Origin of the sequence: Stenotrophomonas beteli (genome assembly GCF_001431665.1) — a bacterium.
GTDB lineage: Bacteria > Pseudomonadota > Gammaproteobacteria > Xanthomonadales > Xanthomonadaceae > Stenotrophomonas > Stenotrophomonas beteli.
Window position 1 is genome coordinate 1 of record NZ_LLXV01000058.1, and the last position, 57084, is coordinate 57084.

Annotated in this window: 48 protein-coding genes (1 of these 48 only partly in view); 26 read left to right on the forward strand and 22 right to left on the reverse strand. The window is 67.2% G+C overall.

Going from position 1 to position 57084, the window contains the following annotated elements; all coding sequences use genetic code 11:
• Positions 1 to 497: 497 nt before the first annotated feature.
• Positions 498 to 1406, forward strand: a complete 909-nt coding sequence (gene pdxY / locus ARC23_RS15765) for a pyridoxal kinase (RefSeq protein ID WP_057498078.1) — start codon at positions 498 to 500, stop codon at positions 1404 to 1406.
• Positions 1403 to 2527 (forward strand): prephenate dehydrogenase, encoded by a 1125-nt coding sequence (locus ARC23_RS15770; protein WP_057498079.1) that lies wholly within the window; start codon positions 1403 to 1405, stop codon positions 2525 to 2527. The genes pdxY and ARC23_RS15770 overlap by 4 nt, the downstream gene beginning before the upstream one ends.
• A 259-nt stretch (positions 2528 to 2786) precedes the next feature.
• Here ARC23_RS15770 and ARC23_RS15775 read toward each other — a convergent pair whose 3' ends face one another.
• The 5 genes from ARC23_RS15775 to ARC23_RS15795 all read right to left on the reverse strand — a co-directional run bounded on the left by ARC23_RS15775 (position 2787) and on the right by ARC23_RS15795 (position 6940).
• Positions 2787 to 2981: a hypothetical protein gene (locus ARC23_RS15775; RefSeq protein WP_057498080.1), complete on the reverse strand. Its 195-nt coding sequence runs from the start codon at positions 2979 to 2981 to the stop codon at positions 2787 to 2789.
• A gap of 70 nt (positions 2982 to 3051) precedes the next feature.
• The gene (locus tag ARC23_RS15780; protein ID WP_057498081.1) at positions 3052 to 4824 is read right to left on the reverse strand and encodes an ABC transporter transmembrane domain-containing protein; all 1773 of its coding nucleotides are present in this window, start codon (positions 4822 to 4824) and stop codon (positions 3052 to 3054) included.
• Positions 4817 to 5413 carry an IMPACT family protein gene (locus ARC23_RS15785; RefSeq protein ID WP_057498082.1) on the reverse strand — a complete coding sequence of 199 codons (597 nt, stop codon included), beginning with the start codon at positions 5411 to 5413 and terminating at the stop codon, positions 4817 to 4819. The genes ARC23_RS15780 and ARC23_RS15785 overlap by 8 nt, the downstream gene beginning before the upstream one ends.
• 40 nt (positions 5414 to 5453) lie before the next feature.
• A complete protein-coding gene (locus ARC23_RS15790) occupies positions 5454 to 6425 on the reverse strand; it encodes a hypothetical protein (protein ID WP_057498083.1) in 972 nt (323 codons plus the stop codon).
• Positions 6422 to 6940, reverse strand: coding sequence for an RNA polymerase sigma factor (locus tag ARC23_RS15795; protein WP_238985259.1), 519 nt, complete (start codon positions 6938 to 6940; stop codon positions 6422 to 6424). Before ARC23_RS15795 ends, ARC23_RS15790 begins: the two co-directional genes overlap by 4 nt.
• A gap of 247 nt (positions 6941 to 7187) precedes the next feature.
• On the opposite strand from ARC23_RS15795, the gene ARC23_RS15800 reads away from it, so the two are divergent.
• Positions 7188 to 10028: a bifunctional diguanylate cyclase/phosphodiesterase gene (locus ARC23_RS15800; protein ID WP_057498085.1), complete on the forward strand. Its 2841-nt coding sequence runs from the start codon at positions 7188 to 7190 to the stop codon at positions 10026 to 10028.
• Positions 10029 to 10047: 19 nt separating this feature from the next.
• Here ARC23_RS15800 and ARC23_RS15805 read toward each other — a convergent pair whose 3' ends face one another.
• Entirely contained in the window at positions 10048 to 10641 is a 594-nt protein-coding gene (locus tag ARC23_RS15805) for an LOG family protein (RefSeq protein ID WP_057498086.1), read from the reverse strand.
• Positions 10642 to 10802: 161 nt separating this feature from the next.
• Entirely contained in the window at positions 10803 to 12299 is a 1497-nt protein-coding gene (locus tag ARC23_RS15810) for an aminotransferase class III-fold pyridoxal phosphate-dependent enzyme (RefSeq protein ID WP_057498087.1), read from the reverse strand.
• A gap of 210 nt (positions 12300 to 12509) precedes the next feature.
• On the opposite strand from ARC23_RS15810, the gene queA reads away from it, so the two are divergent.
• The 6 genes from queA (at position 12510) to fabV (ending at position 20314) form a co-directional block, all read left to right on the forward strand.
• Positions 12510 to 13577 carry a tRNA preQ1(34) S-adenosylmethionine ribosyltransferase-isomerase QueA gene (gene queA, locus ARC23_RS15815; protein WP_012479927.1) on the forward strand — a complete coding sequence of 356 codons (1068 nt, stop codon included), beginning with the start codon at positions 12510 to 12512 and terminating at the stop codon, positions 13575 to 13577.
• A 97-nt stretch (positions 13578 to 13674) separates the two neighbouring features.
• Complete coding sequence (gene tgt / locus ARC23_RS15820) at positions 13675 to 14805, forward strand: tRNA guanosine(34) transglycosylase Tgt (protein ID WP_057498088.1); 1131 nt, start codon at positions 13675 to 13677, stop codon at positions 14803 to 14805.
• Positions 14806 to 14938: 133 nt separating this feature from the next.
• Complete coding sequence (gene yajC, locus ARC23_RS15825) at positions 14939 to 15283, forward strand: preprotein translocase subunit YajC (RefSeq protein WP_057498089.1); 345 nt, start codon at positions 14939 to 14941, stop codon at positions 15281 to 15283.
• A 61-nt stretch (positions 15284 to 15344) separates the two neighbouring features.
• Positions 15345 to 17201, forward strand: a complete 1857-nt coding sequence (gene secD / locus ARC23_RS15830) for a protein translocase subunit SecD (RefSeq protein WP_057498090.1) — start codon at positions 15345 to 15347, stop codon at positions 17199 to 17201.
• 16 nt (positions 17202 to 17217) lie between these two features.
• A complete protein-coding gene (gene secF / locus ARC23_RS15835; protein ID WP_057498091.1) occupies positions 17218 to 18198 on the forward strand; it encodes a protein translocase subunit SecF in 981 nt (326 codons plus the stop codon).
• An 856-nt stretch (positions 18199 to 19054) separates the two neighbouring features.
• On the forward strand, positions 19055 to 20314 hold the full coding sequence (gene fabV / locus ARC23_RS15840; protein WP_057498092.1) for an enoyl-ACP reductase FabV: 1260 nt from the start codon (positions 19055 to 19057) through the stop codon (positions 20312 to 20314).
• Positions 20315 to 20427: 113 nt separating this feature from the next.
• Here fabV and ARC23_RS15845 read toward each other — a convergent pair whose 3' ends face one another.
• From ARC23_RS15845 to ARC23_RS15855, 3 genes are all read right to left on the reverse strand, one after another.
• Entirely contained in the window at positions 20428 to 22497 is a 2070-nt protein-coding gene (locus tag ARC23_RS15845; RefSeq protein ID WP_057498119.1) for an EAL domain-containing response regulator, read from the reverse strand.
• A 91-nt stretch (positions 22498 to 22588) separates the two neighbouring features.
• Positions 22589 to 23773 (reverse strand): BaiN/RdsA family NAD(P)/FAD-dependent oxidoreductase, encoded by a 1185-nt coding sequence (locus ARC23_RS15850; RefSeq protein ID WP_057498093.1) that lies wholly within the window; start codon positions 23771 to 23773, stop codon positions 22589 to 22591.
• Positions 23770 to 24318, reverse strand: coding sequence for a YaeQ family protein (locus tag ARC23_RS15855; protein WP_057498094.1), 549 nt, complete (start codon positions 24316 to 24318; stop codon positions 23770 to 23772). Before ARC23_RS15855 ends, ARC23_RS15850 begins: the two co-directional genes overlap by 4 nt.
• A 124-nt stretch (positions 24319 to 24442) precedes the next feature.
• On the opposite strand from ARC23_RS15855, the gene ARC23_RS15860 reads away from it, so the two are divergent.
• Positions 24443 to 25321 (forward strand): pseudouridine synthase, encoded by an 879-nt coding sequence (locus ARC23_RS15860; RefSeq protein ID WP_057498095.1) that lies wholly within the window; start codon positions 24443 to 24445, stop codon positions 25319 to 25321.
• A gap of 15 nt (positions 25322 to 25336) precedes the next feature.
• Here ARC23_RS15860 and ARC23_RS15865 read toward each other — a convergent pair whose 3' ends face one another.
• Entirely contained in the window at positions 25337 to 25825 is a 489-nt protein-coding gene (locus tag ARC23_RS15865; protein WP_010484520.1) for a YaiI/YqxD family protein, read from the reverse strand.
• A 301-nt stretch (positions 25826 to 26126) separates the two neighbouring features.
• Between ARC23_RS15865 and ARC23_RS15870 the strand changes: the two genes are divergently transcribed.
• The 4 genes from ARC23_RS15870 (at position 26127) to ARC23_RS15885 (ending at position 29720) form a co-directional block, all read left to right on the forward strand.
• On the forward strand, positions 26127 to 26336 hold the full coding sequence (locus tag ARC23_RS15870) for a cold-shock protein (RefSeq protein ID WP_004153307.1): 210 nt from the start codon (positions 26127 to 26129) through the stop codon (positions 26334 to 26336).
• 185 nt (positions 26337 to 26521) lie between these two features.
• Positions 26522 to 27211 carry a glutathione S-transferase family protein gene (locus tag ARC23_RS15875; RefSeq protein WP_057498096.1) on the forward strand — a complete coding sequence of 230 codons (690 nt, stop codon included), beginning with the start codon at positions 26522 to 26524 and terminating at the stop codon, positions 27209 to 27211.
• Positions 27212 to 27243: 32 nt separating this feature from the next.
• On the forward strand, positions 27244 to 28809 hold the full coding sequence (locus ARC23_RS15880) for a protein adenylyltransferase SelO (RefSeq protein WP_057498097.1): 1566 nt from the start codon (positions 27244 to 27246) through the stop codon (positions 28807 to 28809).
• 374 nt (positions 28810 to 29183) lie between these two features.
• Complete coding sequence (locus ARC23_RS15885) at positions 29184 to 29720, forward strand: adenine phosphoribosyltransferase (protein ID WP_057498098.1); 537 nt, start codon at positions 29184 to 29186, stop codon at positions 29718 to 29720.
• A gap of 97 nt (positions 29721 to 29817) precedes the next feature.
• On the opposite strand, the gene dbpA is transcribed toward ARC23_RS15885, so the two are convergent.
• Positions 29818 to 31194 (reverse strand): ATP-dependent RNA helicase DbpA, encoded by a 1377-nt coding sequence (gene dbpA / locus ARC23_RS15890; protein WP_057498099.1) that lies wholly within the window; start codon positions 31192 to 31194, stop codon positions 29818 to 29820.
• Between the two features lie 110 nt (positions 31195 to 31304).
• Positions 31305 to 32384 (reverse strand): YeiH family protein, encoded by a 1080-nt coding sequence (locus tag ARC23_RS15895; protein WP_057498100.1) that lies wholly within the window; start codon positions 32382 to 32384, stop codon positions 31305 to 31307.
• 102 nt (positions 32385 to 32486) lie between these two features.
• Between ARC23_RS15895 and ARC23_RS15900 the strand changes: the two genes are divergently transcribed.
• Both ARC23_RS15900 and ARC23_RS15905 read left to right on the forward strand, forming a co-directional pair.
• A complete protein-coding gene (locus ARC23_RS15900; RefSeq protein ID WP_057498120.1) occupies positions 32487 to 33365 on the forward strand; it encodes a LysR family transcriptional regulator in 879 nt (292 codons plus the stop codon).
• A 204-nt stretch (positions 33366 to 33569) separates the two neighbouring features.
• Entirely contained in the window at positions 33570 to 35453 is a 1884-nt protein-coding gene (locus tag ARC23_RS15905) for an ATP-binding cassette domain-containing protein (protein ID WP_057498101.1), read from the forward strand.
• A 168-nt stretch (positions 35454 to 35621) separates the two neighbouring features.
• Here the strand turns inward: ARC23_RS15905 and ARC23_RS15910 are convergent, their stop codons facing one another.
• Positions 35622 to 36083 carry a c-type cytochrome gene (locus tag ARC23_RS15910; protein ID WP_057498102.1) on the reverse strand — a complete coding sequence of 154 codons (462 nt, stop codon included), beginning with the start codon at positions 36081 to 36083 and terminating at the stop codon, positions 35622 to 35624.
• Positions 36084 to 36092: 9 nt separating this feature from the next.
• Positions 36093 to 36482 (reverse strand): c-type cytochrome, encoded by a 390-nt coding sequence (locus ARC23_RS15915; protein ID WP_057498103.1) that lies wholly within the window; start codon positions 36480 to 36482, stop codon positions 36093 to 36095.
• 205 nt (positions 36483 to 36687) lie between these two features.
• Between ARC23_RS15915 and ARC23_RS15920 the strand changes: the two genes are divergently transcribed.
• Genes ARC23_RS15920 through ARC23_RS15930 form a run of 3 tightly spaced genes read left to right on the forward strand, consistent with a single transcriptional unit; the run spans position 36688 to position 44446 of the window.
• Entirely contained in the window at positions 36688 to 37845 is a 1158-nt protein-coding gene (locus ARC23_RS15920; RefSeq protein WP_057498104.1) for an efflux RND transporter periplasmic adaptor subunit, read from the forward strand.
• 56 nt (positions 37846 to 37901) lie between these two features.
• Complete coding sequence (locus ARC23_RS15925; RefSeq protein ID WP_238985260.1) at positions 37902 to 41363, forward strand: efflux RND transporter permease subunit; 3462 nt, start codon at positions 37902 to 37904, stop codon at positions 41361 to 41363.
• Entirely contained in the window at positions 41360 to 44446 is a 3087-nt protein-coding gene (locus tag ARC23_RS15930) for an efflux RND transporter permease subunit (RefSeq protein WP_057498106.1), read from the forward strand. Before ARC23_RS15925 ends, ARC23_RS15930 begins: the two co-directional genes overlap by 4 nt.
• Positions 44447 to 44508: 62 nt before the next feature.
• Here the strand turns inward: ARC23_RS15930 and ARC23_RS15935 are convergent, their stop codons facing one another.
• The 7 genes from ARC23_RS15935 to ykgO form a co-directional block, all read right to left on the reverse strand.
• Positions 44509 to 45354 (reverse strand): phytanoyl-CoA dioxygenase family protein, encoded by an 846-nt coding sequence (locus ARC23_RS15935; RefSeq protein ID WP_057498107.1) that lies wholly within the window; start codon positions 45352 to 45354, stop codon positions 44509 to 44511.
• Positions 45355 to 45442: 88 nt separating this feature from the next.
• Positions 45443 to 46663 (reverse strand): TraB/GumN family protein, encoded by a 1221-nt coding sequence (locus ARC23_RS15940; RefSeq protein ID WP_152985288.1) that lies wholly within the window; start codon positions 46661 to 46663, stop codon positions 45443 to 45445.
• Positions 46664 to 46667: 4 nt separating this feature from the next.
• On the reverse strand, positions 46668 to 47198 hold the full coding sequence (locus tag ARC23_RS15945) for a GNAT family N-acetyltransferase (protein ID WP_057498109.1): 531 nt from the start codon (positions 47196 to 47198) through the stop codon (positions 46668 to 46670).
• A gap of 14 nt (positions 47199 to 47212) precedes the next feature.
• Positions 47213 to 48100, reverse strand: coding sequence for a carbon-nitrogen hydrolase (locus ARC23_RS15950; RefSeq protein WP_049442792.1), 888 nt, complete (start codon positions 48098 to 48100; stop codon positions 47213 to 47215).
• Between the two features lie 225 nt (positions 48101 to 48325).
• Positions 48326 to 49363 (reverse strand): agmatine deiminase family protein, encoded by a 1038-nt coding sequence (locus tag ARC23_RS15955; protein WP_057498110.1) that lies wholly within the window; start codon positions 49361 to 49363, stop codon positions 48326 to 48328.
• Between the two features lie 39 nt (positions 49364 to 49402).
• Positions 49403 to 49732, reverse strand: coding sequence for a hypothetical protein (locus ARC23_RS15960; RefSeq protein WP_057498111.1), 330 nt, complete (start codon positions 49730 to 49732; stop codon positions 49403 to 49405).
• Between the two features lie 145 nt (positions 49733 to 49877).
• Positions 49878 to 50003 (reverse strand): type B 50S ribosomal protein L36, encoded by a 126-nt coding sequence (gene ykgO, locus ARC23_RS15965; RefSeq protein ID WP_005409283.1) that lies wholly within the window; start codon positions 50001 to 50003, stop codon positions 49878 to 49880.
• A 197-nt stretch (positions 50004 to 50200) separates the two neighbouring features.
• On the opposite strand from ykgO, the gene cmk reads away from it, so the two are divergent.
• The 7 genes from cmk to ARC23_RS16000 all read left to right on the forward strand — a co-directional run.
• Positions 50201 to 50878 (forward strand): (d)CMP kinase, encoded by a 678-nt coding sequence (gene cmk, locus ARC23_RS15970; protein WP_057498112.1) that lies wholly within the window; start codon positions 50201 to 50203, stop codon positions 50876 to 50878.
• A gap of 197 nt (positions 50879 to 51075) precedes the next feature.
• Positions 51076 to 52761 carry a 30S ribosomal protein S1 gene (rpsA, locus tag ARC23_RS15975; protein WP_057498113.1) on the forward strand — a complete coding sequence of 562 codons (1686 nt, stop codon included), beginning with the start codon at positions 51076 to 51078 and terminating at the stop codon, positions 52759 to 52761.
• A gap of 88 nt (positions 52762 to 52849) precedes the next feature.
• Positions 52850 to 53155: an integration host factor subunit beta gene (locus tag ARC23_RS15980; protein ID WP_057498114.1), complete on the forward strand. Its 306-nt coding sequence runs from the start codon at positions 52850 to 52852 to the stop codon at positions 53153 to 53155.
• Between the two features lie 75 nt (positions 53156 to 53230).
• Positions 53231 to 53515, forward strand: a complete 285-nt coding sequence (locus ARC23_RS15985; protein WP_014646849.1) for a LapA family protein — start codon at positions 53231 to 53233, stop codon at positions 53513 to 53515.
• Positions 53516 to 53521: 6 nt separating this feature from the next.
• Entirely contained in the window at positions 53522 to 54700 is a 1179-nt protein-coding gene (lapB, locus tag ARC23_RS15990) for a lipopolysaccharide assembly protein LapB (protein WP_057498115.1), read from the forward strand.
• Between the two features lie 3 nt (positions 54701 to 54703).
• Positions 54704 to 55693, forward strand: coding sequence for an MraY family glycosyltransferase (locus tag ARC23_RS15995; protein WP_057498116.1), 990 nt, complete (start codon positions 54704 to 54706; stop codon positions 55691 to 55693).
• Positions 55694 to 55696: 3 nt separating this feature from the next.
• Positions 55697 to 57084: the 5' portion of a polysaccharide biosynthesis protein gene (locus ARC23_RS16000; RefSeq protein WP_057498117.1), read on the forward strand. Its footprint extends 526 nt past the window's final position; the window shows 1388 of its 1914 coding nt (coding positions 1-1388); it begins with the start codon at positions 55697 to 55699; the stop codon falls past the right edge of the window.

A 57084-nucleotide genomic window follows, 5' to 3' on the forward strand; every position in this document is an offset into this window, starting at 1 on the left:
GCAACACCAACAGAAGAAGCTGGTTATCCGTGGATTGGCGGGGTGGGTCCGGTTGCGGGGGACGCCGTGAATACGTCCCTGTAGGCTCGGTCGCGCCATCCATGGCGCTCACGCCCCCGCAACCGGACCCATCCCGCCTTCGACAGTTTTCCGCGTTCTGTCAGGACAGCTCGTGGGGTCAGATCCGTTTTCCGAAGGAAAACGGATCTGACCCCGATTTATTTCGGTATCCCACAGATGTGCCGACCAACGGTCGGCACCCACCAACAGTCGCGGGAATCTGTCAGAGGCGGGGCGGTGTGGGTGGGCAGGACCGTTGGCGCCATGGATGGCGCCATCGAGCCCCCATGATGGGTTTACGGCGTGTCCTGACCACCCACACCGCCCCGCCATCCCACGGAATGCGGCTCTTGATCTTGCTTCGGCTTCGGCTTCGGCTTCGGCAGGTGCAGGGCTGCAAGCCCTGCCGAAAACCCCCTTGGGCGTAGAATGCGGCCATGAGCGAATCCCTTGATAACCACCTGGTCCACGGCCGCCGCCAGCGCCCCGATGGCCCGTCGCCGATCGATGTCATCTCGGTCCAGTCGCAGCTTGTCTACGGCCACGCCGGCAACAGTGCCGCCATACCGCCAATGCGTGCGCTCGGCGTGCGCGTGGCGGAAATTCCGACCGTCCTGCTCAGCAACGCGCCGTTCTATGAAACCACCCGTGGCCGCGTGCTGCCCGCCGACTGGTTCGCCGACCTGCTGCTCGGCACCGGCGAGCGCGGCCTGCCGCAGCGGGCGAAGATGCTGGTGTCCGGCTACTTCGGCAGCACCGCCAATGGTGCCGCCTTCGCCGACTGGCTGGACGAGATCCTGCCCGGCTGCCCGCAGCTGCGCTACTGCCTGGACCCGGTGATCGGCGATACCCATACCGGTCCCTACGTGGAGCCCGGCCTGGAAGCGATCTTCGCGCAGCGCCTGTTGCCGCATGCCTGGCTGGTGACGCCGAATGCATTTGAACTCAATCGCCTCACCGGCATGCCGGCGTTGGCCGAAGGCGATGCCATTGCCGCCGCACGCACGCTGCTGGATCGTGGCCCGCACTGGGTGATCGCGCACAGCGTCGGCGGCAATCCGGGCGAACTGGTGACGCTGGCGGTCGGTCGCGAGGAAACCTGGCGCTGGACCTCGCCGCTGCTGCCGGTGGATGTGGCCGGCACCGGTGATGTGCTGATGTCGCTGGTGGTGTCGTTCCTGCTGCGCGGCGAATCGATGCAGCAGGCGATCTCGCGTGCGATTGCCGGCACCCATGCGGCGCTGGAGGCGACGCTGGAAAGCGGCTTCGAGGAATTCGACGTGATCGCCGCAGCGCCTGCCGCGCTGGCCGAGGGTACGCGCTTCCGCGCCGAACGCGTGGCATGAGCGGCCTGCTCGAACGCACGCCGCGCACGGTCGGCATCATCGGCAGTGCCGGCGCCTACGGGCGCTGGCTGAGCCGCTTCTTCCAGCAGCACATGCAGCTGCAGGTGATCGGCCACGATCCGGCCGATCCGGACTCGCATACGCCGGAACAGCTGCTGGCGCAGGCCGACGTACTGGTGTTCTCGGCACCGATCCGGTACACGCCGGGGTTGATTGCCGAGTACGTGCGGCAGTCGGCCGGCCGCGAGCAGGACCGGCTGTGGCTGGACGTGACCTCGGTGAAGGAAGCGCCGGTCCAGGCGATGTTGGCCTCTCAAGCCGAAGTGGTCGGCCTGCACCCGATGACCGCACCGCCCAAGGCGCCGACCCTGAAGGGCCGGGTGATGGTGGTCTGCGAAGCGCGGCTGCGGCACTGGCAGCCATGGGTCGATTCGCTGTGCACTGCGCTGCAGGCTGAATGCGTGCGGGCCACGCCGCAGCATCATGACCAGATGATGGCGCTGGTGCAGGCGATGGTGCACGCCACTCATCTGGCCCAGGCCGGGGTGCTTCGCCAGTACCAACCACACCTGGGTGATCTGGCCGCAATGATGCCGTATCGCTCTGCGTCGTTCGAGCTGGATACGGCGATCATCTCGCGCATCCTGTCGCTGAACCCGGCGATCTACGAAGACATCCAGTTCGGCAACCCGTACGTGGCGCCGATGTTGGAGCGGCTGGTCGGCCAGCTGCAGTCCCTGCAGGCGCAGGTCGGGCAGGGCGACGACGGTGCACGTGGCGCATTCCGGGAGCAGCTGCTGTCGGCCAACCGCCGTGCCTTCGGTGAGCAGGCGCTGGCCGAGGGCAACTACACCTTCGAACGCGTGGGCTATCTGCTGGCGGACCTGACCGAGCGCAACGCGCTGTCGGTGCATCTGCCCGAAGACCGCCCGGGTTCGCTGCGTGAACTGCTGAATGTGTTCGAGCAGCACCGCATCAGCCTGGCCTCGATCCATTCCTCGCGCACGCCAGGCGGTGAAGTGCATTTCCGCATCGGGTTCGTGGCCGGCAGCGATCCGGCGGCGATCACCCGGGCGGCGGCCGAGGTGGACGCCAGCGGTATCGGACGGGTGCTGGGTTGAGCACATTCATCCACAGGCGGTGTGGATGGTTTCTGAGCAAAGGTGTGGATAACCGCGCGCAGGCCTTGGCAGGCAACGCTGTCAAGATGGTTGGTGAAAAATTGATCACGCTTTTTGTGGAGTCGAGCCATGCTCGACTGCCGTTGGCAAAAAGCGTGTCGACCAAGGTCGACAGCTACCAGAGCGGGGGATGGAAATCCGGTATTGCGAGAGCGGGGCGGCACGAAATGCGGTAGCGCCGGGCCATGCCCGGCGAACCTCAGATCGTCAGCCTGAGCTCACCACCGCTGGTGGTGAACTCACGGCCATTGCGCACCAGCGGGCGCCCATCATCCAGCTCGTAGCGCGGCGTGGCTTCGGAATGATGCCCGCTGCCATTCGCCTCGGGCTTGAACTCGATGATGACGTGGCTTTCGCCGTGGCTGTCGACGGCGGGGAACTGACGGAACGACATCGCGCACCTCCTCCAGTGGATGCTGTTGATGCGCTGCCAGCTTCGCCCCGCCGTTGTTAGGCGGCCGTCATCAATCGATGAACTGCAGTCGTGCCAGTTCAGCGTACAGGCCGCCTTCGGCCAGCAGCTGTGCATGTGTACCTTCGGCCACGATGCGCCCCTGATCCATCACCACGATGCGGTCGGCCTTGAGCACGGTGGCCAGGCGATGTGCGATGACCAGCGTGGTGCGACCGGCCATCAACCGCTCCAGCGCCTGCTGCACGCCGTACTCGCTCTGTGCATCCAGGGCGCTGGTGGCTTCGTCCAGCAGCAGGATCGGTGCGTCCTTCAACAGTGCACGGGCAATCGCCACGCGCTGCTGCTGGCCGCCGGACAGGCGCGCGCCGCGCTCGCCCAGCTCGCTGTCGTAGCCATGCGGCAATGCGCGCAGGAAGCCATCGGCCTCGGCCGCGCGCGCGGCCTCCTCGACTTCGGTGTCGCTGGCCTGCAGGCGGCCATAGCGGATGTTGTCGCGTGCACTGGCCGCGAACAGCGTGGGCTGCTGCGGCACCAGCGCCAGCTGCGCGCGCAGTTCGGCCGGATCGACCTGGCGCACGTCGATGCCATCCACGCAGATGCGGCCGGCGGCCGGGTCATGGAAGCGCAGCAACATCGACAGTACCGTGCTCTTGCCAGCGCCGGAGGGGCCGACCAGGGCCACGGTCTCGCCGGGGCGCACGTGCAGGTTGAAGTGGTCCAGCGCGGCCTGGTCCGGCCGCTGCGGGTAATGGAACACCACGTCATCGAACTGGATCTCGCCGCGCAGCGGTTGCGGCAGCACGTGTGGCTGCGCCGGTGCACGGATCTCGATGTCTTCCTGCAGCAGCTCGCCGATGCGGCCCATGCCGCCGGCCGCGCGCTGCAGCTCGTTCCAGACTTCGGCCAGCGCACCCACCGAGCCACCGCCAATGAGCGCGTACAGCACGAACTGGCCCAGGGTACCAGCGCTGAGGCGACCGTCGATGACATCGTGCGCGCCCAGCCACAGCACGCCGACGATGGCGCCGAACACCAGCAGGATGGCGCTGGCGGTGACCAGCGATTGCGCGCCGATGCGGCGCCGTGCGGCCTTGATGGCATCGCCCAGCGCATGGTCGAAGCGGCCACGCTCGTACGGCTCGCGTGCGTGCGCCTGGACCGTGCGCACCGCCCCCAGCGTCTCGCTGGCCAGGCTGTTGGCATCGGCGATGCGATCCTGGCTGCTGCGCGCAACGGTGCGCAGCTTGCGTGCACCGATGATGATCGGCAGCACTGCCAGCGGAATGCCCAGCAGCGACCATGCCGCCAGGCGCGGGCTGGTCACGAACAGCATCGCCAGGCTGCCGACCACGGTGACGCTGCTGCGCAGGGCCACCGACATGGTGGAGCCGACCACGCTGCGCAGCAGCTCGCTGTCGGCGGTCAGGCGCGAGACCAGCTCGCCGCTGCGGCTGCGGTCATGGAAGCCGGCACCGAGCTGGATCAGGTGCGCGTACAGGCGGCTGCGCAGGTCGGCCACGACCTTTTCGCCCAGCAGCGAGACGAAATAGAAGCGCGCGGCGGTGGCCAGTGCCAGCACCACGGCGACCAGCATCAACAGGGCAAAGGCGCGATTGATCTGGCCGCCGCTGCTGAAGCCATGGTCGATCATCTGCTTCACCGCCGGCGGCAGGCTCAGCGTGGCCGCCGAAGACACCGCCAGGGCCAGCAGCCATGCACTGAACAGGCCGCTGTGGCGGCGCACGAAAGGCCACAACGTGCGCAGGCTGCCGAGGCGGCGCAACGGCGGGGTCGAGGCGGGGGCGCCGTCCTTGTCAGTCATCCTGGTCGTCGTCTTGTATGCGGATACGGTCACGGGTGGCGTCGCGCAGGCGGATTTTCAATGCGTTGGCCTGATCGGCGGGCAATTCGACCCGCAGGCACACGCCGTTGGCATCGAACTGTTCATCACGCTTTTCGGCGCCGAAGGCGGGCAGGGCGGCATGCAGGGTACCCAGGTCCTCGAAGCCGGCCAGCAGCTGCAACCGGGCCATGGCCACCAGCGGCAGCCGCGGCGCGGTACGCAGGCACTCGGCGGCGGCGCCACCATAGGCGCGCACCAGGCCACCGGCACCGAGCTTGATGCCGCCGTACCAGCGCGTCACCACCACCATCACCCGGTCGAAGCCCTGGCCGTCGATCGCGGCCAGGATCGGCCGCCCGGCGGTGCCCGCAGGCTCGCCGTCGTCGCTGGAGCGATAGTCCTGGCCGTGCCGGTAGGCCCAGCAGTTGTGCGTGGCATCGGCCACCGCCACCTGCTGCAGGAACGCCAATGCCGCAGCGGCACCGTCGATCGCCGTGGCGTGGGCGATGAAGCGGCTGTGCTTGACGTCCAGTGTGTGGCTGACCGGCTGGGCGAGGGTATCGGGCATCCCGCTCATTCTACGGGGTTGCGCGCCGTGACCGCCGCTTTCACTCGTCCAGCAGCGGGCGCAGGTCGCGCGGCAGGCGTGCTTCCGGATACTGCTGCACGTAGCGCTCCAGGCTGGCGCGGGCAAGATCACGTTGGCCCTGGTCGCGGCGTTCGCGGATTTTCTGCAGCCATTGCCGGCGCGGCAGGCGGGCGTCGGCGTCCACTTCAGCCTGTGCGGCGTCCGCGCTCAGGCCCGCATTGCCGCTGCGGCGCATGACGCCGGGCGCCGACCGGCTGGTGGCGACGCGCTTGCTCGCGGTGACCTCGACGCGATCCAGTGCCGGCGCCTGTTCGGCGCCTGCCGCGCTGGCCATCGGTACCGCATCGCTGTCTGCCTTCATGGCCGCGGCCGCAGCCGGTGCGGAGGCTGGTGCCGGTGCCGAGTACGCAACGGGTGCAGCAGGCGCGGGCGGGGCGGGTGGCGGCAGCGCTGCAAAAGACGTATCGGCGGCCGGTTCCGCACTACGTGCGCGGGCGGCCTGCGCCTTCGCCGGTGCCACGGGTGGCGCTGGCGTGGCTTCTGCGGGCACGGGCCTGGCTGCACGGGCGATGGCCGGCGCAGGAGCAGCAACGGGCGCCGCCTGCGGGGCTGCCGGTGCTGCAACGGCCGGTTCGGGGAGTGCCATCGCTGCATCCGCTGCACGGCTTTCAGCGGCCTGATCGGCGGCAGCCGGTGCCGCAGCAACCACCGCTTCGCTGGCCGGGATCGGCGGTGGCTCGGGGCGCAGCTGCCAGGCGATGCCGATGGCGAAGACCATCGACGCGGCGATGCCGAACACTGCCGGCCAGCGTGGCCGCCTGCGTGGCGTGCGCGGCGCCGCAGCGGTATCGACGGCGGGCGCGTCCACCGCTGCGCGTGCGTCGGCCAGGATGACGGCATCCAGCGCGGCCGGCGGTGCCTGTTCAGCGCGGCGGCCGAGCAGGCGTGCCAGTTCGCGTTCTTCCGGCGTCAGCGGTTCGTCTCGGTTCATGCGTTCAATCCCGCACGCAGCTTGTCCATCGCATAGCGCAGCCGCGATTTCACGGTTTCCCGGCCTACGCCGGTGATCTGGCCGATCTCCTCCAGGCTCAGTTCCTGATCCAGCCGCAGCTGCAGCACTTCGCGCTGCTCGGGCGGCAGTTCTTCCATCGCCCGTTGGATGCGGCGACGCTGTTCGAATTCGGACAGTTCAGCTTCCGGGGTCTGCCCATCCTCAAGCGCGGCCAGGCGCAGGTCGGCGTCGGCCGGTGCCGCCGGGCGATGGCGGGCGGCGCGCCAGTGATCGTTCAGGCGGTTGTGTGCGATACGGAACAGCCAGGTGCTGAACGCGGCTTCAGGTTGCCAGCCGGCGCGGGCACTGATGACCCGTTGCCACACATCCTGGAAGATCTCCTCGGCCAGCGCGTTGTCGCGCAGCTGCCGCAGCAGGAAGCCGAACAGGCGCTTGCGGTGGCGCGCATACAGGCTCTCGAACGCATGCAGATCGCCACCGGCCCAGGCCAGCATCAAGGCTTCATCGGTTGGCAGTGCGCTGGCTTCCACGGCATACAGGGTAAGGCCTGGAGGCGGTGGCGCATAGCCGGTGGGGAGGGCGGCAAGGGCGAGGGTCATGGCAGGGAAGGGGAGGCGGGCAACAGGAAAAACGCACGGGCGCACGATTCGGGGTTCGCGGGCTTCCATTGCCCCCCGGGTGGCGCGCTATGCTCGTCGGCTCAGGGGAGGTGCCGCTCAGACGGTGCCAAGAGATTGTCATTTGTCCACGCATGTTGAACCGGCGGAAGAGGCACCACACGAGGCCGTGCTGAGCACGGCGCTGGTGCGCGCATTGCATGGGCTGTTGCCCGATCCGGCCGTGGTCCGGGTCGGCTGGGACGATCCGCAGCTGGGCAGCGGCGAAGCCGGCTGGCCGCCCATTGCCGCGGCCGCAGGCGCCGCGATCCGGGCAGGCGACGACGGCAGCCACGGCTGGGTGCACGATGGCGCGCGCCTACGCTTGTCGGTGGAGGGCGCGGCACCTTCCGCAGCATGGTGGGGGCTGGCCCGGCAGGCCATGGAGCTGGCCCTGCAGCGGGGCCGCCAGGCCGGCCAGATCAAGGCGCTGGAAGAGGCCGAGCGCCTGCAGCAGGCGCTGTTCCAGATCGCCGACCTGGCCGGTGCCGACCTGGAAATGGCCGAGATGCTGCGCCATGTGCACGGCGTGCTGGGCACGCTGATGTACGCGGAGAACTGCTACATCGTCGAGTACGACGACGCACGCGACCAGATCCGCTTCCTGTATTTCGCAGACCAGGTGGATGACTTCGTGGCTGATCCCTCGCAGAGCCACGACGCCAGCGAGATGCCGCGCAGCCTGACAGTGGCGCTGTTGCGCCATGGCAAGCCGCTCAGTGGCCCTTCGCGTGAGCTGCTGGCCCGCGTGGTCGAGCAGGAGCACGATCCGCAGCGGGGGCCGGAGAGCCTGGACTGGCTGGGCGTACCGATGCTGCGCGACGGCCGGGTGTGCGGCGCCATCGTGGTGCAGAGCTATGAACGGGGGGCCCGCTATGGTGAAGCCGAGCGTGCCCTGCTGGGCTTCGTTGCCCAGCACGTGCAGACCGCAATGGACCGGCGCCAGGCCCAGGTGCGCCTGGAGCAGCAGGTGGAGCGGCGCACGCAGGAACTGCAGCGCGCCAACCGCAGCCTGCAGGACGAAGTGGCCGAGCGCCGCCGCGCCGAGCAGTTGCAGACCGCGCTGTACAACATCGCCGAAATGGCGATGTCGGCCGACAGCCTGGCCCAGTTCTACGGCCAGGTGCATGGCGTGGTCGGGCGCCTGCTCGACGCCCGCAACTTCTACATCGCGCTGGTCAATGCCGCCGGCAATGGGCTGGACTTCGTCTACTCGGTGGATGAACACAACGCCAGCCGGGCACCGCGCCCGTTCAGCCGCGGGCTGACCGAATACGTGGTGCGCAACCGGCGGCCGTTGCTGGCCTCGCGCGCGCAGATCGATGCACTGCTGGCCGCTGGCGAGGTGCGGGAACACGGCGCGCGCTCGCACTGCTGGCTGGGCGTGCCGCTGCTGCGCGACGACGAGGTGGTCGGTGCGATCGTGGTGCAGAGCTACAGCAGGAACAGCACCTTCAGCGTGCACGACCAGCGCCTGTTGACGTTCGTGGCGCACAACATCGGTACCGGGCTGGCCCGCCAGCGCGACCAGCAGCGGCTGCGTTCGGCGCATGCCGAGCTTGAGAAGCGCGTGGAAGAGCGCACCCGCGAGCTGGCCGAGGTCAACGAGAAGCTGCTCGGCCAGATTGGCGAGCGCCTGCGCGCGGAACAGCGGCTGACCCACCAGGCGATGCACGACGCGTTGACCGGGCTGCCCAACCGACTGCATCTGCTGGATCGGCTGCAGGACGCACTGGCGCTGGCCCGGCGCGAGGGTGGGCCGGTGTTCGCCGTGCTGTTCCTCGATCTGGACCGCTTCAAGCTGGTCAACGACAGCATCGGCCATGCCGCGGGCGACCGCATGCTGGTGGAAGTGGCCAAGCGCATCGTATCGATGGCGGGTACCGGCGACGTGGTGGCGCGGCTGGGCGGCGACGAGTTCGCGGTGCTGCTGCAATGCCCGCAGGGCCTGGCACAGGCGTTGGACTTCGGCCAGCGGTTGCTGCTGGCCCTGCAGGAATCGATGTGGATCGCCGGGCGCGAACTGTTCCCGTCCGGAAGCCTTGGCATTGCCTTGTGGAACCCGCGCTACCGCACCGGCGAGGAGCTGCTGCGCGATGCCGATGCGGCGATGTACCGGGCCAAGGCGCAGGGCCATGATCGCTGCGCGATCTTCGATGAGGACATCCGCGAGCAGGCCATGCGCAGCCTCGACCTGGAGGCGGATCTGCGCCGAGCCATCAACAACCGCGACTTCGTGCCGTTCTACCAGCCGATCGTGCGCCTGAGCGACGGCGAGGTGGTCGGCCACGAAGCGCTGCTGCGCTGGCAGCATGAGCGGCGCGGCCTGCTGCTGCCCGGCGCGTTCCTTGAACTGGGCGAGGAGAGTGGCCTGATCGAGCAGGTTGACTGGCTGATCTACGAGCAGGTCATCGCCGGCCTGGCTGAAGGCGGGCAGGGCTACGTCTCGGTGAACGTATCGCCGCGCCATTTCCGTTCGGCCGGTTTCAGCACCCGCCTGTTCGGCCTGCTTGATGCCTGCGGCGCCGACCCGCGCCGGCTGCGGCTGGAGATCACCGAGGTGGCGCTGCTGGACGATGGCCCGCACACGCTACGCATCCTGCAGGGCCTGCGCGAGCGTGGCATCCAGGTGCAGCTGGACGATTTCGGTACCGGCTTCTCGGCGCTGTCCTACCTGCACCGTTTCCCTATCAGCACGTTGAAGATCGACCAGAGCTTCATTGCCGGGCTGCACGGCAATGAAGTGCACAGCACGCGCGCGCTGGTTGAAGGTGTACTGTCGCTGGCGCGCACGCTGGGCATTGAAACCATCGGCGAAGGCATCGAAACCGAAGCGCAGCGGCAGGCCCTGCGCGAACTCGGCTGCGACTACGGGCAGGGCTACCTGCTGGGCCGGCCCGCGCCGTGGGCGCACGCGGCCGCCTGAGCGAACGCGTGCTACGGCCTCAACGCAGGGCGGCGCGGCGCTTCTCGTCGATCCACTTGGACGCCTGGGCCGGCTGGTAATTGCGCATCCAGGCCAGCATCGCGTCGATGTCCGAGCCGTACCACAGGTCCTGGCGCTGGTCCGGGTGCAGGAAGCGCTCTTCCACCATGCGATCGATCATGCCGATCAGCGGCGCGTAGAAGCCGTCCACATCGAGGAAGGCGCACGGCTTGTTGCCGATGCCCAGCTGGCGCCAGGTCAGCATCTCGAAGATCTCTTCCAGGGTGCCGAAGCCGCCGGGCAGGGCGACGAAGCCATCGGCCAGGTCGAACATGCGCGACTTGCGCTCATGCATCGAGCCGACGATCTCCAGCTCGGTCAGGCCGCGATGGGCCACTTCCCAGTCGGCCAGCTGGCGCGGAATCACGCCGGTCACTTCGCCGCCAGCAGCGAGTACGGCATTGGCCACGGTACCCATCAGGCCGACGTTGCCGCCGCCGTACACCAGGCGCAGGCCGTCGCGGGCGATACGGTCGCCCAGCGCAATGGCGCGTTCGGTGTAGGCCGGCTTGCTGCCAGCGTTGGAGCCGCAGTACACACAGATCGATTTCATGGATATTCCTGTTTCTTGCCGGAAACGAAAACGCCCCGCCGGCAACCGGGTCAGCGGTTGCGGGCGGGGTGTGTCGGGATTATGGGGCCTTGGGCGGGGTTGTGCCCAACTGCGCGCTGTCCGTCGGGCCCGGTAGCGTCGAGCGTGCTCGACGCTACAGGTTACGCGGCTGCGGCCTGCTCGCGGCGCGGGCCTTCACGCAGGGCGCGGCCGACCATGCCCACCAGCAGGTCCAGCTCCTCGCTGTCCATGCCGAAATGCGGGGTGAAGCGCAGCGAGTTCTCGCCACCGTGGATCACGTTGATGCCGTGCTGGCGCAGCCATTCCTCGGTGGAATGGGCGCCGTAACACTTGAACTGCGGGGCCAGCTCGCAGGAGAACAGCAGGCCGGTGCCCTGCACCTTGGTGATCAGGCCGCCCAGTTCGCTCTTGAGCTGTTCCAGCTTGCGCACCGCTTCGGCACCGCGTTCGGCGATGTTGGCACGCACCTGCGGCGTCAGCTGCGCCAGAGTGGCACAGGCCACGTCCAGCGCGCGTGGGTTGCTGGTCATGGTGTTGCCGTAGATGCCCTTGCGGTACAGCTGCGCGGCGTGCTCGGTCACCGCCAGCACCGACAACGGGTACTGCGCGGCGTTGAGCGCCTTGGAGTAGGTCTCCATGTCCGGCGGATCCAGGCCTTCGAAGCCCGGGTAATCGACCACCGACAGCACGCCATGCGCGCGCAGGCCAGCCTGGATCGAGTCCAGCAGCAGCAGGCTGCCGTGCGCACGGGTCAGCTCACGGGCCACGGCATAGAAGGACGGCGGCACCGAACGGCCTGGGTCGCCTTCGCCCATCACTGGCTCCAGGAACACCGCTTCGATGAACCACTGGTTGCGCGCGGCGTCCTCGAACACCTTGCGCAGGCCGGCCTCGTCGTACGGCGCCACGGTGATCACCGAGTCCTCGCCACGGTAGCTGGCCAGGTGCTGCAGGTAGCTCTTGCGGCTGGAATCGGAGTAGAGGGCAGGGCGGTCGGTGCGGCCATGGAAGCTGCCCTTGACCACCACGCGCTTGATCGCGGCGCCGGCGTGGCGTGCGCCCGGGTCGGTCTGCAGCTTGGCATTGACGTCGGCGATGCGCGCGGCCAGGCCGACCGCCTCGGAGCCGGAATTGAGGCACATGAAACGGGCGAACGGGCAGCCGCCACGGCGGTGGCCGATCTCGGCGCGCAGGGCGGTGATGAAGCGCTGCTGCGACAGGCTGGGGGTCATGATGTTGGCCATCACCTGCGGGCGCGACATCGCCTCCAGTACGGCATCCGGGGTATGCCCGAAGCCGAGCATGCCGTAGCCGCCAGCGTCGTACAGCACGGCACCCTTCAGGGTGACCACCCACGGGCCGCGCGCAGCGAGCGCCACGTACGGGGTCACTGCATCATCGGCGTAGAAATTGACGAAACCGTCCTGCATCGCATCGATCTGCGCCTGTTCGTCCTGCGCCAGCAGCGGCCCCAGGTCGGCCTGCACGCGCGCGAATTCCTCGGCGGCGGCGTCCACGGCGGCAACAAGCTGCGGGTGGTTGGCGGACAGGGCGGTCAGCGTGGCATCGTCCAGGCCGGTGGTGAGACGGGTGCCGGGCTGGCTGCGCAGGGGGGCGAGGCGTTCGATGAAGCTCATTGCAGATCTCCTGAAACAATGGGTCGCACGGGTCTTCAAAAGCAAAACGCGCGTCATCACGCGCGCTTGGGGCAGGCTCGTGCAGCGGACTTCCAACTCGATGCTAGCACTTGTTTTTTTGCGCGATAACCCCGCAGAAACCTGCTGCATAGCAGCATTTTGCGCGACGTTCGCCGCGAAGCGCGCTGGCTCGCAGACGCTGGACGTACAATGCGCGCCATTGTCGACCTGTTGCCGCCCACTGCCTTGAAGAAGTCCGATTTCCACTACGACCTGCCGGCTGAACTGATCGCGCAGGCACCCCTGGCCGAACGTTCCGCCAGCCGCCTGCTGCTGGTGCCGCCGGCGCCCGATGCCTTCACCGATCTGCAGGTGCGCGACCTGCCGTCGCTGCTGCAGCCGGGCGACCTGCTGGTGTTCAACGATACCCGGGTGATCCCGGCGCGCCTGTTCGGGCAGAAGGCCAGCGGCGGCCGCGTCGAGATCCTGATCGAGCGCCTGCTCGGCGGCCAGCAGGCACGTGCCCAGGTGGGCGCCAGCAAGTCGCCGAAGGCCGGCAGCCGCATCGCGCTCGATGCCGGTGGTGAAGCCGAGGTGCTGGGCCGCGATGGCGAGTTCTACGTGCTGCAGTTCCATGTGCCGGAATCGCTGGAACAGTGGCTGCTGCACGCCGGTCGCCTGCCGCTGCCGCCCTACATCCAGCGCGAGCCGGGCGTGGACGACCGCGAGCGCTACCAGACCGTGTTCGCGCGCGAAGTGGGCGCGGTGGCGGCGCCGACCGCCGGCCTGCATTTCGACGAACCGCTGCTGGCCGCGCTGAAGGACAAGGGCGTGGAGTTCGGCCACGTCACCCTGCACGTGGGTGCCGGTACCTTCCAGCCGGTGCGTGCCGATGATCTGAAGGACCACGTGATGCACCGCGAGTGGCTGAACGTCGGCGCTGAACTGGTGCAGCAGGTACGCCGCACGCGCGCCGCCGGTGGCCGCGTGATTGGCGTCGGCACCACCGTGGTGCGCGCGCTGGAAAGCGCGATGCGCGATGGCGAGCTGCTGCCGTTCGCGGGGGAAACGCAGATCTTCATCACCCCTGGCTACCGCATCCGCAGCGTCGACGCCATGGTGACCAACTTCCATCTGCCGGAAAGCACCCTGCTGATGATGATCTCGGCCTTTGCCGGCAAGGAACGGGTGTTCGAGGCCTACCGGCACGCGATCGAGCAGCGCTACCGCTTCTTCAGCTACGGCGATGCGATGCTGCTGTTCCCGCAGGCGGGGTAGGGAAGCCTGGGCGGGCAGGGCCCCCTGTGGGTGCGCACCTTGGTGCGCACGCCTTCTTGGGGGACAATAGGCAACTATTTGCCCCAATGACCGCTCCATGTCCCGATTGCAGTTCCAGCTCCAGACCCGCGACGGCCGTGCCCGCCGTGGCCGCCTGACCTTCCCGCGCGGCACGGTGGAAACGCCGGCCTTCATGCCGGTGGGGACCTATGGCTCGGTCAAGGGCATCCTGCCGGACCAGGTGCGCGCGCTGGGCGCCGAGATCATTCTCGGCAACACCTTCCACCTGTACCTGCGCCCGGGCCTGGACATCATCGCCGACCACGGCGGCCTGCACGGCTTCTGCCGCTGGGACGGCCCGATCCTGACCGACTCCGGCGGCTTCCAGGTGTTCTCGCTGGCCCACCGCCGCAAGATCACCGAGCAGGGCGTGACCTTCGCCTCGCCGACCGACGGCGCCCGCGTGTTCCTGGGCCCGGAGGAGAGCATGAAGATCCAGAAGGTGCTCGATTCGGACGTGGTGATGATCTTCGACGAGTGCACCCCGTACCCGGCCACCGAGGATGTCGCCCGCCGTTCGATGGAGCTGAGCCTGCGCTGGGCCCAGCGCAGCCGCAACGCGCATGACGAGCTGAGCAACGACGCGGCCCTGTTCGGCATCGTCCAGGGCGGCGTGCATACCGACCTGCGCAGCCGCTCGGCCGAGGCCCTGCAGGCGATCGGCTTCGACGGCTATGCCATCGGCGGCCTGGCCGTGGGCGAGCCGGAACACGAGCGCAACGCCATGCTCGACCACCTGGACCCGGAGCTGCCGGGCGACCGCCCGCGCTACCTGATGGGCGTGGGCCGGCCGGAGGACCTGGTGGAAGGCGTGGCCCGCGGCGTGGACATGTTCGACTGCGTGATGCCGACCCGTAATGCGCGCAACGGCCACTATTTCACCTCGTTCGGCACCGTTCGCATCCGCAACTCCCAGTACGCGCGCGACATGGACCCGATCGAGCCGGGTTGCGGCTGCGTGGCCTGCACCGGCGGCTACACCCGCTCCTACCTGCGCCACCTGGACCGCTGCAACGAGATGCTGGCGCCGATGCTGGGCACCCTGCACAACCTGTTCTATTACGAAAAGCTCATGGCCGACATCCGGGCCGCGATCGAGGCGGGAACCTTCCTGGCCTTCCGCGAGTCCTTCTACGCGGCACGTGGGGCGGTGGCCCCGCCCCTGTAACCCGGACGCCCCCTGCCGAACGGCCCAAGGACGAACGCCTGGGGCCGTGGCATACTTCAAGGCTGACCCAGATCCGCGGTCGACACCCCCGCCCCTGAAGGGACGGGAGCGCCGCCCAACCAAAGGACCAACGATGAACCTGCTTGCCTTCCTGATTCCCGCCGCCCACGCCCAGGCCGCCGGCGGCCAACCGCAGGGCATGGGCCTGACCACGCTGCTGTTCCCGATCATCCTGATCGCCATCATGTACTTCCTGATGATCCGCCCGCAGATGAAGCGGCAGAAGGAGCACAAGGCCATGCTGGAGAAGATCAAGCGTGGCGACGAAGTGCTGACCAACGGCGGCATCGCCGGCGTCGTCACCGACATCGGCGACAACTTCATCACCATCGAAGTGGCCGACAACGTGCGCATCCGCGTGCAGAAGGGCGCTGTCGGCAACGTGCTGCCGGCCGGCACCCTGAAGTCGGCCCAGTAAGCCACTCCCTTTCCGATGCACAACCGCGGCGCCGGGGATGGCGCCGCGCGGGACCCAAGCAATGCTCGAATTTCCACGCTGGAAGTACGTCGTCATCCTGATCGTACTGGCGCTCAGCGCGCTGTACGCGCTGCCCAACATCTACCAGAAGGACCCGGCCATCCAGATCACCGCCAACCGTGGCGGCCAGATCGACGATGCGCTGCGGGACCGTGTGCTGGCCGACCTGAAAAAGGCCGGCATCGCCACCATCGGTGCCGAAAAGGAAGGGGAAAGCCTGATCGTCCGCCTGCCGGACCTCAAGGCGCAGTCCGCAGCCAGCGATGCGCTGCGTGACACCGTCGGTGAAAAGTACACCGTGGCCCTGAACCTGGCCTCGACCGTGCCGGACTGGCTGGCCAATCTTGGCGGCCGCCCGATGGTGCTGGGCCTGGACCTGCAGGGTGGCGTGCACTTCGTGCTGCAGGTCGACCAGAAGGCTGCCCTGGACAAGCGCCTGGATGCCTACACTGAAGACGTGCGCAGCACCCTGCGCGACGCCCGCATCGCCTACCAGTCGGTGGAGCGCCGCGCGGACAACAGCATCGTGGCCAACCTGAGCCCGTCCGCCGGTGACGACGCCGCGCAGCGTGCCCGCGCCGCCCTGGTCAAGGCGCAGCCGACCCTCGGCTACGACGTCAGCGGCAGTCGCATCACGGTGACCGTGCCGGAAGCAGAGATCACGCAGATCGCCAACGGTGCCATCGAGCAGAACATCAATACCCTGCGCAACCGCGTGAACCAGCTCGGCGTGGCCGAGCCGATCATCCAGCGCCAGGGTGCCGACCGCGTGGTCGTGCAGCTGCCGGGCGTGCAGGACACCGCCGAAGCCAAGCGCATGATCGGTGCCACCGCCACCCTGGAATACCGCGCGGTGGTGGAAGGCAACGCACAGGACGCAATCAGCTCCGGCCGCATCCCGCCGGAAGCCAAGGTCTACCAGCGCCGTGACGGCGGTGGCCCGATCCTGCTGAACAAGCGCGTGATCGTCACTGGCGACCAGATGGTCGGCGCGCAGGCGGTGACCGATTCGAACAGTGGCTCCCCGGCCGTCAGCGTGACGCTGAACAACGTCGGTGGCCAGCGCATGTTCGACTTCACCAGCGCCAACGTGAACAAGCCGATGGCGGTGGTCTACACCGAGCGCGTGCCGACCGTGACTGTCGTCGACGGCCAGGAAGTGCGCGGCTTCAAGGTCAACGAGGAGGTGATCTCGGTGGCCAACATCAACGGCGTGTTCGGCAAGAACTTCCAGACCACCGGCCTGCAGAAGAAGGAAGCCGAGGACCTGGCCAAGCTGCTGAAGTCCGGTTCGCTGGCCGCGCCGATGGACTTCGTCGAAGAGCGCGTGGTCGGCCCGAGCCTGGGTGCCGAGAACGTCAAGAACGGCATGCGCGCAGTGGTGTTCGCATTCCTGTTCACCCTGGTGTTCTTCAGCGTGTACTACCGCATGTTCGGCGTAATCACCTCGGCGGCGATGCTGTTCAACCTGCTGATCGTGGTGGCAGTGATGTCGCTGTTCGGCGCGACCATGACCCTGCCGGGCTTCGCCGGCCTGGCGTTGTCGGTGGGCCTGTCGGTGGACGCCAACGTGCTGATCAACGAGCGTATCCGTGAAGAGCTGCGTGCCGGCGTGCCGGGCAAGACCGCGATCGTGACCGGTTACGAGCGTGCCTCCGGCACCATCCTCGACGCCAACCTGACCGGCCTGATCGTCGGTGTGGCGCTGTTCGCATTCGGTACCGGTCCGCTGAAGGGCTTCGCGCTGACCATGATCATCGGTATTTTCGCCTCCATGTTCACCGCGATCACCGTGTCGCGTGCGCTGGCGACGCTGATCTACGGCCGCCGCAAGAAGCTCCAGAACGTGGCCATCTGACGGGACGACACGCACAATGAAACTGTTTCCGCTGCACATCCTCCCGAACGACACCAAGATCGACTTCATGCGTTGGCGTCATGTCGCCATGGCAGTCACCATCGTGGTGTTCCTGGCGTCGATCAGCATCATCGCGTTCAAGGGTTTCAACTACGCGCTGGACTTCACGGGCGGCACCCTGATCGAAGCCCGCTTCGACAAGCCGGTGGACGTCGAGCAGGTCCGCACCAAGCTCGAGCAGAATGGCTTCGACGGCGCCCAGGTGCAGAGTGTCGGTGGCAACACCGACCTGCTGATCCGCCTGGCTCCGCACGGCGAGCACGCCCCGGGTACCGGCGCTGCCGCCAGCGAAGACAAGGCTACGGCTGCGGCTGTGGTGAAGGCGCTGTCCTCGGCCGACAACCAGGCCACGATATTGCGCAACGAGTTCGTGGGCCCGCAGATCGGCAAGGACCTGGCGATGAATGGCCTGTACGCCACCATCTTCATGCTGGCCGGCTTCCTGATCTACATCGCGGTGCGCTTCGAATGGAAGTTCGCGGTCACCGCCAGCATCGTGGCGATGTTCGACCTGATCGTGACGGTGGCTTACGTGTCCCTGCTGGGCCGTGAGTTCGACCTGACCGTGCTGGCCGGCCTGCTGTCGGTGATGGGCTTTGCGATCAACGACATCATCGTGGTCTTCGACCGCGTCCGCGAGAACTTCCGCAGCCTGCGCGTGGACTCGATGGAAGTGCTGAACCGTTCGATCAACCAGACGCTGTCGCGTACGGTCATCACTGCGGTGATGTTCTTCCTGTCCGCGCTCGCCCTGTACCTGTACGGTGGCAGCTCGATGGAAGGCCTGGCCGAGACGCACATGATCGGCGCGGTGATCGTGGTGCTGTCCTCGATCCTGGTGGCGGTGCCGATGCTGACGATCGGCTTCCTGCGCGTCAGCAAGCAGGACCTGCTGCCGAAGGCGAAGGACGTCGAGGCCCTGGCCCGTCGCCCTTAAGCACCTGCGGCACGCAGCACACAGAGAGCCCCGCGCAAGCGGGGTTTTTTGTTGGCAGGGCTTGCAGCCCTGCACCTGCTCAATGCAACGGCAACGTCAAAAGCCGGAGCCGGCTTTCTGCTGGTTGGGCGGGCCATGTGGGTTGGCAGGATACGCCGTAAACCCCGCTCCGCGGTCTGGCCCAGCCGCTGGCGGCTGGGCGTTCGGGCGCTTGCGAAGCAGTGCTTCGCAAGCAAAGCGCCCTTACCCTTGGGGGCTCGATGGCGCCTTGCTCGTGTGCGCTGTCCTGCGCACACGGCAAGACCGGAGTTGGGCGTCCTGCCCAACCCGCCCGAGGCATGCCTCGGGCCCATGGCGCCAACGGTCCTGCCAACCCACATGGCCCCACCTCTGACAGATTCGTGCGGCTGTTGGCAGGTGTCGACCTTGGTCGACACCTCTGTCGGATATCGAGCAATCAAGATGGGGTCAGATCCGTTTTGCTCCGGAAAACGGATCTGACCCCACGAGCTTGCCCGACAGATCGCGGAAAACTGTCGAAGGCGGGGTGGGTCCGGTTGCGGGGGCGTGAGCCGCATGGATGCGGCGACCGAGCCTACAGGGACGTATTTACGGCGTCCCCCGCAACCGGACCCACCCCGCCAATCCTCAGGAACCCAGCTTCTGACGTTGCTTCTGCCCTGGCCGTTGCCTCTGCAGGTGCAGGGTGCAACCCTGCAAAAAGAAGCCCCACCCTACGCCAGCGTCGGTTGTGCAATCGCCCCCCGCGCACTACGATCCTGCGGTTCGCGCGCGCAGGCGCGCCCGTACTCCTGCTGAGCGCCCCGCGCGCCGCATCTGCCAACCCGAGGTATCCATGGTCATCAAACCGCGCGTCCGCGGCTTCATCTGCGTCACCACCCATCCGACCGGCTGCGAGGCTGCGGTCAAGCAGCAGATCGACTACATCCGCGCGCGTCCGCCGATCCAGAATGGCCCCAAGCGCGTGCTGGTGATCGGCGCCTCCACCGGCTACGGCCTGGCCGCGCGCATCACCGCCGCCTTCGGCAGCGGTGCCGCGACCCTGGGCATCTTCTTCGAGCGCCCGGGCAGCGAGACCAAGCCGGGCACGGCGGGCTGGTACAACTCGGCCGCGTTCCACAAGTACGCCGACGAAGCCGGCCTGTATGCCAAGAGCATCAACGGCGATGCCTTCTCCGATGAAGTGAAGGCAAAGACTATCGAAATGATCAAGGCCGATCTCGGCCAGGTCGACCAAGTGGTTTACAGCCTGGCCGCGCCGCGCCGCAAGCATCCGAAGACCGGCGAGATCATCAGCTCCACGCTGAAGCCGATCGGCGAGCCGATCACCCTGCGTGGCCTGGATACCGACAAGGAAGTGCTGACCGAGACCCACCTGCAGCCGGCTACCGCCGAAGAGATCGCCGGGACCGTCGCGGTGATGGGCGGTGAAGACTGGCAGATGTGGATCGACGCACTGGCCGATGCCGGTGTGCTGGCCAACGGCTGCACCACCACCGCCTTCACCTACGTGGGCGAAGAGATCACCCAGGCCATCTACTGGAACGGTTCGATCGGCGCCGCCAAGAAGGACCTGGACAACAAGGTGCTGGGCCTGCGCGAGAGGCTGGCGAAAATCGGTGGGGATGCACGCGTATCGGTGCTGAAGGCGGTGGTCACCCAGGCCAGCTCGGCCATTCCGACCATGCCGCTGTACCTGTCGCTGCTGTTCAAGGTGATGAAGGAAAAGGGCACCCACGAAGGCTGCATCGAACAGCTGGACGTGCTGTACGACATCCTCTACGGCGGCAAGGCCGACGGCGTGGCGATCGATCGCCTGCGCCACGACCTGGTCGATGGCGATGGCCGCACCGTTGCGCTGATCGATGAGGAAGGCCGCCTGCGCGCCGATTACAAGGAAATGGCTGCCGATGTGCAGGGCAAGGTCGTCGCGCTGTGGCCGCAGGTAACCAACGAGAACCTGTACGAGATCAGCGATCTGGCCGGTTACAAGGCCGATTTCCTGCGCCTGTTCGGTTTTGGGGTGGAGGGCGTGGACTACGAGGCCGACGTCAATCCGGACGTGAAGATCGACAACCTGGTCGACATGACCTGATCAACGAAAAGGCCGGCGAATGCCGGCCTTTTACTTTATGTAGAGCCGAGCCATGCTCGGCTGCTCTTCGCTCGAGTCCCGCAGCCGAGCATGGCTCGGCTCTACAGGTGGCATCAACCGAACTCGAACGCCATCTCCGGCAATGCCGGGCCGACAAAATCGCCCTGCACGTAGTCCACGCCGGCACTGAACAGCAGCGTCATCGAATTGGCATCGCTGACGAACTCGGCGATGGTGCGGATGCCGGCCTCCTGCGCGCGCGCAGTGATCTGGCTGATACGGTCGATGTTCTCGCGGGTGGCCGCAAGATCACTGGTGAAGCCGCGGTCCAGCTTGAGGAACTGCGGCTGGAAGTGCGCCAGCAGCTGGAACGAATCCAGCCCCGAGCCGAACTGCTCCAGGCCGATGCGGCAGCCCAGCGGTGCCACGTCGGCCAGGAACTGCTGGGCGCTGCGCAGGTGGGTGAACACCTTGGCTTCCGGTGCATGCAGCCACAGCCGTTCGCCAGGCACGCCGCGTGCCTGCAGTTCACGACGCAGGGTGGCGACCATCTGCGGGTCGTCAAACGACTCCGGCGTCACCTTCACCAGGACCTGGGTGGCATGGCCCTCGGCTGCGCGCTGGCCCAGTACCGATATGGCCTGTGAGACCACCCAGCGGTTGATGTCGGCCAGCAGCCCATGCTCCTCGGCAATGCCAAGGAAGGCGGTCGGACTCAACAGCTCGCCGTTGTGTTCCAGGCGCAGGTAGGCCTCGTACAGTTCCAGCGGCTCGCCCTGCAGGTTCAGCACCGGCTGGTAGTGCAACTGGAAACCGTCGCCGGCCAGCGCCTCGCGGATGCGCGCAACCCAGCGCAGCACGCGCTCCTGCTCGACACGGTCGACGGCGGCCGGATCGAAGATGCGGCAGGTGTTCCCCAGTTCGGCCGCGGCCTGTGTGCACTCGCTGGCGCGTGCCAGCACCTGGCCGATGCTGGCGATCTTCTCGCCTACCTGCACGCCGCCGATGCTCACGGTGACCGTGGCCGAGCGCGCGCCGATGCTGAACACGTGCGCGGCATAGGCCTCGCGGATACGCTCGGCGAGCGCCACGGTCTGAGCGTACGGGCCGGCCTGCAGCACGGCGAAACTGTGCTCTCCAAAGCGCGCCAGCTGTGCCTGTTCGCCCACCACCTCGGTGAGCAGGGCGGCCAGGGCGCCAATCAGTGTGTCGGCCGAGGCCAGGCCGATGTCCGGCAGCAGGCGAGCGTAATGGTCAGGTTCGATCAGCAGCAGGCCGAACTGGCCTTCGCTGCGGCTGGCCTGGGCCACTGCGCTTTCCAGCTGCAGCATGAAGGTGGGACGGTTGAGCAGGCCAGTGACCTGGTCGCGCTGGCGCAGGTCCTCGACCTCGCGCGCCAGTTCCGGATCGAACTCCATGCGGCGGCGGAGCACGATCTGGAGGCAGGATTCACCCTCGTAGGTGGCGGCGGTGAACTCCATCGTTGCCGGGAACGCGCTGCCATCCTCATGGCGGGCATCGAGCTGGTACTGCGGCGGTGGCGCCTCGCCACGGCTCAGGCCCTTCAGCAGCTGCTTGAAGCCCTCCACATGCTGGGCCGCGACCATGTCCAGCAGCGAGATGCCTTCGATGTCGTCGAACTGCTCATAGCCGAACATCTCCAGGTAGGCGTCGTTGGCGCGGATATGCATGCCTTCGTGCACGTAGGCGATGGGATCGCGCGAGGAGGCGATCAGCGCATCGCAGCGGCGCTCGGTCTCGCGCATCTGTGCCTCGATGCGACGCAGGCCACGACGCGCCTGCAGATCGACCCACTGGTCGCGGACCACCGCCAGCAGGTGCTCGGCACGCTGGCGCAGCGCGAGGGCGCGGATGCCGTGGCTGCTGGCCTGCACCAGTTCGTCCTCGTCGATGCGATCGGCCAGCAGCACCAGCGGAATGTCCTTGCCGCTGGCGGCAATGTGCTGGGCGACCAGGGGCAGCGGAATCCCCTGCGACGGCGAGGCCAGCACCAGATCGATGGCCTGGCTGGCCAGGACCTGGGCCAGCTCGGCGGCATCCTGCGGGCGCCAGGGGCGCACCGCGATGCCGCTGTTGCGCAGGGTGCTGACGATGGCTTCGGCATTCTCGCCGCTGTCATCGATGATCAGCAGGCGGATGGTGATGTCGTTCGCGTTCTGCATGCACTGCTCCCCAATCTGCGAACCTAGATACACGATGCGCGGCGAACCGTCCATGCGCGGCCCTCTTGCGCGCGCCGAACGGCGATCTGGTTCACACCACGCCGCCGGCCGCGTGGCCGCTGGCCCAGGCCCACTGGAAGTTGTATCCGCCCAGCCAGCCGGTCACATCCAGCACTTCGCCGACGAAGTGCAGGCCGGCAACGCGCTTGGACTCCATCGTCGAAGAAGACACCTCGGCGGTGTCCACGCCCCCCAGGGTGACTTCGGCGGTGCGATAGCCTTCGGTTCCGCTGGCCACCAGCGGGAACGCGCCCAGCAGTTGCGCGGCCTGCCGCAGCACCGGCTCGTCCAGCTGGCGCACCGGGCGGTCGGGCAACCAGTGTTCGCACAGGCGCTGTGCAAAGCGCTTGGGCAGCACCTCGCCCAGTACCGTGCGCAGCTCGGCAGCAGGGCGCTCGCGCTTCATCTGGCGCAGCCACTGGCCTGCATCCTGGCCGGGCAGCAGGTCCAGCTCCAGCGCGTCGCCGGGTTGCCAGAACGAGGAGATCTGCAGGATCGCCGGGCCACTTACGCCGCGATGGGTCAGCAGCATGAAGTTCTGGAAGCGGGTGCCGTTGCAACGTGCCTCGACCGGCAGCGCGACACCGCTCAGATCGGCCAGGCGCTCCTGGTGGGTGCCGCTGAGCGTCAGTGGCACCAGGCCGGCCCGGGTCGGCAGCACCTGGTGGCCGAACTGGCGCGCGATCTCGTAGCCGAAACCGGTTGCGCCCATGCTCGGAATCGACAGGCCGCCGGTCGCCACCACCAGCGAAGCGCAGTGGAACAGGCCATGGGTGGTCTGCACGCGGAAGCCATCACTGCCGTGCTCGATGCGCTGCACGCTGCACCCGGTACGGATCTGCGCGCCGGCGGCCTGGCATTCATCCACCAGCATCTTCACGATGAGCTTGGACGACTCATCGCAGAACAACTGGCCCAGCTCTTTTTCGTGATACGCGATGCCGTGCTTGTGCACCAGCTCGATGAAGTGCCAGGGCGTGTAGCGCGCCAGCGCCGATTTGCAGAAGTGCGGATTGGCCGACAGGAAGTTGGCCGGGGTGGTGCCGGTATTGGTGAAATTGCAGCGGCCGCCGCCAGACATCAGGATCTTCTTGCCGACCTTGTTGGCATGGTCGATCACCTGCACCTGGCGGCCGCGCTGGCCGGCGGTGATCGCCGTCATCAGCCCGGCCGCGCCGGCGCCGATGACCACGACATCGCAGCGGATCGTACTCATGCCTTGGCGCGCTTGCGCCAGTCGGGAATGACGTCGAGCTGCATCTGGTCGTTGAGCAGTTGCACTTCGCCGTCCTGGATCAGCACGCTCCAGCGCATCGCACGCTGGATCTGCTGGCCCCAGCGCTCGACGAACCCGCCGTCCAGATCGACTACCGACAGGTTGTCAAAGCGCGCCAGGCCCTTGCCCTGCTTGCTCCACCAGATTTCCGAGGCGTTGCCGCCGTAGTTGATCACCTGTACCTGGCGGCTGCGGTTGCTGGCCTTGCGGATGCGCGATTCGTCCGGATGGCCCAGGTCGATCCACTGCAGGATGTCGCCGGTGTAATCGTGTTCCCACAGGTCCGGTTCGTCATCGGTGCTCAGGCCGCGGCCGAACTCCAGGCGGTCGCCGGCGTTGAGGGCGAAGGCCAGCAGGCGCACCATCAGGCGCTCGTCGGTCTCGGACGGGTGCTGGGCCAGGGTCAGGTTGTGGGTCGCGTAGTAGCCGCGGTCCATGTCGCTGATCTGCAGCTCGGCCTTGCGGATGGTGGCGGTGAGGGCCATGGGGGATCCGTCGACTAAAGACGACAATGATAGAGGTTTGCTTGAGGGGTGTCCGTGGCCATGCTGTCTGCGTGCCGTCGACGGTGGCACCCTTACGCTCATTTCCAGCACCGGAGTCGATGCAATGACGATGCCCAGCCGATTGCAGCTGCCGCCGGGTGACTGGCCCAGCCTGCTTGACGGCCTGTGCGCGCGCTTTCCGCGCATCGACCGCGCACAGTGGCTGGATCGCTTCGCCCGTGGCCGCGTGCAGGATGCGCAGGGCAGGGCGCTGGCGCCGGGGAGGCCCTGGCAGGTGGGGCTGGAGATCCGCTACTTCCGCGAAGTGGCCGACGAAGCGGTGATTCCACATGCCGAACACATCCTGCACCTGGACGCGGATCTGCTGGTGGCCGACAAGCCGCACTTCCTGCCGGTGATCCCGGCCGGCGGCCATGTCCGGAACACCCTGCTGGCGCGGCTGGTGGCGCGCACCGGCAATCCGGATCTGGTGCCGCTGCACCGGCTGGACCGGCTCACGGCGGGGCTGGTGCTGTTTTCGGCCCGGCCGGCCACCCGCGATGCCTATCAGCGCCTGTTCCGCGAGCGGCGCATCGACAAGGTCTACGAGGCGCTGGCACCGGCCCTGCCCGGGCTGGAATTTCCAGTGCAGCGGCACAGCCGGCTGGTGCCGGGCGAGCCATTCTTCCGCATGGCTGAAGTGCCGGGTGAGCCCAACGCGCGCAGCCGCATCGAACTGATCGGAGCGGACGGGCCGGTCTGGCGCTACCGGCTGCTGCCGGACACCGGGCGCAAGCACCAGCTGCGCGTACACATGGCGATGCTGGGGGCGCCGATCATCGGCGATGACCTGTACCCGCAGTTGCAGGCGCGCGTGGACGGGGCAGTCGAGCCACCCCTGCAGCTGCTTGCGCAGGGGTTGGCCTTCGACGATCCACTGAGTGGAGAGCCGCGGCGGTTCAGCAGCCGGCGCTGCCTGCGCCTGCCCGGCCAGGGCGGGTAGGGCGGGTAGGGCGGTTCAGCGAACCGGGCGCCGCGCCAGCCAGCGGTCCAGCTCGGCGGCGAACAGTTGCCGGTCACGCGGCCCAAGCGGCGGCGGGCCACCGGTCTGGACCCCGGCGCCGCGCAGCTCTTCCATGAAATTGCGCATCGACAGCCGCTCGGCCATGTTGTTCGGGGTGTACAGCTGGCCGCGCGGGTTCAGCGCCACCGCCTTCTTTTCCAGCACCAGCGCCGCCAGCGGGATGTCCTGGGTGACCACCAGGTCGCCGGCCGCGACCCGCTCGACGATCGCGCTGTCGGCCACGTCCAGCCCTTGTGGCACCTGGATCGAGCGCAGCCAGCGCGAGGGAGGGGTGCGGATCCACTGGTTGGCGACCAGGGTGAGTTCGATCCCGACCCGTTCCGCAGCGCGGAAAAGGATGTCGCGAATGACGGTGGGGCAGGCATCCGCATCCACCCAGATGCGGGGAAGGGCGGGTTCAGCTTGGGTTTCAGCTTCAGTCATTTACCCAGTGTAGGGTAGGAAAAACCTGAATGGGGACTCAGAGTTAGCCGCGACAAGGTGCCAGCCCTTGCCACGCCTAGGGGGCGGCGTATTCCCATGAACGTGCGGGCTATCGCTTTTTGCAGAAAACACGCGTATCGTTCGTTCCACTGTGTTTGCTAGGGTCACCGTGAATCGTGGCCTGGTGCAGTTGATCTCACGATCCGCTCATCGATCCGCTTTACCAACGCCTGCAACTCAGTCTCGGCCCCGATACCCGGTGGCTGCGATTTTTTCAACATGTGTTTCAGGAGTTAGTCAAATGTCTGATCGTCAGACCGGCACCGTCAAGTGGTTCAACGACGCCAAGGGCTTCGGCTTCATCACCCCGGAAAGCGGCCCGGACCTGTTTGTGCACTTCCGTGCCATCCAGGGCACCGGCTTCAAGACCCTGCAGGAAGGCCAGAAGGTTACCTTCATCGCCGTCCAGGGTCAGAAGGGTATGCAGGCTGACCAGGTGCAGGCGGTCTAATCCGTCTGCTACCGTTTGGTAGCCAGAACGCCGGAAGCGAAAGCTTCCGGCGTTTTTTATTGCCCGCTGTTCTGTAGAGTCGAGCCGTGCTCGACTGCTTTCCAGGGACAGTCGAGCGCGGCGCGACTCTACATGGGGCATGCAGCCGGCGCGGTAGCATGCAGGCCTTCCCAAGGATCATCCCCATGCGCATCGTCCATCACCTGGAAAACTCCCGCTCGCTGCGCGTGCTGTGGATGCTGGAGGAGCTGGGCCTGGACTACGAGCTGCGCCGCTATCCACGCGATCCGAAGACGCTGCTGGCACCGCCGGAACTGCGCTCGGTGCATCCGCTGGGCAAGTCGCCGGTATTGCAGGACGGTGAGCTGGTGCTGGCAGAATCCGGTGCGATTCTCGACTACCTGGCCGACCGCTACGACACCCAGCGCCAGCTGTCGCCGTCACCGATGCCGGCCGACGGTGCCGAGCGCATCGCCTATCGCTACTGGCTGCACTACGCCGAAGGCTCGGCGATGCCGCCGTTGCTGCTGACCCTGGTGATGGGGCGCATCCGCAACGCGCCGATGCCGTTCTTCGCGCGCCCGATCGCGCGCAGCATCGCCGACAAGGCCGAGCGCGGCTTCATCGGCCCGCAGCGGCGCCTGCACCTGGACTGGATGGAGCGCCGCCTCACCGAAAGTCCCTGGTTCGCGGGCGAGCGCTTCAGCGCGGCCGACATCCAGATGAGCTTCCCGATCCAGGCCGCTGCCGCGCGTGGCGGTGGCCTGGATGACACGCCGGCGTTGCGCGGCTTCCTCAAGCGCATCGGCGAGCGCCCGGCCTACCAGCGGGCCGAGGCCCACGGTGGCCATCTGCAGGCGTTGAGCGGCAATTGAGGACGGCGGCGGGCGTCCCCATCTTCAACAGCATGGATACCGACAGCCCCCGTTTCGACAACCGCCTGCGGCGTACCCTGCCGGGCGACGCCGAATCCGGCCCACGCCGCCGCGAGGTGCTGGGCGCGGCGTGGTCGCCGGTGATGCCGACGCCGGCGGCGGCGCCCACGCTGCTGGCCTGGTCACCGGAGGTGGCCGGGATGCTTGGCCTGCCCACCGCCGAAGTGGAAAGCGAAGGCTTCGCGCGCGTGTTTGGCGGCAATGCGCTGTACCCCGGCATGCAGCCGTGGGCGGCCAACTACGGTGGTCATCAGTTCGGCCATTGGGCCGGGCAATTGGGCGATGGCCGCGCGATCTCGCTGGGTGAACTGCTGGCGCCTGACGGCCGCCACTGGGAACTGCAGCTGAAGGGGGCAGGCCCGACGCCCTACTCGCGTGGCGCAGACGGGCGCGCGGTGCTGCGTTCGTCGATCCGCGAATTCCTGTGCAGCGAGGCGATGCACCACCTGGGCGTGCCGACCACGCGCGCGTTGTCGCTGGTCGGTACCGGCGAAGACGTGGTGCGTGACATGTTCTACGACGGCCACCCGCGTGCCGAGCCCGGCGCCATCGTGTGCCGGGTGTCGCCGTCGTTCCTGCGCTTTGGTTCCTTCGAACTGCCGGCGTCGCGGGGTGAAACCGCCCTGCTGCAGCAGCTGGTCGATGCCTGCATCGCGCGCGACTTCCCCGAGCTTGAAGGGCAGGGCGAGGCACTGTACGGCGACTGGTTCGTGCAGATCGCGGTGCGCACCGCCGAGATGATCGCGCACTGGATGCGCGTCGGCTTCGTGCATGGCGTGATGAACACCGACAACCTGTCCGTGCTCGGCCTGACGTTGGACTACGGTCCCTACGGCTGGGTCGAGGACTTCGATCCGGACTGGACGCCGAACACCACCGACGCGCAGGGCCGCCGCTACCGCTTCGGCACGCAGCCGCAGGTGGCGTACTGGAACCTGGGCCGATTGGCGCAGGCGCTGTCGCCGTTGTTTGCCGATGTGGCGCCGTTGCAGGCGGGCCTGGCGGCCTACCAGTCCACCTTCGTGGCCTGTACCCGCCGCGATGCCGCAGCCAAACTGGGGCTGGCTGCCGCCGACGATGACGACCTGCAGCTCTATCAGCGCTGGCAGCAGCTGATGCAGGAGGGCGCCATGGACATGACTCTGGCTTGGCGCGCACTGATGCGGCTCGATCCGGCCGCGCCGGATGCAGCGTTGCTCAACGCCGTTTACTACGACGAGGCGCGCCAGCAGGCGGTGCACGCGCCGTTGCAGCAGTGGCTGCAGGACTACGCGGCGCGCCTGTGCAGCGACCCGCTGTCGGCCGGCGAACGCCTGGCGAAGATGACAGCGGCCAACCCGCTGTACGTGCTGCGCAACTGGCTGGCCCAGGAGGCGATCGACCGTGCCGAGCAGGGCGACCTCGGCGGTGTTCATGCACTGCAGGACGTGCTGCGCGATCCATACACCGAGCGCGCCGGCCTGGAGCACTATGCCGGCAAGCGCCCAGCGTGGGCCGACGACCGCGCCGGCTGCTCGATGCTGTCCTGCAGTTCCTGAGGGTGGGTTTCGGCAGGGCTGCGCCCTGCACCTGCAGAGGCCAGATCAAAAACCAGAGCAAAAGCGGATTCCGTGGTTTGGCGGGTCGGTGCCGGAGTGCGGGGACGCCGCAAGTACGTCCCTGTAGGCGTGGCAGCCGCTTGCTCGTGTGCGCTTTCCTGCGCACACGAGCAAGCGGCGACCGAGCCTACATGGACGTATTTACGGCGTCCCCCGCAACCGGACCCACCCCGCCTACCCACAGGAAGCCCGCTTCTGCTGTTGCTGTTGCTCCAGCTCTCAGCAGGTGCAGGGCGCAGCCCGGCCGACACCCCCAACAGGCAGGCGGCGCCCGGAACAGGTACCCTATGCCGCCATCAGACAGCCAATGTGACATGACCGACGCCATCGTCGCTCCGCAGTGGGCCTCCCGCCTGCGCGACATCGCCGACTTCCCCAAGCCCGGCATCCTGTTCAAGGACATCATGCCGCTGCTCGCCCACGGCGAGGACTTCCGCGGCGCGATTACCGCGATGGCCGACCGCTGGCGCGACCAGAAGCTGGACGCGGTGGTCGGCATCGAATCGCGTGGTTTCATCCTCGGCGCCGCGATGGCGCTGGAACTGGGGGTGGGCTTCGTGCCGGTGCGCAAGCCGGGCAAGCTGCCCGGCCAGGTGCTGCGCGAGGAATACACGCTCGAGTACCGCAGCGACTGCATCGAAGTGCATGCCGATGCGCTGCCGACCGGCGCGCGCGTGGCGATCATCGATGACGTGCTGGCCACCGGCGGTACGCTGGTGGCGGCGCTGTCGCTTGTGCGTCGCCTGGGTGTGGACGTGGTCGGCGCCGGCGTGCTGGTCGAGCTGGACGGCCTGGGTGGTCGCGCGCGCTGGGAAGCGGGGCTCCCGCTGCACACCGAACTGGTGTTCTGATCGAAGGGTGGATGCCAACCCAGGTTGGCATCTACCAGAGCGAATGGCCAGGAGCCGGTAGTTGCCAACCTGGGTTGGCACCCACGCGGTCAGGCCATCACATCATCCGCACGCGGAAACGACGGCCCTTGATCTTGCCGGCCTCCAGCCTGGCCACGGCCTTGTTGGCCTGCTCCCGCGCGATTGCCACATAGGAACGGGTCGGGAAGATCGCAATCTTGCCGATGAACTTGGCGGACAGGCCGGCGTCGCCGGTCAGCGCGCCGAGGATATCGCCCGGGCGCAGCTTGTCGGTCTTGCCGCCGTCGATGCGCAGCGTACGCATCGCGGCCTGCGGCAGTTCGGCCGGGCGCGAGGTTGCCAGCGGCGTCTTCTGCCAGTCCAGCGGCTGCCCCATCTGCGCTTCGATGGCGTCGGCACGGGTCTTCTCGCGGCCGGCCACCAGGCTGATCGCCAGGCCGCTGGCACCGGCACGGCCGGTACGGCCCACGCGGTGCTGGTAGCTCTCCACGTCGGTCGGCAGCTCGTAGTTGATCACCGCCGCCAGCTCTTCCACGTCCAGGCCACGTGCCGCCACATCACTAGCCACCAGCACGTTGCAGCTGCGGTTGGCCAGCAGCAGCAGCACTTCCTCGCGGTCGCGCTGCTCCATGTCGCCATGCAGGGCCAGTGCGGAGAAGCCGAACTGCTGCAGCGAGTTGGCAACCTCGTCCACGTCCTTGCGGGTGTTGCAGAACACCACCGCCGATTCCGGGGTGTACTTCAGCAGCAGGCCGGCCAGCGCCTTCTGGCGGTGCGCCGGTTCCACCTCGCAGAACAGGTGGCGGATCGCCGGTGCCTGGTCGGCGCCTTCCACGGTCACTTCCACCGCGTCGCGCAGCAGGTCACGCGCCATGGCGCGGATGCTGTCGGGGAAGGTGGCGGAGAACAGCAGGCTCTGGCGGTCCTTGTGGGTGCGGCCGGCGATCTCGCGGATCGGCTCCTCGAAGCCCATGTCGAGCATGCGGTCGGCCTCGTCCAGCACCAGCGTGCGCACCGCGCCCAGATTCAGCGCGCGCTTGCGCGCCAGTTCCTGCACGCGGCCGGGCGTGCCGACCACCACATGCGGATCATGGCCTTCCAGCGAGGCCAGCTGCGGACCCAGCGGCACGCCACCGACCAGCAGCAACAGCTTCAGATTCGGAATGCCGGTGGCCAGCTTGCGGATCTGCTTGCCGACCTGGTCGGCCAGTTCGCGGGTCGGGCACAGTACCAGCGCCTGCACGCGGATCAGGCTGGGGTCGATGGCCTGCAGCAGGCCCAGGCCGAAGGCGGCGGTCTTGCCGCTGCCGGTCGGCGCCTGTGCGATCACATCGCGGCCATCCAGGATGGCCGGCAGGCTCTGCGCCTGCACGGGGGTGAGAGTGGTGTAGCCGAGGGCATCCAGGCCGGGCTGCAGGGCCGGGCTCAGCGGCAGGGTCGAAAAGTCAGTCATGGCGCATTGTACCTGCCTGCGCGGCCGCTCCCGCCTGATCGGGTGGAGTCGTCATCCACGCAGGGCGTGGTTCTACTGGTGCGTGCCGGCCCTGGTCGGCACGCTCCTGCTCAGCCCAGCACGGCCAGTACACCCTGGTGGATCGCCAGCCCGCCCAACAGCAGCCAGGCAAACAGGATCAGCGCCAGCAGCAGCGGCTTCAGGCCCGCCTGGCGCAGCGCCGAGACGTGGGTGGTCAGGCCCAGCGCGGCCATCGCCATCGCCAGCAGCACGGTATCCAGCTGCACCAGCCCCGCCTGCAGGCCCGCCGGCAGCAGATGCAGCGAGTTGAACCCGGCCACTGCCACGAAACCAAAAGCGAACCACGGCACCACGATGCGCGCCTTGCTGCCGTCGGCGCTGGCCTTGCCGCCACGCGCCAGCCACAGCGACAGCGCGACCAGGAACGGCGCCAGCAGCATCACCCGCACCATCTTGGTGATCACCGCCGTATCAGCCGCCGCTTCATTGACCGCACGGCCTGCCGCCACCACCTGTGCCACTTCATGCACCGTCGCACCGGTGAACAGGCCGTACTGCCGTGCGTCCATCGCCAGCCAGCCGTGCGACTGCACCAGCGCATACAGCGCGGGGTACAGGAACATTGCCAGCGTGCCGAACACCACCACTGTCGACACGGCCACCGTGACCTGCGCCGCGCGGCCGCGCACCACCGGCTCGGCGGCCATCACCGCTGCCGCGCCGCAGATCGCGCTGCCGGCACCGATCAGCATGGCTGCCTCGCGGTCCATCTTGAACACGCGCACGCCCAGCCAGCAGGCCAGGCCGAAGGTGCTGGCAACCACCAGCACGTCCATCAGCACGCCAGTGACGCCGACTTGGCCGATGTCCTGGAAGGTCAGGCGCAGCCCGTACAGCACGATGCCGGCGCGCAGCAGCCAGTGCTTGGAGAAGCCGACACCGGCCGCGCTGCTCGGTGCCAGCCGCGGGTAGAACGTGTTGCCGACCACGATGCCGGCGACGATGGCCACGGTCAGCGCGCTCAGGCCATGTGCCTGCAGCCACCGCAGCTCGGCCAGGTACAGCGACGCCGCCGCAATCAGGCCCACCAGCAGCAGGCCGGGCAGGCGCGGCTGCCAGCGTTGGCGCAGGGCGGGCAGGGACCAGGGGGAGAGAGCAGGGGCATTCATGGCAGGGCGGGGCTGGAGTGATGGGAGCAAGCGTGCGCCTCTGTGACTGACCTGTAAAACGAATAATATGGGTGAAATCTACCTATAAAGCGGGTAATGATCATGCGCCTCACGCTGCGCCAGCTGCAGGTCTTCGTCGCCATCGCCGACCACGGCAGCACCACCGCCGCCGGCCAGGCCATCGCCCTCTCGCAGTCGGCCAGCAGCGCCGCCCTGCAGGAACTGGAGGCGCACTTCGGCACCCCGCTGTTCGACCGCATCGGCCGCCGCCTGGCCCTGAACGGGCACGGCCGTGCGCTGCTGGAGCCGGCGCGCACCCTGTTGGTCAACGCCGCCGATCTGGAACGGCAGCTGGCCGCCGGCGGCGACCCGGCGCGGGGCGCGCCGCTGCGGCTGGTGCTGGCGGCCAGTACCACCATCGGCAACTACCTGCTGCCGCCGCGCATCGCCGAACTGTTACAGCAGGCACCGCAGGCTGAGGTCGACCTGCGCATCGACAACAGTGCGGGCGTGGTCGCCGCCGTGCAGCGCCTGGATGTGGATGCCGGCCTGATTGAAGGCCCGTGCCATGAGCGCGGCCTGCAGGTCACGGCCTGGCAGCAGGATCCGCTGGTGATCGTGGCGGCCGCCGACGCCCCCGCCCGCTGGTCGCTGGACGAGCTGCGCCGCGCACGCTGGCTGCTGCGCGAACCCGGTTCCGGCACCCGCGAAGCCGTCGAACAGGCGCTGCTGCCGCACCTGCGCGGTTTCGCCCAGACCCTGCAACTGGGCAATACCGAAGCGATCAAGCAGGCGGCCATCGCCGGCCTCGGCCTGGCTTGTCTTTCGCGCCACGCGCTGGAAGAGCCCTTGGCCCTGGGCCGCCTGCGCGTGCTCGAGACCCCGTTGCCTCCGCTGCAACGCACCCTGTGGCTGGTACGCCACCCGGGCAAGCAATGGCTGCCGGGGTTGCAGGCGTTGCTGGGGGAGGTGGAGGGGTAGCTGCGCCTTTTGGGTAGAGTCGACCGTTGGTCGACTATCGCGCGCAGCGCGGGCTTTCGCGGGTGTCAGGGAAGAGCAGTCGACTAACAGTCGACTCTACCGGGTGGCATCACCGGGTGGCATCACCGGGCGACATCACCAAGCGGCATCGCGCAGGTCGCGGCAGCGATTCCGGCTGACCTCCCCAGCCCTTACACTATGGGGATGCCTCTGATTACTCTGCAGAACGTCGACTTCAGCGTCGGCGGCCCGTTGTTGCTGGAAAAGGCCGAACTGTCGATCGAACCGGGCGAACGCATCGCCCTGATCGGCCGCAACGGCGCCGGCAAATCCACCCTGCTCAAGCTGCTGTCCGGCGACCACAAGCCCGATGACGGCGAAGTCCGCGTGCAGCAAGGCGTGCGTGTCACCCGCCTGGAGCAGGAAGTGCCACATGGCGCGGCCGGCTCGGTGTTCGACGTCGTCGCCGATGGCCTCGGCGAACTGGGCCAATGGCTGGCCGAATTCCACCACCTCAGCCATGCCGAGGTCTTCGATGGCGAAGCGCTGGGCAACGTGCAGGCCAAGATCGACGCCGCCAACGGCTGGGGCCTGGACCAGCGCGTCAGCGAAACCCTGACCAAGCTCGACCTGGACGGCGAGGCCGAGTTCGGCCGCCTGTCCGGCGGCATGAAGCGCCGCGTGCTGCTGGCCCGCGCGCTGGTCTCCAGCCCCGACGTGCTGCTGCTGGACGAACCGACCAACCACCTGGACATCGAAGCCATCGACTGGCTCGAAGCGTTCCTGAAGGGCTGGAGCGGCAGCGTGGTGTTCGTCACCCATGACCGCCGCTTCCTGCGTGCGCTGGCCACCCGCATCGTCGAGATCGACCGAGGCCAGGTCACCAGCTGGCCGGGCGACTGGGCCAACTACGAGCGTCGTCGCGAGGAACGCCTCAATGCGCAGGCGCAGGAAAACGCGCGCTTCGACAAGCTGCTGGCGCAGGAAGAAGTCTGGATCCGGCAGGGCATCAAGGCCCGTCGCACCCGTGACGAAGGCCGTGTGCGCCGCCTGAAGGCGATGCGCGTGGAGCGTTCGCAGCGCCGCGATCTCAGCGGCAACGTCAAGATGGAAGCCGCACAGGGCGTCAGCTCCGGCAAGAAGGTCATCGACGTCAAGGACATCTCGTTCGCCTTCGGCGAGCGCACCATGGTCCGCGACTTCACCACCACCATCATGCGTGGCGACCGCATCGGCCTGATCGGCCCCAACGGCAGCGGCAAGACCACGCTGCTCAAGCTGCTGCTGGGCGACCTGCAGCCGGCCAAGGGCGAGGTCAATGCGGGCACCAACCTGCAGATCGCCTATTTCGACCAGTACCGTGCGGTGCTGCGCGAAGACTGGAGCGCGATCGAGAACGTGGCCGAAGGCCGGGACTTCCTCGAGTTCAACGGCAAGCGCAAGCATGTGCATGCTTACCTGCAGGACTTCATGTTCACCCCGGAACGTGCACGTGCGCCGATCACCCGCCTGTCCGGCGGCGAGCGCAACCGCCTGCTGCTGGCCAAGCTGTTCGCCCAGCCGTCCAACCTGCTGGTGATGGACGAACCGACCAACGACCTGGACGTGGAAACCCTGGAGCTGCTGGAAGAGCTGCTGGGCGAGTACACCGGTACCCTGCTGCTGGTCAGCCACGACCGTGACTTCATCGACAACGTGGTGACCTCCACGCTGGTGATGGAGGGCGATGGCGTGATCGGCGAATACGTGGGTGGCTACAGCGACTGGCAGCGCTATGCGGCCAGTGTGGCGGCGCCTGCGGCGGCCCCGGCCGCCAAGCCGGCCGCCGCTGCACCGGCCACTCCGGCGGCTGCGGCTCCCGCCGCGCCCAAGCGCAAGCTGGCCTACAAGGAAGCGCGCGAACTGGAGCAGCTGCCGAAGACCATCGAGAAGCTGGAAGGCGACGTCGAGGGCCTGACCTCGGCGATGAACGACCCGGCGTTCTACACCCGCAGCAGTGCGGAAGTTACCGCACACACCCAGCAGCTGGCCAAGGTGCAGGCCGAGCTGGATGCCGCCTACGCGCGCTGGGAAGAACTGGAAGGCTGAGTGTTGACCGGCGCCAGCGCTTGCGCCGGTTGATGTAGAGCCGAGCCCACGCTCGGCTCAGTAGTCCACGCCATGCGTGGATGTGCGGATCTGTGCGGACCAACGGTCCGCACCCACCAATCAACGGTCCGTGCGCACCAACGGTCCGCACCCACCGGGGGGCGGCGGTCATTTGACCCCGTGCAGATCCCGCAGCTGGCTCGGCCGGCTGCCGAAGTACGCGGCCAGATCGGCGATGTCCTGATCACTCAGGTCCTTCGCCTGTGGCGTCATCAGCATGTGCTGGCGGTCACCGGCGCGGTAGGCCTGCAGGGCATGTGCCAGATAGTCACCGTACTGCCCACCCAGTTTCGGATAGGTCGGATCGATCGGCGCGTTGCCGTCGGCGCCGTGGCAATCGATGCAGCTCTGGTTGGTGGCCTTGCCCTTCACCTTGGCGCGGGCCTCGCCGGCGGCCTCGCGGCCTGCAGGCAGCCCGGCCGATGACGATGAGCCATGTTCGCCGCTGGCATGGCCCGGGTCGGCGGCGGATTTCCCGCTGTTTTCCACCTGCGACTGCGAACAGGCGGCCAGCAGCAGGGCAACGGACAGGGCGATGGCGTGACGCATCGGATGCGCGGCTTTCGACATGGGCGGGCCTTACTTGACGGTGGACAGGTAAACAGAGAGATCGGCGATCTCCTGTTCGCTGAAACTCATCGACTGCGCCTGCATCGTCGGATGCCGGCGCTTGCCCTGGCGGTATTCGGTCAGGGCCTGGGCCAGGTACTGCTGGGTCTGGCCGCCGATCTTCGGCACCCGGTAACTGGGGTAGGCGTTCTTGTAGCCGGTGATGCCGTGGCACCCCTGGCAGGTGTAGGCCAGCACGCGGCCATTGTCGAAATTGCCGGTGGGGGCGGTGGCCGGCGGCGCAGCGGCGGGAGCCGCGGCCGGGGCCGGTGTGGCAGGAGTAGAAGCGGGCTGTGCGGCGGCCCCAAGGGGCAGGAGGACGGCCAGAGCGAGACAAGCGGCGAGCGGCTGCGGGCGCATGGTGTCGTTTCCGGGGATTCGGGTCTGGTCGTTCCGGCGTGGGGTACGGAACGACCCGAGTATAGCCTCAGGTTTCATCTAGCTGAAATGGGGTCGTGCCGACCAGCGGCGTGAAGACACCATGACCTTTGGGATATGGTGTTGCCGTGAAGTGGTGCATTACTTTGCTACCACACCTGCCCACGCATCCTCCAGGGATCTGACGATGTCGCACCCAACCTTCCTGTCTGGCCGTCGCAGCGGAATCTGCACTGCCGCACTGCTGATCACTACCTCCCTGCTGCTGGGCGGTTGCGCCGCAGGGCCCAATTCCGAAGCCAAGGCCGCTGAAAGCAAAGACGAGAAGAAGGTCGATGCGGTGCCGGTCGAAGTGGCCGTGGCCAGCCATCGCGCGGTTGCGGCCAGCTACACCGGTACCGCCGCGCTGGAGCCGCGCGCCGAGTCGCAGGTGGTCGCCAAGACCTCCGGCGTGGCGTTGGCGGTGCTGGTCGAAGAGGGCCAGCGGGTCAGCGCCGGCCAGCCGCTGGTGCGCCTTGACCCGGACCGCGCACGCCTGGCCGTGGCGCAGAGCGAAGCACAGATGCGCAAGCTGGAGAACAACTACCAGCGCGCACAGAAGCTGGTGGGCCAGCAGATGGTCAGCGCGGCCGACGTCGACCAGCTGCGTTACGACCTGGAAAACGTGCGCGCGCAGTACCGCCTGGCCACGCTGGAACTGTCCTACACCACGGTGGTGGCGCCGATTTCCGGCGTGATCGCGTCGCGGTCGATCAAGACCGGCAACTTCGTGCAGATCAATACGCCGATCTTCCGCATCGTCGACAACTCGCGACTGGAAGCCACGCTCAACGTGCCCGAGCGCGAACTGGCCACCCTGCGCCCCGGCCAGCCGGTGACGCTGGCGGCCGACGCGCTGCCGGGACAGAGCTTCACCGGCACCGTCGATCGCATCGCACCGGTGGTCGATTCAGGCAGTGGCACGTTCCGCGTGGTCAGCGCCTTCGATGGCGCTGCGCATGCGTTGCAGCCGGGCATGTTCGGGCGCATCCGCATCGATTACGACCAGCGCGCAGATGCCCTGGTGGTACCACGGCTGGCACTGCTCGACGACGGCGAACCGGCCGTGTTCCGGGTGCGCGCAGGCAAGGTCGCACGCGTCGCGGTCAAGCTGGGTTACGCCGAGGGGCCGTGGGTGGAGATCCGTGAGGGCCTGGCGGCCGGTGATCAGGTGGTCACCGCCGGCAAGGTCGCGCTGCGCGATGGCACCGTGGTGCAGGTGATTGCTGATCCGAAGGCGAAGACGGTGGCAGCGGCGGGCACGCCGGCCGCCAAGCCGGCAGACAAGGCCGGGAGCACGCAATGACCACCCCGGGCCACGACCACGGTGCCTCGCCGGCGAGCGAGCGCGCCGCCTCCGGCATGCGCGGCGGGCTGGTGGAGTTCGCCACCCGCCGCCGCGTCACCATCGCCATGTGCACCGTCACGCTGCTGCTGTTCGGCCTGATCGCACTGGGCAACCTCAAGGTCAATCTGCTGCCGGACCTGAGCTATCCGACGCTGACCGTACGTACCGAGTACACCGGTGCCGCACCGACCGAAATCGAAACCCTGATCAGCCAGCCGGTGGAAGAGGCGGTGGGCGTGGTCAAGAACCTGCGCAAGCTGAAGTCGGTCTCGCGCACCGGCCAGAGCGACGTGGTGCTGGAGTTTGCCTGGGGCACCAACATGGACCAGGCCAGCCTGGAGGTGCGCGACAAGATGGAAGCGCTCAACCTGCCGCTGGAAGCCAAGGCGCCGGTGCTGCTGCGCTTCAATCCGTCCACCGAGCCGATCATGCGCCTGGTGCTGTCGAACAAGACCGCGGCGGCAACCGACGCCGACGCGATCCGCGAGCTGACCGGCCTGCGCCGCTACGCCGATGAAGACCTGAAGAAGAAGCTCGAGCCGGTCACAGGCGTGGCGGCGGTGAAGGTCGGCGGCGGCCTGGAAGACGAAATCCAGGTCGACATCGACCAGCAGAAGCTGGCGCAGCTGAACCTGCCGATCGATACCGTCATCAAGCGCCTGAAGGACGAGAACATCAACATCTCCGGCGGCCGCCTGGAGGAGGGCTCGCAGCGCTTCCTGGTGCGCACCGTCAACCAGTTCGCCGACCTGGAGGAGATCCGCAACCTGCTGGTCACCACCCAGGCGTCCAACGGCAATGCGGCCGACTCGGCGCTGCAGCAGATGTTCAATATCGCTGCCTCGACCGGTTCGGCGGCCGCCATCGCGGCGGCGTCGGCGGCGCAGAGCGCCTCGTCCGGCGGCGCTTCCAGCGTGGTCGCCAATGGTGTGCCCGTGCGCCTGAAGGACGTGGCCAGCGTGCGCCAGGGCTACAAGGAACGCGAAGCGATCATCCGCCTGGGCGGCAAGGAATCGGTCGAGCTGGCCATCTACAAGGAAGGCGACGCCAACACGGTGGCCACCGCCGAGGCGCTGCGCAAGCGCCTGGAGCAGATCAAGGCCACGTTCCCCTCGGATGTCGAGCTGACCACCATCGAGGACCAGTCACGTTTCATCGAGCACGCCATCGCCGACGTCAAGAAGGATGCGGTGATCGGCGGCCTGCTGGCGATCCTGATCATCTTCCTGTTCCTGCGCGATGGCTGGAGCACGTTCGTGATCAGCCTGTCGCTGCCGGTCTCGATCATCGCCACGTTCTTCTTCATGGGCCAGCTTGGCCTGAGCTTGAACGTGATGTCGCTGGGCGGCCTGGCGCTGGCCACCGGCCTGGTGGTGGACGACTCCATCGTAGTGCTGGAAAGCATTGCCAAGGCCCGCGAGCGCGGGCTGGGCGTCCTGCAGGCGGCCATCGCCGGTACCCGCGAGGTCAGCATGGCGGTGGTTGCCTCCACGTTGACCACCATCGCGGTGTTCCTGCCGCTGGTGTTCGTCGACGGTATCGCCGGCCAGCTGTTCCGCGACCAGGCATTGACCGTGGCGATCGCCATTGCGATCTCGCTGCTGGTGTCGATGACACTCATCCCGATGCTGAGCTCGCTGAAGGGTCAGCCGCCGCTGGCGTTCCCCGAGGAAGCGCCGAATGCGGCGTGGCAGCCGCAGAACCGTTGGCAGAAGCCGGTCGCGCTGGGCCGTCGTGGCGTGGTCGCAACCGCGCGCTGGGGCTTCTATGCGCTGGCCTGGCTGGTGGTGCGGCTGTGGCGCGGCGTGGTGGCGGTGATTGGCCCGGTGATGCGCAAGGCCAGCGACCTGGCGATGAAGCCCTATGCCGGTGCCGAACGCGGTTACCTGCGCCTGCTGCCGAGCGCGCTGGCGCATCCGGGCAAGGTACTGGGCGTGGCCACCGTCATTTTCGTGGCGACCATGGCGCTGGTGCCGATGCTCGGTGCCGACCTGATTCCGCAGCTGGCGCAGGATCGCTTCGAGATGACCGTGAAGCTGCCGGCCGGCACCCCGCTGAAGCAGACCGACGCGCTGGTACGTGAGCTGCAGCTGGCGCACGGCAAGGGTGAAGGTGTGGCCTCGCTGTACGGTGTCAGCGGCAGTGGCACCCGCCTGGATGCCAGCCCGACCGAAAGCGGCGAGAACATCGGCAAGCTGACCGTGGTGATGGAAGGCGGCGGCAATCCGCGTACCGAGGCGGCGATCACCGAGCGCCTGCGCGACACCATGAGCCAGCACCCCGGTGCGCAGGTCGACTTTGCCCGGCCGGCACTGTTCAGCTTCTCTACGCCGCTGGAAATCGAACTGCGCGGGCAGGACATGGCCACCCTGGAAGTGGCCGGCCAGCGCCTGGCGGCGATGCTGCGTGGCAACGCCCACTACGCCGACGTCAAGTCGACGGTGGAGGAAGGCTTCCCGGAAATCCAGATCCGCTTCGATCAGGAACGCGCCGGTGCGCTGGGCCTGACCACCCGCCAGATCGCCGATGTGGTGGTGAAGAAGGTGCGCGGCGACGTCGCCACCCGCTACAGCTTCCGCGACCGCAAGATCGACGTGCTGGTGCGTGCGCAGGAAGGCGACCGCGCCAGCGTGGAGAGCATCCGCCGGCTGATCGTCAATCCGGGCAGCACCCGTCCGGTCACCCTGGACGCGGTGGCCGACGTGGTTGCCACCACCGGCCCCAGCGAGATCCATCGTGCCGACCAGACCCGGGTCGCAGTGGTGTCGGCCAACCTGCGCGACATCGACCTGGGCGCGGCCATGCGCGAAGTGCAGCAGATGGTGGCCGAGCAACCGCTGGGCGCGGGCGTCGGCCTGCACATCGGCGGCCAGGGCGAGGAGCTGGCGCAGGCCGCCAAGTCGCTGATCTTCGCTTTCGGGCTGGCGATCTTCCTGGTGTATCTGGTGATGGCTTCGCAGTTCGAATCGCTGCTGCACCCGTTCGTGATCCTGTTCACCATCCCGCTGGCCCTGGTCGGCGCGATCCTGGCGCTGATGCTGACCGGCAAGCCCATCTCGGTGGTGGTATTCATCGGCCTGATCCTGCTGGTCGGCCTGGTCACCAAGAACGCGATCATCCTGATCGACAAGGTCAACCAGCTGCGCGAAGCCGGCGTGGCCAAGCATGAGGCGCTGGTGGAGGGTGCGCGCTCGCGCCTGCGGCCGATCATCATGACCACCCTGTGCACGCTGTTCGGCTTCCTGCCGCTGGCGGTGGCGATGGGCGAGGGCGCCGAAGTGCGCGCGCCGATGGCGATCACCGTGATCGGCGGCCTGCTGGTCTCGACCCTGTTGACCCTGCTGGTGATCCCGGTGGTGTACGACCTGATGGACCGCCGCGGCGATGCCTATTACCGCGAGCGTGGCCGCAAGCATGCCGGCGAGGTCGAGCCGGGTGACGCAGGCAGTGCGGCGGGCGCGGAGGAACCGGCATGAGCGTTGCCGAGTTCTCCATCCGCCGCCCGGTCACCACCATCATGTGTTTCGTGTCGCTGGTGGTGATTGGCCTGATTGCTTCGTTCCGGCTGCCGCTGGAGGCGCTGCCGGACATTTCCGCGCCGTTCCTGTTCGTGCAGATTCCCTACACCGGCTCAACCCCGGAGGAAGTGGAGCGGACCATCATCCGCCCGGTCGAGGAATCGCTGGCGACGATGACCGGCATCAAGCGCATGCGCTCGTCGGCCACCTCCGAGGCGGCACTGATCTACATCGAGTTCAGCGACTGGGACCGCGATATCGCCATCGCCGCCTCCGATGCACGTGAACGCATCGACGCGATCCGCAGCGACCTGCCTGACGACCTGCAGCGCTACAACGTGTTCAAGTGGTCCAGCAGCGACCAGCCGGTGTTGAAGGTGCGCCTGGCCAGCACCACCGACCTGACCACCGCCTATGACATGCTCGACCGCGAGTTCAAGCGCCGGATCGAGCGCATTCCGGGCGTGGCCCGGGTCGACATCACCGGCGCGCCGCCGAACGAGGTGGAGATCGCCATCGATCCGAACCGCCTCAACGCGCATGGCCTGAGCATCAACGAACTCAGCGAGCGCCTGCGCACGCTGAACTTCTCGATCTCGGCCGGGCAGATCGACGACAACGGCCAGCGCGTGCGCGTGCAGCCGGTGGGCGAGATCACCGACCTGCAGGAGATGCGCGACCTGGTGATCAATGCCAAGGGCCTGCGCCTGGGCGACATCGCCGACGTGCGACTGAAGCCGGCGCGCATGAACTATGGGCGCCGCCTGGACGGCAATCCGGCCGTCGGCCTGGACATCTTCAAGGAGCGCAGCGCCAACCTGGTGGACGTCTCGCGCGCGGCACTGGCCGAAGTCGAGGCGATACGCGCGCAGCCGTCGATGCGCGACGTGCAGATCAAGGTCATCGACAACCAGGGCAAGGCGGTGACCTCCTCGCTGCTGGAGCTGGCCGAGGCCGGCGCGGTCGGCCTGATCCTGTCGGTGACGGTACTGTTCTTCTTCCTGCGCCACTGGCCATCGACGCTGATGGTGACCCTGGCCATTCCGATCTGCTTCACCATCACCCTGGGCTTCATGTACTTCGTCGGGGTGACGCTGAACATCCTGACCATGATGGGCCTGCTGCTGGCGGTGGGCATGCTGGTGGACAACGCCGTGGTGGTGGTGGAGAGCATCTACCAGGAACGCGAGCGCATGCCGGATCAGCCGCGCCTGGCCTCGATCATCGGCACCCGCAACGTGGCCATCGCCCTGAGTGCGGGCACCCTGTGCCACTGCATCGTGTTCGTGCCGAACCTGTTCGGCGAGACCAACAACATCAGCATCTTCATGGCGCAGATCGCCATCACCATCTCGGTCTCGCTGCTGGCGTCCTGGCTGGTTGCGGTCAGCCTGATTCCAATGCTGTCCGCACGCATGGCCACGCCCAGGCTGGTGCACTCGCAGACCGGCGTGATCGCACGCCTGCAGCGGCGCTACGCCCGGCTGCTGGACTGGTCGTTGCGCCACCGTGGCTGGAGCCTGCTCGGCATCCTGCTGGTGGTACTGGTCAGCCTGGTGCCGATGAAGCTGACCAAGGTCGACATGTTCGGGGGCGAGGGCGGCAAGGACATCTTCATCGGCTATATGTGGAAGGGCGCCTACACCTACCGGCAGATGTCCGAGGAAGTGGCGCGGGTGGAGAACTGGATCGACCAGAACCGCGAGCGCCTGCACGTGCAGCAGGTGTACTCCTGGTACAGCGAGCAGGAGGGCAGCTCCACCGTGGTCACCCTGGACGAGAAGTACGCCAAGGACATCAAGGCGCTGCAGGAAGAGCTGCGCAAGGGCCTGCCGAAATCGGCACGTACCGACTACTTCGTCGGCAACCAGGGCGGCGATGGCGGGGGCGGCGGCAACCAGGGCGTGCAGGTACAGCTGGTGGGTGACTCCAGCTCGATGCTGCAGGAGATCGGCCAGGAAGTGGTGCCGCTGCTGGCGCAGCGTGCCGAGCTGCGCGACGTGCGCATCGACAACGGCGAGAAGGGCGGCGAACTCAAGGTGCGCGTCGACCGTGAGCGTGCCGCAGCATTTGGCTTCAATGCCGAACAGGTCGCCAGCTTCGTCGGCCTGGCGCTGCGCGGTGCACCGATGCGCGAGTTCCGTCGTGGCGACAACGAAGTACCGGTGTGGGTGCGTTTCGCCGGTGCAGAGCAGAGCAGTCCGGAAGACCTGGCCGGTTTCAGCGTGCGCACCGGCGATGGCCGCAGCGTCCCCCTGCTGAGCCTGGTCACGGTCGACGTCGGCTCGTCGGCCACCCAGATCGGCCGCACCAACCGGCAGACCACGCTGACCATCAAGGCCAACCTGGCCGAGAAGGTCACCGCGCCCGATGGCCGCAAGGCGATCGAGGCGGTGCTCAAGCCGATGAACTTCCCGGCCGGCTATGGCTTCACCTTCGACGGCGGTGACTACGGCAACGACGACGAGGCCATGCAGCAGATGGTGTTCAACCTGCTGATCGCGCTGGTCATGATCTACGTGGTGATGGCGGCGGTGTTCGAGTCACTGCTGTTCCCGGCGGCGATCATGAGCGGCGTGCTGTTCTCGATCTTCGGCGTGTTCTGGCTGTTCTGGATCACCGGCACCTCGTTCGGGATCATGTCCTTCATCGGCATCCTGGTGCTGATGGGCGTGGTGGTGAACAACGGCATCGTGATGATCGAGCACATCAACAACCTGCGGCGCAGCGGCATGGGCCGCACCCAGGCGCTGGTGGAAGGCTCGCGCGAACGCCTGCGCCCGATCATGATGACCATGGGCACGGCAATCCTGGCGATGGTGCCGATCTCGCTGACCGACACGCAGATGTTCGGCAATGGCCCGGAGTACGCACCGATGGCGCGCGCGATTGCCGGCGGCCTGGCGTTCTCGACCGTGGTCAGCCTGCTGTTCCTGCCGACGATCTACGCGGTGCTTGATGACCTGCGCAGTGCCGTGACACGGCTGATCCGCCGTGCGCGCGGAGTGGAAAGGGTAGAGCCGGGCGCTGCCCGGCTGTAATGCGCGACAACGTGTTGTGGTGTGGGGGAGGCCGGTCGTAGTGGGGCGGCCTCCCCCTTTTTTCAGGCGCGTCGCAGGAACCAGGTACGCCGCGTGTATTCATGGCCGAAATCAACCTGGCCGAAGCGGGCGATCTCACGCTCGCCGCGCCGGTAGTAGCGCCAGGGTGCCTTGCTCTGTGCGGGCACGGCGCCGTAGAACACGTCCATGTGGCCGACCGGCATCGATTTCGGAGTGACGTGCATGACCACGCTGCGACGGGTACCGGCCGATAGATGCGGCGCGCCGCCATGGAACAGCTGCGGGTGCCACACGATCACATCGCCCGGCTGCACATGTACCGGCTGCGCCTGCAGCCCGGCCTCTTCGCACTGGCGCGCCACCGCATCCTGGTAAGCGGCCCAGCCTTCGCCTGACATCGGGCTGACCGGCCCATCACCGAACACCTGCTGGCGCAACGCCTGGACGTCGATGGCGGGCAGCAGATGGCTGCCCGGCACCACACGCAGCGGGCCGTTGCTGTCGTCCACCGCATCCAGCGCGGTCCAGACGCCCAGGTAGCGTTCGCCGGGCGAGGTGCAGAACACCGGGGTGTCACGGTGCAGCGGCTGTTCCGAGCCGCGCTCGTAGTAGAGGCTGGTATACAGCGTGGTGGGCTCGCCCAGGAAGCGGTCACAGACGTCGATGGCTGCGTTGTCGGTGAGCAGGCCGGTGATCGCATCGACCACCAGGTGCAGGTTGACCACCCGGTACAAGCGCTGGTGTGCATCGAGATTGCGGCTGACCGCCTTCGGATTGCGCTGCTTGAAGCGGGCGATGCGCTGGTTGATGTCCTGCACCAGGGCCGGCGCAATGGCCTGGCGGACCACCACGTAACCGTCTCGCATCAGCGCGTCATATGCATCCATTGCTGGAATCCATCCGGGGAAGGATCGCAGTATAGCGAGGGCGCCGCCGGGCTGAGCCGGGCGCCGCCGTGGGTCGGCTGCGTCCGGCTCAGCCGGCGACCTTGCCCCACACGCGGCCGGCGGTCAGCCACAGGCCCAGCATGCTGCCGATGTTGGTCAGCATGAAGGTCAGCACCACGCGCGTGACCCGATTGCGGTACCAGCCCTTCAGGCTCTGCGCATCGTCACGCAGCTTGAGGAAGTCTTCGTAGGCCGGCTTGCGCAGGCGTGCTTCGACCAGCGCCGAGAACGCACCGGTCGGGATGCTCAGGCGGAACGGCTTGAACGGTGCCACCACAATCGCGGTGAGGATGCTCAGCGGATGGCTGCCGGCCAGCAGGCAGCCGAGGCCGGCCAGTCCGCCGGTGTACATCGCCCAGGTCGCGAGCAGTTCGGTGCCCACGCCCAGCCCGCCGCGGTAGAAACCCACTGCGATGCCGGTGATCACAATGGCCAGGATGCCCAGCGTGAACCAGGGAATGTTGCGCTTCTTCGGCACCGCTTCCAGCTCTGCGCGCAGCGGCGCCGGGGCGTCGGTGTCGGTTTCCAGGTAGCGCGCCAGTCCGGCCAGGTGACCGGCACCGACCACGGCCAGCACTTCGCGCTGCCGGGGGTCGTGCACTTCGCGCAGGCGCGTGGCCATGTAGCGGTCGCGCTCGCCGATGATGGTTTCGTACAGCGCCGGGCTCTCGCTGGCGAACTCACCAAAGCTCGACTCCAGCATGTCGCCCTGCTTGAGCTTCTCGATCTCGTTCTCGCCCACTTCTTCCGACGAGAACAGGCCGGCGCCGAGCCCGGCGACCAGCTTCAGCTTGCCGAAGAAGCCCAGCCGCTGGGACGCGCGGCGGAAGGTCAGGCCCACTTCGCGGTCGATCAGGTGCACCGGCAGGTCGCGTTCGCGGGCCAGTTCCACCGCGCGCTTGAGCTCGGCCCCCGGCTCGATGCCCAGCTGCTCGGCCAGGCGGCGCTGGTAGGCCGACAACGCCAGGTTGGCGGCGAACAGGGCGACGCGGCCCTTGCGGATCACCTCGACCAGATCGAGTTTTGCCAACGTATCCGGATCGCTCAGTGCCTGCAGGCGCTGCGGGTCCAGTTCCACCGCCACCGCGTCGAAGCGGCCGCTGTCGATGGCCTTTTCCACGGCCTCCACGCTGGCGTGTGAGACGTGGGCGGTGCCCAGCAGGGTGTAGCGCACACCGTCGCGTTCAACGACGCGCACCGGCTGGCCGGCGAACAGGTCGTCGTTGGTTTCGGGAAGGTTTTCGGTCATGGGTTCATTCATTGGAAGGTGCGGTGCCGGCGCCATCGCCGAGCGCGCGCTGCATCTGCACGGTATCCAGCCAACGGCCGTGCTTGCGGCCCAGGCCCTGGAACACGCCCACCAGGTGGAAGCCGAAGCGTTCGTGCAGCTTGATGGAGGCGGTGTTGGTGGGTTCGCCGATCACCGCCACCATCTGCCGGTAACCGCGTGCGGTGCAGGCGTCGATCAGGGCCTGCAACAGGCGCGTACCCACACCCTTGCCCTGGAACGTGGCATCGACGTAGACCGAGTTCTCCACCGTCCACTGGTAGGCGATGCGGGTGCGGTAGGTGTTGGCGTAGGCATAGCCGGCCACCTGGCCGTCGATCTCGGCGACCAGGTAGGGGAAGCCACGGTCGATGATGTCGCGCATGCGGCGCAGCATCTCGTTCGCGTCCGGGATGTCGTACTCGTAGGTGTTGACGAAGTCGGTCACTTCCACCGCGTAGATCGCGGTGATCGCGTCGATGTCGGCCGGGCCGGCATCACGGATGAGGACGGCCATGCGCGGGCTCCGGCTCAGTCGATGTAGCGCTTGAGCAGGTCACCGTATGCGTCGATGCGGCGATCACGCAGGAACGGCCAGATCCGGCGCACATGCTCGCTGCGCTGCAGGTCGACATCGCACAGCAGCACGGTGGCGTCGGTGCCGGCCTCGGCCAGGAACTCGCCCTGCGGGCCGAGCACGTGGCTGTTGCCCCAGAACTGGATGCCCGACGCGCCCAGCGGCGAGGCCTCGTGGCCGACGCGGTTGCAGCTGAGCACCGGCAGGCCGTTGGCCACGGCATGGCCACGGTGGCTCAGTACCCACGCGTCGCGCTGGCGGGTCTTCTCGTCCTGCACGTCATCCGGGTCCCAGCCGATCGCGGTCGGGTACAGCAGCAGTTCGGCGCCGGCCAGCGCCATCAGGCGCGCCGCTTCCGGGTACCACTGGTCCCAGCACACCAGCACGCCGAGGCGGCCCACCGAGGTATCGATCGGCGTGAAGCCGATGTCGCCCGGGGTGAAGTAGAACTTCTCGTAGAAGCCCGGGTCATCCGGGATGTGCATCTTGCGGTACTTGCCGAGCAGCGTGCCGTCCTTCTCGAACACCACCGCAGTGTTGTGGTACAGGCCGGCGGCGCGGCGTTCGAACAGCGAGCCGACCAGCACCACGCCATGCTTCTTGGCCAGCGCGCCCAGGCGCTCGGTGCTCGGGCCCGGAATCGGCTCGGCCAGGTCGAACTCATCCACCGATTCGTGCTGGCAGAAGTACGGGCCGTTGTGCAGTTCCTGCAGCAGCACCAGCTTGGCACCCTGGGCAGCCGCCTCGGCCACGCGTGCTTCGATCACCGCCAGGTTGGCGGCGGCGTCACCGTGGTTGCGCTCCTGGATCAGGGCGACGGTAAGGGGGCTGCGCGAGTTCATGCGGGGCGTTCCTGCGGGGGAAAACCTGCATGTTAGCGCGGATGGGCGGTCGCAGCGTGTCGCGCGCTGAATGGGCCGGTGTTGTAGAGCCGAGCCCATGCTCGGCTGCGTTCTGCTCCGGTTGCGCGAGCGCGCCAGCCGAGCGTGGGCTCGGCTCTACAAAAGGCCAGTCGAGCATGGCTCGACTCTACAAACGCGGCGCCGGGCGGGGCCCGGCGTCATCCATCAGGCCTTCAGCAGCCCTTCTGGCAGCTGCATGGTGATGCAGTGCAGGCTGCCGTTCTGCCAGATCAGCGAGCGGCAGGGCACCTGCACGATCTCGCGGCCGGGGTGGGCCTGGGCCAGTACGTCGCGGGCCAGGTCATCGGCCGGGTCGCCGTAGGCCGGCATCAACACTGCACCGTTGATGATCAGGTAGTTGGCGTACGAGGCGGCCAGACGGCGGCCTTCGTCGATCACCGGCCGCGCCCACGGCAGCGGGAACAGGCGGTATGGCTGGCCATCCTTGGTACGCAGTGCGGCCAGCTCGTTGCCCATCGCCTGCAGTTCGGCGTAGTGCGAGTCGCTCTGGTCATCGCAGGCCTGGTAGACGATGCTGTCGGGCGAGGCGAAGCGGGCCAGGGTGTCGATGTGCGCGTCGGTGTCGTCGCCTTCCAGGTAGCCGTGGTCCAGCCACAGCACGCGGTCCTGCTGCAGCCAGTCGGCCAGGTCGGCGCTCAGGCTGGCGCGGTCACGATCCGGGTGGCGTTCGTGCAGGCACTTCCAGGTGGTCAGCAGGGTGCCTTCGCCGTCGGTCTCGATGCCGCCGCCTTCCAGCGCGAACGGGATGCTGCGCACCGGCGCGTCGTTGAACACGCCGGCCTGGTCGAGCACGCCCACCAGCTGGTCATCCAGGCTGGCGTCGAACTTGCCGCCCCAGCCGGTGAAGCGGAAATCCAGCAGCTGGAAACCGCCGTCGGCGCGGCGCAGGGTGATCGGGCCGGAGTCACGCAGCCAGGTATCGTCGTAGGCCGCCGTGGTGAAGTGGACCTTGTCCATGTCGATGCGGTTGGAGCGCAGCCGCATCTCGGCGTAGGTCTCCACATCGTCGTCGGCCACGCAGATCAGCACCGGCTGGAAGCGGGTGATGGCCGCAACCAGGGCGATGTAGGTCTCTTCCACCTGGCCCAGGCGGTCGGCCCAGTCGGTGTCGGCGGTGGGCCAGGCAATCAGGACGCCGCTCTGGGCTTCCCACTCGGCAGGAAAACGAAGGGTCTGGTTCATGGTCTCGCTACACAGGCCCGCCCACGGCGGGTAAGGGGATCAACGGATCGGCGGTTTCGGGCCGATTTCGTTCGGGTCCGCCTGGTTGGCCACCACGTCGATCACCTTCTGCTTCTCGAAGTAGACGGTGAACTGCGGGTACACCCAGCGGTTGATGGTCGGCCATTGCCGCTTCTGCCCGCCGCGCGGCTGCAGCTGTTCGCTCGGCGCGCCGAACTGTGCCTGCACCTGCTGCATGCTCTGGCCGCGCACGGGCAGGGCACCGGCCGGCTTTTCGCGGGCGCGGTCGACAAGCAGGGTGTCGGCCAGCGCCGGCGTGGCGGCGGCCAGGGTGGCCAGTACGGCCAATGCGGACAGGTAACGCTTCATCTCGATCTACTCCCCAGTGGTCAAGAAAGGCGATTACAGCAAAAACGGCAGGAAAAAGCCGCATAAACAAAAAACCGCCCGAAGGCGGTTTCTTGCATCGGGTCGGCCCCGCGCAGGGCCAGCCGCAGCCGGAAGGCTGTGAGGCTTAGCGCTGACGCGCCTTGAAACGCGGGTTCGACTTGCAGATGACGAAGATCTTGCCACGACGACGCACGACCTTGCAGTCACGGTGACGGGCCTTCGCCGACTTCAGGGAGGACAGGACTTTCATGGCATACCTCGGCGTAAACAGTAGTTGTTCGGGTGGAGCGTGGCCGCGATATGCGAAAGACAATCGGCAGTTGACGCTCGTTCAAGCCCGCCATTCTACCGGGCTTTTCCTCGTGGTTTCAAGTGGTTGCACAAAAGATCCTGCTGGGGGCGTCTGGCAGGGGCTAGAATGACCCCTTCACACGCTCTGGGACCCCCATGAATCCACTCGCTCCCGTCCTGACCATCGACGGCCCGTCCGGGGCCGGCAAGGGTACCATCAGCCGCATCGTCGCGCGCCGGATGGGCTGGCATTACCTGGATTCGGGCGCGTTGTACCGGGCGGTGGGCGTGGCCGCCAGCTGGGCCGACATCGACACCTCCGACGCCTCGGCGCTGGTCCGCTGCACGTTCGACACCCGCGTTCAGTTTGTCGAGCAGGGCGAGGCCATGCGGGTCATGGTCAACGGCACCGATGCCACCGACGAGCTGCGCCTGGAGACCACCGGCGCGCTGGCCTCGGCCATTGCCGCCATTCCGGAAGTCCGGGCGGCCCTGAAAGAGCGCCAGCGCGCATTCAGGGAGCTGCCGGGGCTGGTCGCCGACGGCCGCGACATGGGTACGGTGATCTTCCCGGATGCGTCCTACAAGGTGTTCCTGACCGCCAGTGCCGAGGAGCGCGCCGAGCGCCGGCATAAGCAGTTGAAAGACAAGGGGGTTTCTGTTAACTTTGATGACCTCCTGCGCGAGATCATGGCCCGCGACGCCCGTGATGCTCAGCGTACCGTGGCGCCCCTGAAGCCGGCAGACGATGCTGTCCTCATCGACACCACAGGCATCGGCATCGCAGATGTCGTTGCCAGAGTGATGGATCTGCTTCCGGTTCCGGCTGCCTGATCCGTTCGCGCGGGAGTACTGCCAGCAACACCGGTGGTGGTCGCGCACTGCAGTGCTGTACAAGCTCCGTCGCGCAATGATGCGTGGCGGTTTTCCTACTACACACGACCTGCGTTTCCGGGGTCGACCAACAGGCGGGCGGTCGCCAATCCCTGAAGGGAACGCCACCGACCCATGTGTCCAACAGAGTAAATCTAATGACCGAATCATTTGCCGAACTGTTTGAAGCCAGCCAGGCCAATCTGGCCAAGCTGAAGCCGGGCGCCATCGTCAGCGGTACCGTTGTTGAAGTCCGCGGCGACGTCGTGGTGATCAACGCTGGCCTGAAGTCCGAAGGCATCGTGCCGATCGAACAGTTCCGTAACGACGCTGGCGAAATCGACGTCGCCGAAGGCGACATCGTCAAGGTCGCCCTCGACTCGATCGAGAACGGCTTCGGCGAAACCGTCCTGTCGCGCGAGAAGGCCAAGCGCGCGATGGTGTGGGACGAGCTGGAAGAAGCGTTGGAAAAGAACGAAACCATCACCGGCCGCATCAGCGGCAAGGTCAAGGGTGGTTTCACCGTGGACATCAAGGATGTCCGCGCCTTCCTGCCGGGTTCCCTGGTCGATGTGCGCCCGGTGCGCGATCCGGCCTACCTGGAAGGCAAGGAACTCGAGTTCAAGCTCATCAAGCTGGACCGCAAGCGTAACAACGTCGTGGTCTCGCGCCGCGCTGTCGTCGAAAGCGAGCACTCGGAAGAGCGCGAGCAGCTGATGGACAAGCTGCAGGAAGGCGCGATCCTGAAGGGTGTCGTCAAGAACCTGACCGATTACGGCGCGTTCGTGGACCTGGGCGGCATCGACGGCCTGCTGCACATCACCGACATGGCATGGAAGCGCGTGCGCCATCCGTCCGAAGTCGTGAACGTCGGCGACGAGCTGGACGTGCGCGTGCTGAAGTTCGACCGCGAGCGCAACCGCGTTTCGCTGGGCCTGAAGCAGCTGGGCGAAGATCCGTGGGATAACATCGCGCGTCGTTACCCGGCCAACAGCCGCGTCTTCGGCAAGGTCTCCAACGTCACCGATTACGGCGCGTTCGTCGAGATCGAGCCGGGCGTCGAAGGCCTGGTGCACGTCTCGGAGATGGATTGGACCAACAAGAACGTCAATCCGTCCAAGGTTGTGCAGGTCGGTGACGAAGTCGAAGTGATGGTGCTGGACGTTGATGAAGAGCGTCGCCGTATCTCGCTGGGCATGAAGCAGGTTGCCGCCAATCCGTGGGAAACCTTCGCTGCCACCCACAAGAAGGGTGACAAGGTGTCGGGCCAGATCAAGTCGATCACCGACTTCGGCATCTTCATCGGCCTGGACGGCGGCATCGACGGCCTGGTCCACCTGTCCGACATCAGCTGGAACACCACCGGCGAAGACGTCGTTCGCAACTTCAAGAAGGGCGACACCCTGGACGCCGTTGTCCTGGCCGTCGATCCGGAGCGCGAGCGCATCTCCCTGGGCGTGAAGCAGCTGGAGCAGGATCCGTTCGGCCAGTACATGGCGGCCAATCCGAAGGGCTCCAAGGTCGAAGGCGTGGTGAAGGAAGTCGACGCCAAGGGCGCGATCATCGAGCTGGCTGACGGCATCGAAGGTTACGTCTCGGCACGCGACATCGCCAACGAGCGCGTTGACGACGCCACCCAGCACCTGAAGGTCGGCGACAAGGTTGAAGCCAAGTTCGTGGGCATGGACCGCAAGGGCCGTACCCTGCAGCTGTCGATCAAGGCCAAGGACGACGCGGAAATGCGCGAAGTGCTGGAGGAATACCAGTCTTCTTCGGCTTCCAGCGGCACCACCCAGCTGGGCGCGCTGCTGCGTGCACAGCTGAACGGCAACAAGTCCGAGTAATATCGGCCTGAGCTGTTCGTTGTTTCCTGGACGGCCCGGGCAATGCCCGGGCCGTTTCAGGCTGAGTGACCCCTGATGTGAGCCGGCGATGACCAAATCCGAACTGATCGAAATCCTCGCGCGCCGCCAGGCGCACCTGAAGGCCGATGATGTCGATCTGGCGGTAAAGTCGTTGCTGGAAATGATGGGTGGTTCCCTGTCCGCCGGGGATCGCATCGAAATCCGTGGCTTTGGCAGCTTCTCGCTGCACTACCGGCCGCCGCGCCTGGGTCGCAACCCGAAGACCGGCGAATCGGTTGCCCTGCCGGGCAAGCACGTTCCCCATTTCAAGCCGGGCAAGGAACTGCGCGAGCGGGTCAGCAGCGTGCTGCCGCTGGACGCCAATCCGGCCTGAGCCCCGTCGCGCCACCGCGTGCGAATCCAGCCGCGAGTCGGATAAGCTACGGACTCCTGCCACTGGAGCTGTCGCATGAAGGTTTTTCGTCTGCTGGTCCTGCTGGCGGTACTCATTCTCGGGTTGATCATCGGTGCCATGAACATGGACGAGATGACCATCAACCTGCTGTTCACCCAGCTGAAGACCTCGGTCGGCGTGGCCATCATTGCCGCGTTGCTGATCGGCGTCATCGTTGGCGCTGGCCTGGTGCTGGTGAGCGTGGTCATTCCGCTCTACAGCCAGCTGCGCCGCGCCAACAAGTCCGCTGCCGCCACGCCGGCACCGGTTGCTTCCCCTCAATCTTTTGATGGACGCTGATCGAAGATGGATTTCGTCACCGAGTGGTTCTGGTTCTTCCTGTTCGTCCCGCTGGCCGCACTGGCCGGGTGGGTGATCGGACGGCGTGGTGGACAACGCCACGGTGACAACCAGGTCAGCCGCCTGTCCAGCACCTACTTCCGCGGCCTGAACTACCTGCTCAACGAGCAGCCGGACAAGGCCATCGAGCTGTTCCTGCACATCGCCGAGCTGGACAAGGAAACCTTCGAGACCCAGGTCGCGCTGGGCCATCTGTTCCGCCGCCGCGGCGAAGTGGACCGTGCCATTCGACTGCACCAGGGCCTGGTCAACCGCAGCGACCTGAGTGACGCGCAGCGCGTGCAGGCCCTGCTGGCACTGGGCGAGGACTACATGAAGTCCGGCCTGCTGGATCGGGCCGAGACGGTATTCACCGAACTGGCCCAGCTCGACCAGCGCGCACCGCAGGCGCTCAAGCACCTGATCGGCATCTACCAGGCCGAGCGTGACTGGGAAAAGGCGATCGACAACGCCACCCGTTTCGAAGACGTCACCGGCGAGCCGATGGGCAAGCTGATCGGGCAGTTCGAGTGCGAACTGGCCGAGCGCTTCCGTGGCGCCGGCAAGCTGGAAGAGGCGAGGGCGGCCATCGCCCGCGCCTACCAGGCCGATGCGATGTCGGTGCGTGCCGGCATCATTGAAGGCCGCCTGGAAACCGATGCGGGTAATTCCGAAGCGGCCGTGCGCGCGTTCGAGCGTGCCGCCCGCAACGACCCGGAATACCTGCCCGAACTGCTTCCGGCGCTGATGCAGAACTACCGCAAGGTGGGCGACCTGGCGGGCGCGCGTGCGTTCCTGTCGGAAATGACCGAGCACTACCGTGGCATCGCCCCGGTGCTGGCACTCACCCGTCTGATGGAAGAGCAGGAGGGCGTGGCGCCGGCGCGCGCCTACCTCGGCCGCCAGTTGAAGGACCGCCCGTCGGTGCGCGGCGAGTCGGCGCTGATCGACCTGACCCTGGCCGAAGGTGCCGATTCCACGGCCACCCTGCACGACCTCAAGCACATCACCGACCAGCTGCTGGTACGCAATCCTGCTTACCGTTGCACGCGCTGCGGCTTCGGTGCGCGCACCCACCACTGGCAGTGCCCGAGCTGCAAGGAATGGGGAACGGTCAAGCCACTGCTGAACTACGCGGTGCTTTGATCCATGCCGTGGCTTGTGATGGCGGCGCTGCTGGCGCTTGCGCTGCTCAGCGCGGCGCTGACCTGGGCCGCGCGCGGTTACGCCCTGCGCCGGCAATTGCTGGACCAGCCCGGCGAGCGCCGCAGCCATAGCGTTGCCACCCCCCGCGGTGGGGGCATTGCCATTGTCATCAGCCTGCTGGTGGCCGCCGGCGCGGCCATGTGGGCCTGGCCGCAGGCCACGCCCAGCCTGCTGGTGGCCAGCCTTGGGCTGGTTCTGGTGGCTGGCATCGGCTGGTGGGACGATCATCGGCCGCTGCCCGCGATGCGCCGGCTGATGGTGCACTTCATCGCCGCGGCGCTGCTGGCGGGGCTGGTCAAGGTGCACGGTGGCAGCTGGCTGCTGGCGGTGCTGGTGTTGCTGTTCACGGCCTCGCTGATCAACATCTGGAACTTCATGGACGGCATCAACGGTATCGCCGCCAGCCAGGCCGTGGTGGCCGCGCTGGGGCTGGCACCGGTGCTGCCCTGGCCGTATTCGCTGGCGGCCATTGCCCTGGGCCTGGCCTGCCTGGGTTTCCTGCCGTTCAACTTCCCCCGGGCCCGGATCTTCATGGGGGACGTCGGAAGTGGCGCGCTCGGCTATGCGGTCGCCGTGGTGCTGGCCATCGCCAGCGTCCGCACCGACATCAACTGGATCCTGCTGCTGGTACCCATTTCGCCGTTCCTCGTGGACGCAGGCTTCACACTGCTGGCGCGCATCATTTCCGGACAACGCTGGATGGAACCCCATACCCAGCACGTCTACCAGCGCGCGGTGCAGGCAGGAGCCAGTCACCCCCAGGTGACAGGGATGTACTTTGCTTTAGGCCTGTTCAGCATTACAGTGTTCAATGTCTGCTCCAAACTGCAGCCGAGGTGGGAGGCTGCCGTGACGATCGCGTGGTTCATCGCGCTGAGCGTCCTCTGGCTCCTCCTGCGCAATGGAATGCGCCACCGACAAGGAATTACCTGACTTATGGCTTCACCCTGGCGGGACAGAATCCTCGGCCTGATGCCGCGTTCGGCCATCGTCTGCCACGACCTGTTCATGGTCTGGGCATGCTGGCAGCTGCTCCATGCAGGGCGTTACTCGATCCTGCCCAACGCGCCTGCGCTGCCCCTGTGGAATGTCGACACCACCCTGGTGCTGCTGTTGCAGGGCCTGGTGTTCTGGCGGGTGGGCCTGTATCGCGGCCTGTGGCGGTTCGCCAGCGTCAGCGACCTGCTGAACATCTTCAAGGCCAGCTTCATCGGCATGGTCGCCATTGTGCTGGTACTGATGTGGAAGCGCTTCGACGGCGTGCCGATGTCGGTGCTGGTGATCTATCCCTTCGCGCTGTCGGCGCTGCTGGGCGCTCCGCGCCTGCTGTATCGCGCCTGGAAGGATTACCAGGCGCTGCAGTCGGACTCGACCGCGCGGCGGGTACTGATCCTGGGCGCCGGGCAGGCGGCCGAAACGCTGGTGCGCGACCTGCGCCGTTCGGGCAATTTCGAGCCGGTCGGCCTGCTCGACGACGCCCCGCACCTGCGCGGCGCCAAGCTGCAGGGCCTGCCGATCCTCGGCACGCTGGACGACGCGCCGACCGTGGTGCGCGAAACCGCGGCCAAGCTGCTGGTCATCGCCATTCCCTCGCTGGATGCCGCCGGCATGCAGCGGGTGGTTGCCATCTGTGAAAGCACCGGCGTGCCGTTCCGCACGGTGCCCAAGCTCAGCGACATCCTGCAGGGCCAGTCGCTCCCCGGGCAACTGAAGGAAGTGGCGATCGAGGACCTGCTCGGCCGCAAGCCGATCATGCCGGACTGGAACCTGATCCGCGGCTGGCTGGGCGGGCGTACCGTGCTGGTGACCGGCGCCGGTGGCTCGATCGGCTCGGAACTGTGCCGCCAGTGCGCACGCCATGGCGCTGGTCGCATCATCCTGCTGGAGATCAGCGAGCTGCTGCTGCTGACCATCGAGGGCGAGCTGCGCCGCAGCTTCCCCGATGTCGAGATCGAGGCGGTGCTCGGCGATTGTGGTGATCCGGCCGTGATCCGCCATGCGCTGTCGCTGCATTCGGTGGATACCGCGTTCCACGCTGCGGCGTACAAGCACGTGCCGGTGCTGGAGCGGCAGCTGCGCGAAGCGGTGCGCAACAACATCCTGGCCACCGAGAACGTGGCCCGCGCGTGCCTGGAGGCACGGGTGGAGCATTTCGTGTTCATCTCCACCGACAAGGCGGTCGACCCGGTCAATGCGCTGGGTGCAAGCAAGCGCTACGCCGAGATGATCTGCCAGAGCCTGGACCAGAAGTCCACGCACACCCGTTTCGTCACGATGCGCTTTGGCAACGTGCTGGCCTCGGCGGGCAGCGTGGTGCCGCTGTT

Coding starts and splice junctions, on each gene's coding strand:
- ARC23_RS15945 (WP_057498109.1), bottom strand. CDS start 47,198: ATGGCCGTCCTCATCCGTGATGCCGGCCCGGCCGACATCGACGCGATC.
- cmk (WP_057498112.1), top strand. CDS start 50,201: ATGAATCCACTCGCTCCCGTCCTGACCATCGACGGCCCGTCCGGGGCC.
- ARC23_RS15960 (WP_057498111.1), bottom strand. CDS start 49,732: ATGAAGCGTTACCTGTCCGCATTGGCCGTACTGGCCACCCTGGCCGCC.
- fabV (WP_057498092.1), top strand. CDS start 19,055: ATGGTCATCAAACCGCGCGTCCGCGGCTTCATCTGCGTCACCACCCAT.
- ARC23_RS15955 (WP_057498110.1), bottom strand. CDS start 49,363: ATGAACCAGACCCTTCGTTTTCCTGCCGAGTGGGAAGCCCAGAGCGGC.
- lapB (WP_057498115.1), top strand. CDS start 53,522: ATGGATTTCGTCACCGAGTGGTTCTGGTTCTTCCTGTTCGTCCCGCTG.
- ARC23_RS15770 (WP_057498079.1), top strand. CDS start 1,403: ATGAGCGGCCTGCTCGAACGCACGCCGCGCACGGTCGGCATCATCGGC.
- ARC23_RS15925 (WP_238985260.1), top strand. CDS start 37,902: ATGCGCGGCGGGCTGGTGGAGTTCGCCACCCGCCGCCGCGTCACCATC.
- ARC23_RS15885 (WP_057498098.1), top strand. CDS start 29,184: ATGACCGACGCCATCGTCGCTCCGCAGTGGGCCTCCCGCCTGCGCGAC.
- ARC23_RS15860 (WP_057498095.1), top strand. CDS start 24,443: ATGACGATGCCCAGCCGATTGCAGCTGCCGCCGGGTGACTGGCCCAGC.
- ARC23_RS15805 (WP_057498086.1), bottom strand. CDS start 10,641: ATGAAATCGATCTGTGTGTACTGCGGCTCCAACGCTGGCAGCAAGCCG.
- ARC23_RS15980 (WP_057498114.1), top strand. CDS start 52,850: ATGACCAAATCCGAACTGATCGAAATCCTCGCGCGCCGCCAGGCGCAC.
- ykgO (WP_005409283.1), bottom strand. CDS start 50,003: ATGAAAGTCCTGTCCTCCCTGAAGTCGGCGAAGGCCCGTCACCGTGAC.
- ARC23_RS15910 (WP_057498102.1), bottom strand. CDS start 36,083: ATGTCGAAAGCCGCGCATCCGATGCGTCACGCCATCGCCCTGTCCGTT.
- pdxY (WP_057498078.1), top strand. CDS start 498: ATGAGCGAATCCCTTGATAACCACCTGGTCCACGGCCGCCGCCAGCGC.
- ARC23_RS15775 (WP_057498080.1), bottom strand. CDS start 2,981: ATGTCGTTCCGTCAGTTCCCCGCCGTCGACAGCCACGGCGAAAGCCAC.
- yajC (WP_057498089.1), top strand. CDS start 14,939: ATGAACCTGCTTGCCTTCCTGATTCCCGCCGCCCACGCCCAGGCCGCC.
- ARC23_RS15880 (WP_057498097.1), top strand. CDS start 27,244: ATGGATACCGACAGCCCCCGTTTCGACAACCGCCTGCGGCGTACCCTG.
- ARC23_RS15950 (WP_049442792.1), bottom strand. CDS start 48,100: ATGAACTCGCGCAGCCCCCTTACCGTCGCCCTGATCCAGGAGCGCAAC.
- ARC23_RS15900 (WP_057498120.1), top strand. CDS start 32,487: ATGCGCCTCACGCTGCGCCAGCTGCAGGTCTTCGTCGCCATCGCCGAC.
- ARC23_RS15780 (WP_057498081.1), bottom strand. CDS start 4,824: ATGACTGACAAGGACGGCGCCCCCGCCTCGACCCCGCCGTTGCGCCGC.
- ARC23_RS15940 (WP_152985288.1), bottom strand. CDS start 46,663: ATGACCGAAAACCTTCCCGAAACCAACGACGACCTGTTCGCCGGCCAG.
- ARC23_RS15915 (WP_057498103.1), bottom strand. CDS start 36,482: ATGCGCCCGCAGCCGCTCGCCGCTTGTCTCGCTCTGGCCGTCCTCCTG.
- ARC23_RS15845 (WP_057498119.1), bottom strand. CDS start 22,497: ATGCAGAACGCGAACGACATCACCATCCGCCTGCTGATCATCGATGAC.
- secD (WP_057498090.1), top strand. CDS start 15,345: ATGCTCGAATTTCCACGCTGGAAGTACGTCGTCATCCTGATCGTACTG.
- ARC23_RS15995 (WP_057498116.1), top strand. CDS start 54,704: ATGCCGTGGCTTGTGATGGCGGCGCTGCTGGCGCTTGCGCTGCTCAGC.
- ARC23_RS15850 (WP_057498093.1), bottom strand. CDS start 23,773: ATGAGTACGATCCGCTGCGATGTCGTGGTCATCGGCGCCGGCGCGGCC.
- rpsA (WP_057498113.1), top strand. CDS start 51,076: ATGACCGAATCATTTGCCGAACTGTTTGAAGCCAGCCAGGCCAATCTG.
- ARC23_RS15930 (WP_057498106.1), top strand. CDS start 41,360: ATGAGCGTTGCCGAGTTCTCCATCCGCCGCCCGGTCACCACCATCATG.
- tgt (WP_057498088.1), top strand. CDS start 13,675: ATGTCCCGATTGCAGTTCCAGCTCCAGACCCGCGACGGCCGTGCCCGC.
- ARC23_RS15895 (WP_057498100.1), bottom strand. CDS start 32,384: ATGAATGCCCCTGCTCTCTCCCCCTGGTCCCTGCCCGCCCTGCGCCAA.
- secF (WP_057498091.1), top strand. CDS start 17,218: ATGAAACTGTTTCCGCTGCACATCCTCCCGAACGACACCAAGATCGAC.
- ARC23_RS15865 (WP_010484520.1), bottom strand. CDS start 25,825: ATGACTGAAGCTGAAACCCAAGCTGAACCCGCCCTTCCCCGCATCTGG.
- ARC23_RS15870 (WP_004153307.1), top strand. CDS start 26,127: ATGTCTGATCGTCAGACCGGCACCGTCAAGTGGTTCAACGACGCCAAG.
- ARC23_RS15790 (WP_057498083.1), bottom strand. CDS start 6,425: ATGAACCGAGACGAACCGCTGACGCCGGAAGAACGCGAACTGGCACGC.
- ARC23_RS15905 (WP_057498101.1), top strand. CDS start 33,570: ATGCCTCTGATTACTCTGCAGAACGTCGACTTCAGCGTCGGCGGCCCG.
- ARC23_RS15935 (WP_057498107.1), bottom strand. CDS start 45,354: ATGGATGCATATGACGCGCTGATGCGAGACGGTTACGTGGTGGTCCGC.
- ARC23_RS15985 (WP_014646849.1), top strand. CDS start 53,231: ATGAAGGTTTTTCGTCTGCTGGTCCTGCTGGCGGTACTCATTCTCGGG.
- dbpA (WP_057498099.1), bottom strand. CDS start 31,194: ATGACTGACTTTTCGACCCTGCCGCTGAGCCCGGCCCTGCAGCCCGGC.
- ARC23_RS15795 (WP_238985259.1), bottom strand. CDS start 6,940: ATGCTGGCCTGGGCCGGTGGCGATCTGCATGCGTTCGAGAGCCTGTAT.
- ARC23_RS15875 (WP_057498096.1), top strand. CDS start 26,522: ATGCGCATCGTCCATCACCTGGAAAACTCCCGCTCGCTGCGCGTGCTG.
- ARC23_RS15855 (WP_057498094.1), bottom strand. CDS start 24,318: ATGGCCCTCACCGCCACCATCCGCAAGGCCGAGCTGCAGATCAGCGAC.
- ARC23_RS15810 (WP_057498087.1), bottom strand. CDS start 12,299: ATGAGCTTCATCGAACGCCTCGCCCCCCTGCGCAGCCAGCCCGGCACC.
- queA (WP_012479927.1), top strand. CDS start 12,510: ATGCGCGCCATTGTCGACCTGTTGCCGCCCACTGCCTTGAAGAAGTCC.
- ARC23_RS15920 (WP_057498104.1), top strand. CDS start 36,688: ATGTCGCACCCAACCTTCCTGTCTGGCCGTCGCAGCGGAATCTGCACT.
- ARC23_RS15785 (WP_057498082.1), bottom strand. CDS start 5,413: ATGCCCGATACCCTCGCCCAGCCGGTCAGCCACACACTGGACGTCAAG.